Genomic DNA, 57,671 nt, shown 5'->3' on the forward strand with positions numbered 1-57,671 from the left:
CCTTCAACAGACGGTATGCCTTCTGATTAGTTAATTCTATTACTAGTTTTTCCATATATCAAATTTACACAATAATTTTCATCTTAATAAATTGTTCTTTAAAGGTGATGAAGCTATCAGATTTATTCATCCCTCTGTGTGGTTTGAATAAATCATGATGGTTTCAATTATCTATTGGACAATAGGATACACAAAAAGATTAATTAAACTCCTCCCATACCTTTTTGACTACAGTTATTTCCTCTGGATTTTTCGTGGTGAGTGCTAGGTGCTTGTATAGTTTGTCGAGATCTTCAAGAACTTCGGCTTTTGGAGAAGCCTTTATCCCTTCCAATACTTTCAGTACGAATGCAGGATCAGATAGCGAAACCACTACCTTGTCTACTTTGTCATGCGAATCGCTGACTTGCCAGTCGTCTGGTGGAGTGATGTCAGATAGTTCGCATCCTAGCTCATCTGCAATTAAGGGATAATCTGCAGAGTTGTATTTATGCACGACTGCAGAACTTTCACACATACCCACATAGCCCTCTGACTTATCAATTTTTTCAGAAAGTTTTCTTGTAGAGTCGCCGTTAACTAGTCTTTTTAACTTTATCCTGTTAATAACATACAGAGATGATTTGTTGATTTTTGCCATTAAGAAGTCTTTATGGCAATAAAGGATTTATGTTTGCGAATTATTGTAAACAAAATTTTGTAAAAATCGATATAATGATTATGTTTGTGTAACGATATCGGCCTTTATAGGATTTATCGCTGTATTATTTGGCTATTGATGCTGGATCTTGCTATCGAAAACGTAGGAAATTTTCATTGTACGCAAGTTCAGGAGATCAATGCCTAATCTCTACCTTTGTAGCAAAAGGAGAGATGGGCATTCTCTTGTTTTCGTACAAAGGTCTCCTACGACCCTCGATAGGAAATAAGGTTTGTCCCATCTCTCTTTTTTTGATGGCACTTCCTTTCATATAGATTCATTGCTCAATTGTCTTGGTTGTAAACTTAATGAGCAATGGAAAAGAAAAAACAACGACTTAAAAATTTGATTGCACCGCCAGAATAATTGACGGAGAAAAGCCAATTTGGCATATCCGGAAATGCGAGAGATAACCTATTAATCTTTTTATGAACTGCAGAAACCGCATTCGGATTTTTTTACAAAACTATTTTTTATACTGTAAGGGAACTTCTAGGAGTTAGGCGTTAGGAGCAAGAGCCGAGCTGTCCTTTTAACCTTTACACTAACCATTAAAAGAATGCGAAAATTACGCAAAGGGGAGAGGTATGCGCTATGGCGAGCGATAGACAATGCCCCATTTAAAACTAGAAGATCGCCACTTCGCTGCGCTCATCGCGATGACGAGCAAAAAAAGGGAATCATGCAATACCTACAGCCGGTAACATATTGCACGAGGCTGGTGACTTTAATAATTTCATTTATATGTGTGTTGTTTAGTGACGCCCAGGCGCAGTCCGCTGGAGAGCGGGCTGCCGAAGGGCTAGAGGAGATTAAGACTTTGGAAATAGGGGATAGGGTGCCCGAAGAATTATGGAATTTACCGTTACCAATGGTAAACCATCCGGACGGAAAAGATACAATCACACTAAAAGACTATCAGAATAAGGTGATTGTATTAGATTTTCTGCACTCGCAGTGTAAGAGCTGCATAGAAAATTTGGCTAAGATCAAGCAGCTGCAAAGTCAGTTAAAAGATAGCGTAAGCTTTCTGATACTTACTAAGCAACGTTCTGAAAACCTCTTCAAAACGTTGAACAAGGAGATCATTTTTTCATCAGCACTTCCATGGTCTTACTCGGCGATGCCTATTGCTACGTATTTCCCATATCGGATTGTGTCTCATTATGTGATAATAAAAAATGGGAAAGTGCGCGCTATAACCGGTTCGTCAAATATAACATACGACAAACTTTTTAGCGTGTTAGAGGGTCTTCCGGCAGATTTTGAATTGAAGTATGACTATTAAGCAATTTAGCGATGGGAAAGATTATTAATACAGTCATATTTATATTGATCGCAACATGGCTGAAAGGACAGGAAGTAACAATCATTGTTATGGACAGTGGTACAAAGGAAGGGCTGTCTGGCGTGGCAATTTATAAATCTCCGGGAAATTCGTCATTCCGAACGAACGAAAATGGAGAAAGAAGTATACAGGTGGATGCAGGCGATTCGATAAGGTTTTCAGCAGTCGGATATGAGCAGCAGAAAATACGGATGACATCAAAAGCAATTAATGAAGGAGTTGTTACCATATTTATGGTAGCTACTGTAAGTGCAATTGAGGAAGTTCAAGTTTATAACACCGGTTATCAGAAAATCAGTAAGGAAAGGTCGACTGGAGCCTTTGAGTTTGTAGATCAAAAGTTATTCAACCGTACCCAAGGAACAGATGTACTGAGTAGATTGGAAGGGATAGTACCGGGTTTACAGTTTGATAAAAGGTCTCAATCTACAGATGTAAAAACAACTACCGCCGATCAATTACAGGTCCGTGGGATGAGCACCCTGTCCGAAGCCATCAAGAGTCCGTTGATCATTCTTGATAATTTTCCATATAATGGAGATATTTTGGATATCAATCCGAATGATATTGAGTCTGTAACAGTATTAAAAGATGCAGCAGCGGCGAGTATATGGGGTTCTAGGGCGGGGAATGGCGTAATTGTCCTCACCACTAAACAGGGAAAAGTGGGTCGAAGCAGCATAGGTTTCACCAGCAACATCCGGCTTTCTGCAAAACCCGACTTATTTTACTATCCAAGCATGAGTACGACAGACTACGTCGATGTCGAGCGCTTTTTATTTCAGAACGGATTTTACAACTCGACGTTAAGAAACCGGACGTCATATTCGGCAGTCACACCGGTGATAGAACTTTTAGAAGCCAATCGCGAAGAGGATATCGATGACGACTATATGGAACAACAGATCGCTTTGTTAATGGCGAAAGATTTCAGGAGGGATATAACGGATTATTTGTACAGCATGCCTGTATTGCAACAATATAACCTGAATTTTAACGGAGCCAATAATCGTGTAAGATATTTGTTTTCGGTTGGACTAGATGATGACGTTACTGCACTGAAGGGAAATAGTTCTAAGCGGATTACACTCAGGAACAACACAGGTATCAATATTTCAGATAAGCTATCGTTGCAATTGGGAATAAATTTTACACATCGGAATGGCACTGATAACTCACCGGGAGATATCAGAAACCTTGAATATGCAAGTGGTAAAAAGCTGTATCCATATGCTGGTTTTTTTAATCCAGATAATGAGTACGATGCGATCGTCAAGAACTACCGAAAGCCATTTATAGATACCGTTGGGCAGGGAAGGTTATTGGACTGGTCTTATAATCCTGTCAGAGAATTAGAACAGGCAGATGAACGCTCGATGAATCGGTCTATTTTATTGAATGTAGGGCTTAATTACAGGATATTAAATGGATTAAAAGCACAGGTAGATTATCAATACGAAGGTAACATCATGAGAAACCGATCTATTAAAAATGAGGAAACTTTCTTCACCAGAAACCTGATTAATCAGTATAGTAACCTTCAAAATGGTGCAATTCAATATACGGTTCCGAGAGGCAGTATTTTGGATCAGGGGGTGGAAGAAATTACGGGGCAAAGTATACGTGGACAGCTTAATTTTTCACGAGTCTTCCGTCAAAATCATGATATAGACGCGCTTATGGGTACAGAATTTAGATTGACAGATCGAAATCTGAATTCGCACCGTACGTATGGATTTAACGCCGGAAATCTTTCATTTTCAAATGTAGATTATGTATCGATCCACAGAAGATGGGGGACGCTCGGAACTGGACGGATTCCTTCTCTCGGACAGATTAGGGAAACATATGATAGAGCAGTGTCACTTTACGCCAATCTTGGGTACACCTATATCAATAAGTATACGTTAACAGCCAGTGCAAGGAGGGATGCTACAAACATTTTTGGAGCCGATTTTAATAACAGGTGGAAGCCACTATGGTCACTTGGATTAGGATGGAATCTCGGAAAGGAAAAGTTTCTAACCGAAATACCGTGGATAGATAGGCTTCGGATCAGGGCGACATATGGCGTGAGCGGAAATACAAACAACACCATATCGGCAGTACCAATCATCAGGATTACTTCGTCCTCGTCAAACCTTATTAATGAATCTCCTGGCGTGTTAGTATCCCCCGGTAATAGGCACCTCTCGTGGGAATCCGTATCCATGTGGAATTTAGGAACAGAATTTTCGGTCCTGAATAATTGGTTATCGGGAAACGTCGACTTTTATACAAAGAAAGCGCAAGATCTGATTTTCCTCCGATCAATGGATCCCACCACAGGACTGGGGGCAATTAATGCCAATTCGGCAAGAACGGGTACCAAAGGAATGGATGCTTCCATTCGAATGCGTTCTACCTTTGGTAGGTTGGGATGGGAGTCGGTGATTATTCAGAGTATCGCTAGAAACAAAGTTATCCAGTTGAATTACGACTATAGCCAGATATCCGGGCTAAGTGCCGCCCTGGGAATGGGAGAGTTTGTTGTGGCTCGCGAAGGGAATGACCCCTACGGTATCTATAGCCTGAAATCGCACGGCCTCGATGCAGATGGGGATCCATTGGGCGAATACAATGGAGAAATTTCGAAAGATTATACCCGTATTCTCAATAGTTCGAGAGATAATGACCTTATCTATCATGGTGCAGCAAATCCCGTCTACTTCGGATCGTGGAGAAATACGTTGCAATGGAGCGGGATATCGTTATCGTTTAATATTATGTACAAAGCAGGGTATGTCTTTAAAAAGTCCGCTATGTTATATACGCTGTTGTATAATAATGGGCAGATGCATCGAGAATTTTCATCACGTTGGCAAGAACCGGGTGATGAAAACCTAACTACAGTCCCATCCATGAGATACCCTGCCGTTGCGGCGAGAGATCAGTTTTATAAGGCTTCATCTGTACATGTCTTACGCGGGGATCATATCAGATTGCAGGATATAAACATGTCTTACAATTTTGCGAATACTTTTGCAAAAAGAATAGGCCTCGAAACCCTTTCAGTTTTTTCGAATGTGAGCAATATCGGAATATTATGGAGAAGGAATAAATACGGTCTTGACCCCGATTATGATCTTGGAAATGCAGTTTTTCCGGTGAATAAAATATGGACTTTTGGCTTGAATGCTCAATTATAAAAACACGATTTATGAGAAGAATAATTTTTATCATCTGCTTCGCGTTAGGTGGCATGTTTACTGGCTGCGAAGAATTTTTGGACAAAAAATCTGATATGTCCTTAACGGTAATCGATTCACCCGACGATCTCTTTGCGTTGATGGATGATATTTCAAGGATGAATAGATCCGCAGTGGTCTTACAGAATGCTTCGGATGAATATTATTTAACCCAAGCGGATTTGAATTCCTTGCCGAAGGAATTTGACAGGGAATCACATGTGTGGGATCTAAAGACTCAGAATGTAGAAGATTGGAATGCACTGTACCATATCGTGCATATATCCAACGTAGTTCTTGACAATCTCGAAGGACTTAATTTACAGGAAACAGATAGGCAATTTAAGGTATTGAAAGGCATGGCGCTATTTTATCGGAGCCATGCTTACTATAATCTTTTGCAGATATTTTCGAAACAGTATAACGAGATGTCTGCAAGTGCCGACCTTGGTATAGTTTTACGAACGAATTCAGATTTTTCTGTAAAATCAAGAAGATCAACTGTTGAGGAATCTTATAAGCAGGTAATTACCGACCTCGAGAAGGCATCTTTGTTGTTGGATCCGCTTTCCGCCTATCGGACGAGACCTTCGGAATGGGCGTGTGAGGCACTTCTCGCGAGGGTATATTTAATAATGGGCGATTTCGAAAAATCGGAAATCCACGCTGCAAGATGTCTTGCTATAAGTGATGTCCTACTGGATTATAATGAAATTCCGAATAATGCAGCTGCACCCTTCCAATTGCTTAATGACGAAATAATATTTTATAGTAATACGTCGGTTGCTATCACTGCCCAAGCTGCCAAAGCGCTAGTGCCTGCTGAGGTTTATAATCAATATGAGGAAGGCGATCTGCGGAAAAGCCTCTTTTTTGATGTAAGAAATGTAGCTAGAATTACATTTAAAGGAAGTTACAATGGTTCGATATATAATGTCTTTAATGGAATTGCAACGGACGAAGTCTACTTAATATTAGCAGAGAGTTACATTCGTCTGGATAAATTGGATGAGGCATTGGAGGTGTTGAACATGCTGAAAAGGCATAGATGGAACAGGGAAAACTTCGAGCTATTCAGCGCTGTTACCAAGGAGGAATGTCTGGATATCTTAAAGACGGAACGACTGAGGCAACTTTTTTTCAGGGGACAGCGTATTATTGATTGTAGAAGGTGGAGAAATTTGGGGGAGAATGTTATGTTAAATAGATTAATAGGAGACATAAATGTGGACTTTGATTTTAGTACAACCGAAATGGTATGGAATATTCCCGATCAGGTACTCAACCTGACAGATTTGTCTCAAAATTAAAAAAAGAATACCCAAAATGCATTTCGCATTTTGGGTATCACTAAGTTAAGCAGTTGCTTTTTAGCGCATCAGTTTAGCTTAGTTTCGGAATTCGACATTGGAAGATTCTGCCGGAAATTCCGTCGGGTTACTCGGATTCTCTTGTGCGAGCAACGCGTTTAGGTCGCTTTGATCGAGTCCGTCCTCTGGATTTTGGGATGGGTTATCGACTTTTATTGCACACAATGTGGTATTACCTTCACAACTTGCGGGAGTTTCCATGTGTATGTAACTCGAGGCGGAGTTCTGCAAGCCTACACCATCATATGCAAACCAAGCTTCTTGAATTAACACTTTATTTTCTTTCTCAACATGTTTAAAAGCCGAGAATCCTACTGTTGCTGTTAGTGCAAGTGCTACCGCGCCTGCTACTGCGATTGATTTTTTGATGAATTTATTCATCCTATGGTCTTTTTTATAATAGCAAAAAAAGGTTGCCTCAAAAAACTTTATGTTAGATATTGATCTCCCATCGTTCTTTAGCGGGGTGGAGTGATCACTAAAGCCCCGGATATACTTTTTACGGGGTATATCAGCACGTATCATAATTTATTCCCATACCGGCCTACCCGGGAAGGGAGCAAACTTTCTTGGAAACCTTTTATGAACAACTAAAACAATATGGTAGACCGGTATCGAGACTAACAATAGGAAGGTACGAAACAGCTTGATGGTTTTTTTATAGCGTACCGCTGTATCGATTGGGCTGGTTGGGCCACTCAAATACCAACCGAGGGTCGATAACCCCAATAACACTATATTCACCAACAGGTGCCATTCCCATGATAGTCCAGAAAATACCGAAGCGTAATAACAAATTAAGCCAAGGGCAATGCATACCGTGAAGATCATCAGCCGCTTGGCTGATCTGATGTAAACAATTATATGTTCTGCTCTTGTTTTCATTCTTGCTATATCTTTATTTCTAGATACGGTTACTTAATTAGTACCGATTGTCTAAAACAAAGGTATAGCACAAATTATCGGTGGACTTGTCCAGTTCCGATTTCTTGATTTAACAGGTTTTGGAAAGTAAGATGGTTTTGTGGTTGGTCTGGGGTTACATTAAGGAAGGTAGAGGTGTCTGTCCTGGTCAAATATATTTTCTACTTCGGTATCTTTTCACCACGGTAGCGTCTTATTTAGCCATAGTTACAATGTTAAGTCTGCTTTTTAAAAAGAGCGTAATACAGGATGCCAAAACAAACGGAAATGTAAGTTGTGTAATAGTAAACTTCGACATTATTAAACTAATGGCAAGCGATAACAATACGGAAATCAACACCCAAATACCATCTTTAATCTGGTGTCCCGCAAACAGGTTAACAATGGCATCAAAATAAAGTGAACCGCAGTGATTTCGTTAACCGACTAACCTCCAGTTCGCTACTTTCTACGTTGAGCAATGTATTTTTAATCTGGTTAGATCTTGTGAAACCCTGGAAAAGCGTCGCGTTCATTCTGATGCTGGCATTTGCGTTGTTAGACCATCTATTGCCTGTAACGAGCTGACCCGCTATCTGGTCGAAAGCCAATCCAAGGTTGTAGTTATGGCCCGCACCGAGCGATAAAGTAGGCAATAGGCTGTTTTTTGCATCGATACGATCCTGTTGTGAAAGCAGTAACTGGATCCGCGCTTGTTTGATATCGATATTCTGTTGCGCTAAGAAGGTGTAGGCATGGTCTAGGGCAAGGGTTGTTTGTTGTGAATAACCTATCTTCGAAAAAAATAGTAATATTGTTATTTGATATAATAAGATGCTGTATTTTATGAACATAATATTGTTTTTTTTAAGATTTTCCTTCTTAGTTTCGGGACTTACACAAGAACTGGAATCACCCTTTATCGGAATCAAAATGATGCTATATTAAAAAGTGTTTAAATTTTTTGTTAGAATCTCTGTATTAGCCTGATAGATATCCTTGTTTTGTTGGGACAGGAGTTGCAGGGGCTTGCTTTATATTAAATTGAGCTTTTGAGAAAAACTAATCTTATTTAAAGAAGGTAAACAAAAAATCAATAGTACCCTATAAAAAACTGCTTCAAAAGATGGGTTTATTCTTAATTTTCATTTAATGTATTAGATTTTTCCTATAGAACGTTTTAAAAATAATTTCCGGTATATTTGATAGCAATTGAAACGGTGAATAGTAGGGGAATGTAGTATTGTGATTATTTACAACGGTTCTTCTCTTTCTCATGCTGGTAAATACGATGCGTCAACTGATACCTACGACGCCAAAGGGGGGGGAGCACCCACTATATCCGTACAGGTATGTCCGAAAATGACTTTTATCGGCCATATGATAATGATAATAATCCAAACAATGACATCAATTATCAACAGGGGTCATCTACCCGTACTGTTTATTATAAGCAAAAAACTGGAGCTGGATATTAAGGTGTAATTGGTTCCATAAATATATATCACGGCAATTATGCCCGATTAGTTATAACATTAACAACAGAATTCTGATGAAAAACCTGCTATTTCTTCTTCTTATTTTATTCGGGGTTCAAGCCTACTGCCAACAAGAAGAAAAACTCCAAAAGAAAACCTATACTGCGCAACCAACAGTATATGGGAATTTCGAAGATTTTGCATACGTAGTCGACGGAAAAATTATTGAGAAAGGAAATTTGATTAACTATGCTGGCGCAACACTGGACTGGATATATCCCAAAATCATTATGTTAGAGGATAATCAGTATCCAGGCGCGGTATATTTTCGTACAACCGAAGATCCGTCCTATCCATCTCCATATGGCGATGATCCAGCATGGTTTATTAATGGGACGCAAGTCAGCCCGTTTGATATCCGTACCTCGCGGCCGGAATGCTACACTCGAATTGAGAAATTGTTGCGCGATACCGTAATCCATGGCACGCGCTACAATGGCTCCATCTATGTAGATACCGATGAAGATTTTTTTGGTAGGAGAATCGCTTTGTCGAAAGCACTAGAAATGTATTCCGACCGGTTTTCTGAGCGGGCGATCGTCCACTATTTTAGTGCGAAGTCTCCTTTTAATTCGCGCCCGGCCTTCGGGGTGGTCATTCAATCCAATTTTCCTATCTACCATGTTCTCAAAGAAGATATAGGAACCCTAAAAACTAACCGTATCCAATTTGCAAAGAGCGAACAGTATGTTTTTCACTTAACAGATAATGCATATACACGAGTAGATTTTTCGAGTAAATGGATGAGTAGCCTCAAAGCCCATAAGATTTTTGAAGATCCGTTATCCATGGATACGGATTGTCCCTGTTACGATGCAAATTATGATACTGTAAACATTGATAAACGTGCATTTCGCTCGGCGGAGCTCATGCCAGAACCCTATGGAGGAGAAGAAGCTTATTTGAAAAAGCTATCGAACATGATGAGGCTACCTACTGAAAAGGCTTTAATTTCCCCAGTTTCAGATTCTATTACCGTACGATTCATCGTAACCCGAAACGGAATGCTTGCGGGTCTGGAAACCACTAGCATCGAAAAGCCTGCGCATACAGCGATCTTATCTGCCATAAAACGACAATCATGTACCTGGTCTGTCGGCATAACCAGTGGACGCCCCATGAGGAGTGTCCGGAAAATGACAATTTTTTACAGCAAAGATCGAGATGGAGGTATTAAGTCGCTGGATAACCTTGAATACAAATACGATGATTAATAAGCAGGCGGAAGTTTTTATGAATAATCCCAAAGCATATGCAATTATATTAGCATCAGGCATAGGCAACAGGTGCAAAGGAGACCTTCCAAAACAATTCACTGAGATAGCTGGCAGACCTTTGTTAATGCATACGCTGGATGTATTCCATCATTGTCCACTCGAAGTGGAAATTATTCTCGTCCTTCATGCGGAATACATTGGGCTTTGGGAGAAGCTGTTGGAGCAGCACGATTTTGAGGTTCCACACGAAATAGTATTGGGCGGTAAGGAACGCTGCCACTCCGCACAAAATGCGCTGAGTACTATCCCCGAATGCGACGATGCACTAATAGCCATTCACGATGGTGTCCGCCCTTTTGTTGCCCAAGATGTCATTATACAGGCGTATGCGAAGGCAAGACTATACGGAGCGGTAATACCTGCTATCTCTACTGTTAACCCCATTCGTTTACGTAAAGACGACGAGTTAGTGTGTCTCGACCGCACTTTTGATCGCTCAAATATACTTACCGTCCAAACTCCTCAAGTTTTTAAATATGGGATACATTTACCTCGTCTGGGACATATAATTCCCTGAATTTTATTTAAACCTGATGTTATTCCAGTTTCGCGCGGTGTAAGAGACTGTATAAGTAGCTAATTCTTGTCTATCACAGTGAACGATTTTGTTTATTTTCGTTTACTATAATAAACAATATTTGTTATATTTGTTTATTACAGTAAACGAAATGGAAGAGCTAATAGAATTATTTCAACGAAAACTCAGGCATGTAAGTGTTGATTTCACGCGCAGTCTAATGCAAGAAGTCAACTGGAATGCGAGGTTAATCGGTATAAAAGGAGCTCGGGGCATCGGCAAAACAACCTTGCTCCTGCAACATATCAAGCTGCACTTGTCTGATCGATTAGACGAAGTGTTGTATGTAAGTTTGGATACGATATGGTTCAACACCAATTCATTAGTGGGGCTGGTTAAAGAATTCGAACAAAAGGGAGGGAAATACATATTCCTGGATGAAGTACACAAATATGATGGCTGGGCGCAGGAATTGAAGAATATATACGATGACTATCCTGAACTGAAAATCGTTTTTACGGGGTCGTCCTTATTAGAAACCTTAAATGCACGGGCAGATCTTAGTAGACGGGCTGTGATCTATACTATGCAGGGGTTTTCATTTAGGGAATATCTGGCTATCGAAACAGGTGTTCGATTGGAACGGATAACCTTAGTCGATTTATTGGCGCAACATACAGACAAAGCCAGGGAAGTAAATGAGCGGATCAAGCCTTTCCAGCATTTTTCGAACTATCTTCAACACGGTTATTATCCCTACTATAAAGAACAACCCGATCTCTATTTTATGCGTTTAGGAGAGGTGTTAAATATGATGCTGGAGATTGAATTGCCGCTATTACGGCAGATCGACCTCGCTTATGTGGCTAAAATTAAACAGCTGTTAACGATCATTGCGGAGTCCGTACCCTTCATCCCCAACGTTAGTAAAATAAGCGAAAAGATAGGGATTAACCGCAGTACCTTGTTGTCTTATCTGCACTATCTGGATGAAATAGATTTAACCACTAATCTTTTCAAATACGGAGAAGGAATTAGTCTGTTGCAAAAGCCATCGAAAATTTATCTCGAAAATACGAATCTTATTTATTTGCTGGCAAAGGAAAATGCGAATCGCGGAAATCTTCGTGAAACGTTTTTTGCTAACCAAGTTGGGTATGCGCACGACCTCAGCTATGCCAAACAGGGAGATTTTACCGTGGACAATCAATATACCTTTGAAATTGGTGGTAAAGATAAAACAGAAAAACAGATTAAAGGAGTTGATAAGGCATATATCGCTTCAGACGACATCACGCACGGTTTCCATCATAAGATCCCATTATGGCTCTTTGGTTTTTTGTACTAATAGAGCTGATGTCTTCCTATGATCATCTTGTCTTGACCCGCTAAAATATGCGTTGGCATATGTTGATGGAATAGATGTTTATATATTTGTATATGTTACCATCATCTAGAGCAACGTTCTCACCGACTTCTTCAACGACAACAGCTGGTTATTTATGAGATGCGTATTGCGTACGGCTGTTTTGCTACACAAAGGGACATGCCGTACTCATTGCTTAAATGACCTAATTTGGATATAATGAATCGTTTATATACCTTAGCGAGGTTAATGTGTTTCACCTAAACGTATGAATAAGGAAGATCAAGTTGAAAAAATGCTTTTGTATCGTCTTCGGGAAGGTGACGACAAAGCATTTGAAAAAATCTACCTTCGATATAGGAAAAATATTATTATACAAGCACATAGACTGCTTAAATCACCAGATCTCGTGCAAGAAGTTGTACAGGATGTTTTCACCAAACTATGGTCAAATAGGAAACAAATTGATCCCAATCAGGTATTCGAAGCGTATCTCAACCGCATAGTTCGCAACCATATTATCGATTTGTTCCGGAAGATGAAGCGCGATCGAATGCTGAAAGATCAACTAATCCATGCACTTAATGAATCCTATGACCACATAGAACCACTCTTATTTCAAAAAGAGAACAAAAAGTTAATCTTCGAAGCCTTAGCGCATCTCCCTGCGCTGCAACGTGAAATTTTCGTTCAGTTCAAGATCGAACAAAAAAGCTATAAAGAGCTAATGGAAGAGTTCGGGCTGACTAAATCTTCTGTAAATTCTCATATTTACCGGGCCAGCCTGTTTTTAAAAGAATATTTACAGAAGCACAGCAGAGAAGATCTAATTCTGATTCTTATATGGGCTATTTTCACGCAAAAATAAGCTAAGGACTATCCTGTGTCTTTCCAAAGAATTGGACGTATAAAAAAAAATAAAAATTTCGCGTACTTTTTTTCTGACAAACGTAATGTATTATGTAGGCAGGAAAGTAAGTGTGTGTCTATGTACTACCGGATTACAAATTATGAGTAAAGATTATCTTCAGACATTAGTTGAAAAATTGATCGCCAATGAAATCACATTGGAAGAATTGGATCAATTGATAACAAAAAATACGGATTCTAATTACCGCAAAGTGATGGAAGAAGTGATCGATGAAGTGCTGCTTACTACGTCGGACGATGACATAAATGTTGAAGACTACGAGGAAATGAGGAAGAAAATCGATCAGTATGTACTGAAGATACCTCAACGATCAGCGAAAGTAGTTTATTTACGAAAGATCTACTGGTGGGCGGCGGCTTGTTGCTGTTTAATTGCAACTGGTATATACTTCTACAGCTCAAACAATGTCTTCCAGGGAGCTGATCGATCGACCTTTGCGACGCAAGATAAGCCAGGGGCTGATTCTTATATGTCTTTCGGAACGACAGATGTATTATCGCTGGATAGCCTGAAATCAGGAGAAAGAATCGTTAGAGATGGTATGGTGTTAACCAAAGATGTAGATGGAGGCATTATTTACGAAGCGACTGATGAAGGGTATGACGTAGCGCCAGTAATGGTGTCGATTGTAACAGCTGCAAAGGACACCTATAAGATTACCCTGCCTGATGGCTCTAAGGCATGGCTCAATGCACAATCTTCTTTACGTTTTCCTTCTCGCTTTACGGAAAGCGAACGAAACGTAAGTGCTACGGGGGAACTTTTCTTTGAAGTTGTGCCGGCCAAGGACGCGGATGATAAGTCGTTTGTAGTACAGTCGGACAAGCAGCGGATTAAGGTGCTCGGAACGGCATTCAATCTAATGGCTTATCCTGAGTCGGGCTATACGATTACCTCATTGATAGAAGGAAAAATCGAACTCCAGGTTAATGGAACGAAAGCTATTTTGGCGCCCGGACAGGAAAGTGTGCTTGATAAAGCGGCTCATAATCTCGCAGTACGTCGTTTCGATGGAGAGCAGGTACAGGCCTGGCGTAAGGGCTACTTTGTTTTTAAGGAAACTCCACTGCCAGAAGTGCTGGGGCAACTTGCAAAATGGTATGGGTTTGATATCACAGAGTCTGCAATACAGCCATTTAATGCTTCTGTAACGGCAACGATAAATCGAAATATTCCGATTTCTTCTGTCTTGAAGGCACTAGAAGAAATTACACCCTATAAGATTATAATGAAAAATAATATACTCACATTAACTAAATAGCACAAGAAAGGAGGTACGTATAACCATGATAACCTAAATATGTGATAAGACTAAATGAAAAGAAAAACTCCGATAGCAGCTTGTAAACCTAAACATCTGCTAATGGTAAAAAACTAACGAACAATTAACCGGGTACCAATAGACTAAAAATGGTATTAAATAAATGAAGACAAAAAGTACATGCTTAAGCTCGCTGTTTAAGAAAACAGTCACTTGCCTTATTTTCTTCCTTGTGTCGTCTCAAATATGGGCAACGACAAGGGCACAGACATTCTCTTTTAAAAAAGATCAAGCTTCTATAGCTGAAATTCTTCAGGAAATCCAGAAGCAGACGGATTATAGTTTTATGTATAACTCCGAAGACCTTAAGAATTTCCGTCGACAAAATGTGAACTTCCGAAATACAAAAATTGAGCTGGTATTACAGCACGTCTTTGATCAGGCAGCTATAGAATATAACATTAAAGATAATTTAATCACGTTGTATAAAAGAAAAAGCACATTGAAGGCCATAGAGCGACAAGATACCGTGGTGCTTAGAGGTAAAGTAGTGAATCCAGATAACATACCGCTAGAGGGTGTTTCTATACAGTTAAAAGATGTAAAGAAGCAAACCAGTACGAATAAAGACGGTGATTATTTTATAGAAACTGGACGGTTGAATGGGGTATTGGTATTTAGTTATGTGGGATATAAGGAACTCGAAATACCGATTACGAATTCTCCGATTATAAATATTACGCTAAGTCCCGATTCTTCTTCCCTGGATGAGGTCGTCGTAGTAGGGTATGGCACACAAAAGAAAATCACATCTATTGGTGCCCAATCATCGATTAGACCCGCAGATTTGAAGCAACCCGTCGGGAGCCTTTCTAGTGTGATAGCAGGACGTGTGGCGGGTGTTATCGGTGTACAGCGGAGCGGAGAGCCAGGGTATGATGCATCTAATATATATATACGCGGTATATCTACCTTTACCAGTAGCAGTCCATTGGTTTTGGTGGACGGAGTCGAACGTTCTTTCAATAATATTGATCCGGAAGATATCGCCAATTTTACAATCTTGAAAGATGCATCGGCGACTGCTGTATACGGTATGCGTGGCGCCAATGGTGTTATCCTCATTGAAACAAAGCGTGGTAATGCCGGTAAAGCAAAGGTCAACGTACAGTACAATCAAGGAATCACACAGTTTACAAAAGTTCCTGAATTTGCGGACGGCGTGACCTACCTCCAGATGGCTAACGAAGCGTATGCGAATTCCTACCCCGGAAGACTGCCTCTCTACAGCGAAGAAAAAATACAAAATACGGTGAACGGTATTGATCCGGATTTGAATCCAAACATCGATTGGTTTGGCGAAATGTTCAATGATTTTGGGCAGAATAGAAGAGCTAACGTTAATATGAATGGCGGAACGGAAAGGGCAAAATACTACTTATCTGTAGGTTATTACGATGAAAACGGACTTTACAAAACGGATGAACTGGCGCAATACAATTCTAAAATAAAGTTTACTAGGTTGAATTTTACAAGTAATCTTAACATGATCTTGTTTAAAGATACTAAAGTCGATTTCGGCGCGATGGGCTTTGTTACAAATGGTAATTATCCGGGTACGAGCGCGGGTGATATCTGGGATGCGGCATTCATTATGCCTCCCACGATAATACCGGTTAGGTATTCGAATGGACACATCGCGATGCCCCGTGGTGAGGTGCGCAACCCATATGAAATGCTGACGCAAAGTGGGTATGTCAATAACATCAATAGCCAATTATGGTCAAACATTCGGGTGACTCAGCCATTGGATTTTATGCTAAAAGGATTAAGTGTGTACGGCATGTTTTCATTCGATAACTATAACGCGCATCAGATCTCACGAACAAAGACGGTGGATACTCACTTTGCGACACACCGAGACAATAACGGAGAACTGGTGTTTGAACAGACGCGGATTGGATCTAGCTATTTGGGGTATGGACGTACTAATGGAGGGAATCGTCAATTGTATATGGAATCGGGATTGAATTACCAAAAGATATTTGGTAAACATGATGTAACGGGTATGCTTTTATACAACCAGCGGGATTTTGTCGACGCATTTGCCGGCGACTTTATCTCGTCAATTCCATCTAGACTGCAAGGTGTCGTCTCCCGATTTACTTATGCATACGACGACCGTTACTTGGCGGAGTTTAATATCGGATACAACGGTGCGGAGAATTTTAAAGAAGGAAGTCGTTTTGGTTTCTTTCCTTCTTACGGACTGGGTTGGGTTGTATCTAACGAGCCCTTCTTTGAACAGGCAAGTAGATATGTACAGCTGCTGAAAGCACGTGCATCGTACGGTGTTGTAGGTAACAGCAACATTGGTGGTCGTCGGTTTGGTTATTTGGCTACCGTGATGGGGGCCACTGGCTATTCTTTTGGTCAAACTACGAATAACTCTTTTAACGGTCTTGATATTGGGGATTATCCGATTGACGTCTCTTGGGAGGAAGCAAAGAAAGCCAATTTTGGTATCGAATTAAAAACGCTTGGAGGGGGACTCTCGGTCATCGCGGATTATTTCTTGGAGAATAGGGAGGGTATATTTTTGCAACGCGGCGACTTACCCAACTATACTGGGATTCGAAACCGTCCTTATGGTAACTTGGGGGCTATCTTCAATCACGGTATCGATGGAACAGTAGAATTTTCAAAAGCTGTTGGCCAAGATCTTTTTCTTCAGTTCAGGGGAAATATGGTTTGGAACCGTGCTACGATTAAGGAAGATTCTAATGCGCTATGGCCATATCCTTGGCAACAACGTATCGGACGAAAGTTTGGACAGCGGTTCGGTAAAATAGCACTAGGTCTGTTCCAATCGGAAGAAGAAATAGCCAATAGTCCGCAACAGACGGGTGATATTCAGCCGGGCGATATCAAATATAGGGATCTGAATGGCGACGGTCGTATCGATTCGTACGATGAGGCACCTATAGGTTATGGTTCAATGCCTGAAATTGTGTATGGTTTTGGCCCATCGGTTACTTACAAAAACTGGTCTTTTGGGCTCTGGTTTAAAGGTATTAGTAATGTAGATATATCTACAAATGGAGAAGGGATGCAACCTTTTCAAAAGGAGGGGGCACGTGGTAACTTATTTAGTGATATTGTTGATCGTTGGACACCGGAGACGAATCCTTCAAACCCGACTTATCCAAGACTTACTTATCCTTCTACAAGCAATAGCAACTACGAAAACAGCAGTTGGTGGATAAATAATGGTGCATTCCTCCGCCTGCAAAACGTGGAGGTCAGCTATACGTTTAAAGATAAAGGTTGGATGAACAAAATCGGACTTCAGAATTTCAGAATATATGGCATTGGATACAACTTGGCGACATTTAGCAGCTTTAAGTTGTGGGATGTCGAACTGGGGGATGGTAAAGGAGCTATGTATCCGTTGGTGAAAACATATAATATTGGCATAGATTGTCGTTTTTAAAACCTAAATGAAATGAAAAAGATATTTAATACGTTTTGTTTGTTTGTATTTCTGTCTGTATTTCAGGCCTGTGATTCATTTTTAGATCAGGTGCCTGACGATCGGCAGACTATTGAAGAAGTATTTCAAAAAAAGAGGCCGACGGAAGAGTTCCTTGCCAATATCTATAATTCCGTTCCGGACGAAAGTGATCAGTGGAATGGCCACCCCTGGATAGGTAATGTCGATGAAGTTCATATCGCATGGGCTAAATGGACGATCTACCAACTTAATATTGGAAATTGGACGCCAGGCAGCAGTCCCTTTTATAAATGGCAGGGATACTACAATGGTATACGCTCGGCTACTTACTTTATGAATCATATCGATGGAAACACCGAAATATTGAATATCGATGGGCAGTGGCTCATCGACCAGTATAAGGGCGAAGCCCGATTCCTGAGAGCCCTGTATTATTTTTTGATCTTGCGGCAGTATGGTCCATGTATTTTGCTGGGTGATAACGAAATTCCGGCCGATGCGACAAATAATGACATCCAGCGGGCACGTGCAAGTTTTGATGAATGTGTGGAGTATATTGCTGCCGAATTTGCCGAAGCAGCAAAGATATTGCCGATCGTGAATAGTCATGAACGTGATTTCGGCCGCGCTACAAAAGGAGCTGCCTTGGCTTTTAGAGCACGTTTGTTGCTCTATGCCGCTAGTCCCCAGTATAATGGAAATACGGAGCAGGCCTCTTTTAGAAATAAGGACGGGACACAGCTCATTTCTCAGGTTTATGATAGAGAGAAATGGAAACGGGCAGCCGATGCCGCCAAAGAGGTAATTGATCTCAAGACCTACAGGCTTTACGAAGACCCTAGTCAAGACCCAGTAGCTTCTTACCGTGGCGTATTGCTGAACCCATGGAATTCAGAGGTGATATTTGCGCGGAAAAATAATGGCTTATGGAATTGGGATTATAACTGTTCGTTGCGCTCTGCCGGAGGATGGAATGGTGTAGCTCCTCTCCAAGAGATGGTAGATGCTTATTTTATGAAAGATGGAAAATCGATCCGCGAATCTGATCTGTATGAAGGCAACGGATTTACGGACGGAATTTATAATATGTACTTGAACCGTGAACCAAGGTTTTATGCTTCCATCTTATTTCAAGGAACCACGTACAAAGGCGGAAATATCACTAGAGATCCCATTACCGTCGAACTCAATTATTCGGGAAGAGATGGGAAGCGAAATGGAGGTGAAGATTACTCACATACGGGGTACCTCGTGTTGAAAGGTGTGTCGCCAGAAACGAATAGACTTACAGGTGTTAGCGCAAGTAGACCTTATGTCTTAATGCGATTGGGAGAGATATATCTTAACTACGCGGAGGCATTGGCGGAGTATGGTGCAAATGATGCGGAGGCCTTAATCTATCTAAATTTTGTCCGTAAGCGTGCCGGAATTCCTGAATACGGGACAGCCGGCCTTCCGGCGCCAGCAGGAACGGAACTCATCCAGAAAATTAGGGATGAGCGTCGTGTAGAATTGGCATTCGAGAGCCATCGCTGGTTTGATGTACGCCGGTGGAAAATTGTGGAAAGCGTGATGGGAGATCAGCATGGTATGAATATCGACGGTGATGGTAACGATTTTTATAAGAGTAGGGTCGTAGCAAACTACGCATGGCGGAAGGCCTATTATTGGTTCCCACTTTCACAATATGAAATGGACAGAGGTCTGCTTTTGGTGCAAAACCCAGGTTGGTAAAACTAAATGGATAAAAAAATGAAGTTAATTATTATAAATGGCCTAATCATGGTCCTCTTCGTCTGTATGTCGTCGTGTGAGAAAATAAATATACCCAAGATGGCTGAGATAGACGACTACAATTTAGTGTACATGCCTGCGGCTGTAAGCCCGGTTGTAAAAGCACTTACACATAAGGATACTGTTTATAAAATAACCTATGGAGCCGGATTCGGCGGTGGCGGACAATATCCTTCAGAAGGTATCGTCGTTCATTTTGAAGTGCAGGCAGACTCGGTAACAGCCTACAATAGAGTAAACGGTACCGAGTATGAGATTCTGCCGGAAGAATGCTATGAATTGGCGACGTTAACAGCTGTTATTGCAACGAATGCGGTTTCGACAGAGCCGTTGTCTATTTCGGTAAATCCGTCTAAGGGGATGGATCTGTTCAAAACTTACCTTTTACCGGTCTCCATCCGTGCGATAAGTGGTAACGCCCAAATCAATCGTAATCTGGCAACAGCGTATTATCAGGTGAGATCATCACTTAACCTAGCTGATTTTGATGATTTCGACCGCAGTAACTGGCAAATTAGTGGGATGTCTTCTGAGGAAGAAAGTGGCGAGGGACCAAATAACGGCCGAGCTGTCTTTGTCTTGGATGATGATTTTTCCACGTTTTGGCACACCCGCTGGAATGGTGGAATTGCACCGGCACCTCACTACCTAGCCTTTGATATGGGGGAATTAAAAACGCTGCGGGGGATCAGTGTTGTCGGTAGACCTGGCTCCACTTCAGGGCGGCCCGAGGTTATACTGATAGAAGCGCGTACACAGGCTGATGCGGAATGGACCGAAGTAGGTACTGTATCGCTCAATAATACAAGTGATATACAGCGCCAGTTTTTTAACACATCGCATGAGGCACGACAGGTTAAAGTTACAATCGTCAAGAATTTTAACAACTTGCCATTTACACATTTGGCTAACCTGAACTTTTTTTAAAAATTAAAACCAAAATCAAGAGATGAATTTAAAAATTTGGATAGCGCTACTTGTCTTGGCAGCAACCTTATCATGTAGTAAAAATGCTGTATCACAGGATGACAAGAAAATAGAAGAGGAAAAACCGGAGAAAAATATACCTCCTGAAACAATACAAGAATTTTGGTTGGAACACCGTCAGTTGGTGTCGCGCGTGTACTACGATGATTCTGTCGCGATCTATTATGATAACGAGATGCCACGAAATATCAGTTGGATTGCGCCTTTTACTAAAAAGGTATGGAGCTACGTGGTTCAAACCTATGGCGATTTGCATGGCAATGCGAAGGATAGACGGCTGTATGGCATTTTTCATAAAAATAAATATGGCGGAGGCCACCCCTTCTTCTACGACAATCCCGACCATGGTTACATAAGCGGAATTGATATAGGCTCTTCGGGAGAGGATGCTTGGGTGAATAAGGAAGGTTGGAATATCGATATCATTGCGCATGAGATTATCCACCATATCGAATTCGTATCGCATGGTAAGAGCGGATCGCCCTCTCGAAAGTGGTGGGGAGATAGTAAAATAGCCGAAATCATCAATTATGATATTTACATGAATATTGGTATGCCCGAGGAAGCTGCACGTATTTACAACAATGATATCAACAAAACTGATGATTTTCCGAGTGAAAGAACTGCCTGGTTGAAAAATTGGTTTTGGCCGATTTATACGAACTATGGGAAAACCGAAGTGTTACAGCGGTATTTTAAATTATTATCTGATCGCTTTCCGCAGAATTCGAGCGGAACCTACACCCGAGATATGAGTTTTGGTGAGTTTATTCATTTTTGGAGCGGTGCGGCAAAAGTAAATTTGAAAAATCAGGCCGTCATCGCGTTCGGATGGAACGATAACTGGGAACGTGAGTGGAAACAGGCACAAAGTCAGTTCCCTAATATCGGATACACCTACTAAACCCACGGAGCGATACATTAGAGCCTGCACAAAATAGCTTTTTGAACAGGCTCTAATTATTATAAAGATTGTTTATTACCTATACGAATGCATATTATTCATACTTTTTTTTCCATCCTGATTTTCTCTATTCATATCTCAACCCTTTTTGCTCAGGATATTGATCCTGACGCACTCTATAAAATTGTAAGTCCCTCGGGTTATGTATTTGACAATCGAGATAGTTTCGAAGATAATGCGACGATTATCCTCCGCCCAAATCAAAAGGGGAGCATTTACTTCGTAGGAGCTCATTCCGTTCGGTTAGAGCCATGGTGCTCGTTACCCCTGCTTTACCTTTGCTTAGGCGCTACCTCACCTTTTCTTGGATAGCCCTAAGATACGACTAAGATAATACTAAGGCAATCCTTATATAAGGGGCGAAGATGGTTGCCTATTGGTTAGGAGAAAAGCAGAAGAAAAACCTCGTTTCCTCACTGTCGGATTTACCAAACTATTGCAATCATGTGCTAATCCGGAAGCAACTGATAGATGCTGCCGGACCCCGGTGTGACTTGTACTCAAGTCAAGAATAATTAGTTTTTGATCTGTACCTAGATCAAATGTACATATGGAAGCTCCTCTAGCGCGAGCATCAGTGTAACGGTGCCCGTGCTTAAGTAAGGTCACGAGCAGCGCTTTGCTTATGCTCGCGCCATAAAGGAGTTGTACGGATCGTAGGCAAGCTGCATTTTGGTACGACACCAGGCGAGCATCCTTTATTATAAAACTAAGGTAAAATGTTTATCGGTATATAAAATAACTACGGCGGCGATACACCCGAACAATGAACTGTAGAAATATTGGTAATCATGATGCGCAAAATGAACCATTAAAGCTCCTACAGCAAACAGGAATAGCCATATTACAGCAGCATTTTTGAATTCATGATGGAATATACCAATGATTAAAGCGACCACACCTAGAAGCTCGGCATAGCCAATAAATAACGTCCAATTTTCATTGAAACCTAAATCTTTCATTCCATCCATCATACTTTGTTTCTTAAAAACTTTGAAAAGACTCGCGTACCCAAATAGGTATACATAATACGTAAATGCGGCCCAGTGAATAATTTGTATAATCATAATCTCTTTTTTTTACTAAAGTATTCTGTACTTTTATAATAGACAAGTACGTACCAAATAGTCTGGTACTAACAAAAAAGTTAAAAATGAGAAAACAGAGTTCCAGTAATACCATTAATAAAATAAAATTAGAGACTAATTGCGGCATGGCATATACGATTTCGGTATTGTCGGGAAGATGGAAGCTAAGTATTTTGGGTTTTTTGCTGGATAACGGTAAACTAAGATACGGTGAACTGAAAAGAAAGGTGATTGGAATATCTGAAAAGATGCTAATTAATCAGCTAAAAGAACTTGAGGGGGATGGCCTGATCAACAGAATTGCGTATCCGGAAGTTCCACCGCGAGTGGAGTATGAACTGTCGGATAAGGGAAAGACCTTAGAGAATATACTCGTTCTGATGTCGAGTTGGGGAGAGGGAAATACCGACAATCGCATAAAAACCTGACAGTTTACAAAGCTAAAGGCTAGCGCTGGAATATTTCCGGTGCTGTATGTTTCTTTCCTCATTTCCAGCGCTAGCAAAGGCTTTTTTAGTCAGTTTGTCAAGGCTAAAATTAACGAAAATAGTGTTAGAAGGATTGTAATTGGTGTAAATAGTCTTTGTTCTATTCTATCTTTTGAAATTGCGTTACCAAATGTATTGAATAGAAATAGAGCAGTCATAATCCATAAAAGGATTGTCATTACTTTACGGGGAAAATCAATCGCTAAAAAACTTGATTGTACCAATATTATCAACAGAAAAAATAGATTTATTAAAATTGATACAGTTTCAAAGCGATACATTTCTTTGTCGGACTTTAATCTTCCACTCCAAACAATACTGTATGGAATGATTTTCAGTATTATTAAAAAATGAAATACTAAAAAAACGGATAGGATAATTATCAATCCGTATTGAGCAATAATTATCATAGTTAATACCAATTAAATCCAATTATAAACATATTTGAAATGCCTTCTCTTTGCTCATTGTACTTGTAGTTTGCCCGGCAGAACGCCTGTCAAGAACAGCCGTTTTGTGGCTGTCCTTCAGTCTACTGTGTCATAATGTATTTTGTTTAACATTCATCATCATCAAAGCTGTAAAAATAATGATGTCCTGGACAAAATGTATTGTCCACGCAATTGAAAGTCCTTTTGTTTCTATTGTAGCCTTACACAAAATATAACCTAACACGCCTGACATTAAAATACCGATAAATCCGCTTGGATTTCCAAAATAATGAGGTAGTCCGAATAGTACAGCTGACATAATCAATATAGTCAATTTAGAATAATGGCTAAAAAGTCCGCCAACAATGCCGAAACGGAAAATCATTTCTTCGGTCAACGAGTTGGTCAATGAAAACAGCAATACCAAAGGGATAAAACTCCATTGAAAATTGTCAATGCTGTTTGTGTATTTAATAGCTAAGAACATAAAAATACCTGTCGCAATACTGACAAATAACAGCAATTGAAGTCCGCTTACCATCCAAGAAGATTTGCCGTTTATTCCGAGCCATTTTTCTTTTTCGGCAATGTTACTAAGTTGCCCTATGTTTAGAAACTGTTTGCTTTCGGGATTTAAAATCAGAATAGCTATCGTTGCTAAAATTCCGACTGTCAAAGCAAAAAACTGATATTTTGCCAAGCCATTCACAAAACTGTTCGGATGAATTTGTAGCGTAATTTTATTAATAAAAGTTCCTGCAGTTAATAACAAAACGGTTGCAATTACTACAATTAAAAGCGTGTAAAACATTTTCATATCAGATTTATTTTCTTCAAAGATCTGATTGAAAAATACTTTATCTATTACCATACGATAATTAATGTTTTGTTGCTTGCTCTTTTCTTATTCTACTCAAACTTTGCGGTGTTATTCCAAGATAAGATGCTATGTGCTTTTGTGCAATTCGTTGATGAATATTGGGGAATTTTGTTTGCAAGATTCTGTAACGTTCTTCTGCGGTCATTGTTAGGAGTTCTATTTGTTGTTGTTGCTTTTCTACAAATGAGGCTTCGGCTGTAATTTGCATAATAATTTGTCCAACTGATTTGCTGCTTAAATTATAGAAATTAGTACTTGAAATTCTAATCATTTCAGATTTTTCAAGTGCTACCACTTCTAATTCAGTTGGTTCTTTTGTTAGTAGTGACATATAGTCGCAACAAGCACTATTTTCAAAAGCAAAGTCAAGGCAAACAAAGTTGTTTTCTTTCCACAAAAAAACTCCTGCACTTCCCTTAATTATGAAGTAAAAATATTTTTCTTTGGTGTTCTGCTGTTTAATCACTTCGTCTTTTGCAAAAAAGATTGGTTCACAAAATCCGGCAAACTCTTCCCAGACGTCAATTGGTGCATTGAAGTATTGGTCAAACGATTTTTTTAGAATTTCTGTAAGCATTTGTTTATTCAGCTAGCTGGTTGTTTTGTAGTTAATTTGAGTTCATAGGTGGCGACACTTAAAATAATCAATAATTCAACAATAAAGTATATAAACCCCAATAATGTGATGCTACTTGAATTTTGAACTATTTGGAAAATTGTAAATATGCAATAAATGATATTTAAAACGGCGATAATAACTAGATATAATCTCCAGTTTCGCACATGGAGAAAGTAACAAGTAAAAGAGTAGATTGATAAGGCAATTGCAATACCTATAAAAATACTGGTGACTCTTTGGGGCATTCCAAATAATTCTTCAAATGAATATAAAAGGTATAGACAAAGGATTGAAACAGTTGCCCCAACCGCATCAATGAGAAATATATATTTTCTTCTAAAATTTTCCATTTTCGTAGTCTGCTAATTTCTGGATTTCGGTCAATTCGATGGCATTACGTCTAACTCTCAAATATGCGCAATAGGTATATTTGAGAGTTCAGCTTTAACTATTCTATTGAAATAACAAATTTAATGAATTAAAATCTCCTTTGACATAGAGCAAAGCAAAATTAAACATTACTATAGCGACGTTTTTTTGCTTTTCTTTGGTCGCTGTGGAAAGAAAAAAGTTGGTTTAAACAAAAAAATGGGATAATGAATATCCCAGCTATTGCAGGATTTTAAGCGTTTTACAGCCAAGTGTCTATTGTCAGCCGTTCGGGAAAATACGCAAGGGAGCAGAAAAGAATGGATTCTCTGGATGATGGGGCGATTAGGTAGGAAAATCGGACTTATTGCCAGATTTTTTCCAGTACTTAAGATCCTCTACAGCTTGTGGAGTATAAATTACTTCCATAGATCTTCAACGGCAATTTTCACACCTTTGCCGTTTTTGACATCTTCCCGTCCCTGAAGGATTTTGTTGACAAATTCAGGATGATAAGTGTTTTCCATCTCCTTTGTTTCAAATGGGATCTTTAATGCTTTGGCGAAAGCCTTTATCGCCGCCAGTTGTTCTTTGCTTGCAGGGTGTATTAATATAGCTTCCATAGGGACAAAAACACAAAATCTATTCCAATTATGAGAAATTGCATTTCCCCAGCTAGCGCTGCAATGTTTCCAGTGCTTTATGTGCCGCTTACAAACTAGCCTCAGAGCAAATGTTTCCGGTGCTTTATGTTTCTTCCCTCATTTCCAGTGGCCTCTTACTTTTAATGGTGTGTGATGCCAAGCCATGTACATTTGATATTTAGGTCAAGGAGCAATGAACCTCAGAAGCTATTGCAGGATTTTAAGCGTTTTACAGCTAAGCGTCTATTGTCAGCCATTCGGGAAAATACGCAAGAGAGTAGAAAAGAATGGATTCTTTGGATGATGGGTCGATTGGGTAGGAAAATCGGACAGGACTATCAATTTTGGCAGCAGCACAACAAACCGATTGAGCTTTGGAATGTTGATGTAATCGATCAAAAAGTAGACTATATCCACAATAATTCTGTTGAAGCGGGTTTTGTTTCGGAACCACATTATTGGAAGTATAGCAGCGCCCTTGACTATAGTGGAGGAAAAGGTTTGTTGGAACTGGCAGAGCTTTAAGAACGAGAAGCTATGGCACAGGTTAGCGCCAGCAATTTGAGTATTGTAGCCGGTATAGAGCAAAAATGGAGAATGAAAACTATAGCGATGATATTAGCATCTTGCTTTATTCGGTTTGGCACATTCTACGTAGATTATAAATTCTTGAAACATATAGACAAATAATACGTATAAACGCGAAAAGATAAACTTTTATCCCGTTCGAAATCAGAAAAAAGCGTTAACTTCATCGCCTATATTCGAGAAAAGGTATCTATAACGAGCTTATGAAAGATTTAAACAAGCGTACAGTGAATTCCGGTGGTGAGCTAACGTCTCGAGATCTTGAATTCAATCTTGCAGAGGCAATAGATTTTATTGAGAATGCGTCCATGCCGCTGCACCGCGTAAACAGTTCTGGTGTTATTATCTGGGCCAATCGGGCAGAGCTTAATTTATTGGGATACGCCAAGGATGAATATGTAGGACATGCAATCAGCGATTTTCATGTAGACCCCGAAACCATCGCCGATATTTTAACCCGTCTTGGCAATGATGATACACTCTATAACTATCCTGCGCGGCTTAAACATAAGGACGGATCTATCAAGCATGTTCTGATCAATTCAAATGTTTGGCGCAAAGATGGCGAATTTGTGCACACCCGTTGTTTCACCAGGGATATTTCCGAAAAGGTAATGGAGGAGGAGAAACACAGAAGATTATTTGAACAGCTTCAGGAAAGCGAATCCAGATTACGCTTGGCAATCAATTCTACAAAATTAGGAACCTGGGACTGGAACAGTGGCCGTGGGAAAATGTACTGGTCCGCAGAATGTAAAGAAATTCTTGGTCTTCATCCAGACGCTCATATTTCTTTTCAAGAATTTTTAGCGCAGATAGATGAGGCAGACCGTTCACAGGTAAACGATAAAGCGGAAACAATTATAAATAATTCCTCAACCGAGCCTGTTGACATAAGCTTCAGAATAAGAAGAATATATGATGAAGATTTACGGTGGGTCAGAATACAGGGTAGTATTTTTTTCGATCAAAATGGAAGGTTGAACAGATTCATCGGTACCATGCTTGACATAACTGATGCTGTCCAGGCGGATCAGCAAAACGCACATCTTGCAGCCATTATCGCTTCCTCAAACGATGCCATTGTGGCCAAAACCACAGAAGGAAAGATTACGACATGGAATAGTGCCGCGCATAAAATGTTTGGATATACCTCTGATGAAATTGTTGGGGAATCCATTATGAAAATAATTCCCGAAGATAGAAAGGATGAAGAACTCCATATCCTTTCTAAGTTAAAGAACGGCGAGAGCGTCGAGCATTTTGAAACAAAGCGACTTACCAAAGCAGGGACGCTGATAGATGTATCACTTACCATATCGCCTATTCGAGATTATAATGGTAGTATCATTGGAATCTCTAAAATAGCACGTGATATTACAGAAAGAAAGCGAGAAGAAAAGCGGAAAAATGATTTTGTAGCAATGGTGAGTCACGAGTTGAAAACACCACTAACATCTATACTGCTGTATGCTCAGCTTTTGATCAAAAAATCTGGTACAGTTCAAGACGATACCTTTCTTAACATGAGTAGTAAGATTGAAGCGTATGTGAAAAGAATGATTTCCATGATAACAGACTATCTTGGACTATCCCGCATTGAAGAGGGAAAAATGAATTTACAGAAAACGCGTTTTGAGCTAGACCATTTAGCCCTTGAGGTTATTGAAGAAGCCAGTTTGATCAGTTCAAAGCATAGCCTTGAACTTGTAAGCAGTGAGGGCGTGTGGGTGTATGCAGATAAAGAGAAAATGCGTCAAGTGCTGATAAACCTCGTGAGTAATGCGGTAAAGTATTCACCCCAGGGTGGCCCAGTTATCCTTGGATGTGAACGCGTCGCGGGTAAGGCTCAGATTTATGTTAAAGATAAAGGGTTAGGCATTTCTCCCGCAGATCAAAATAAATTGTTCCAACGGTTTTACCGTGTAGATGATGATCAAATTAAAAATATATCAGGATTTGGGATAGGATTATATCTCGTTTCGGAACTGTTGCGCTTACATGACAGCCAGATTCTCGTAAAAAGTGAGGTCGGAAAAGGATCAGTTTTTTATTTTTATCTCGACTTGGATTAGTTATCCACGCTCAGTTTAAGAGCTACGCGCTTCGTCTACTTTCTTTCAGGTTGCTAATTACTTTTTTAAGCCCAGCTAGCGCTGGAATGTTTCCAGTGCTTTATGTTGGCTTACAAACTAACCTCAGAGCAAATGTTTCCGGTGCTTTATGTTTCTTCCCTCATTTCCAGCCCAGCTAGCGCTGGAATGTTTCCAGTACTTTATGTTGGCTGCTTACAAACCAGCGCCAGCAATGGGACATAAATATAGGAAAAATAGCGGACTTTCAGTTCTAACTCTACAAACCCACCACCGGTAGCTCCACGTCGCCGTAAAAGTAGTTTGCTGGACCAACAAATTATGATGGACTATCTTTCACCCCAGCGCGTAAAAGCAAACGGCGTCGTAGTTCTTTTCCATGGAAAAGGTACGCGGTATAACAAAACAAAACAATACCCCCCGCTGTTTATATTTCAAATTAGCATGTATATATGTTTGTAAAGCTCACACACGCCGTATTAAGGGAATTACAAAGTGACGGATATAATGTATTGACATCCGTTAATACAGTTTACGACGATAACCCCACCTACATGCCGGAGAAGGTAGACGATGTATGGGAGTGGCTGGAAGACCTGACGGTTACACCACAGAACCACCCGGCGATCTTAGTTATAGAACATGCATTAAATACTATGTTGGAAAAAGACCTATTTGGAGCAGTATGGATAGAAAAGCACTGGAAGAGGAGTATTTAAGTTAACTTCAAAAGCACTATGATCGGTATCCGCTTAGAGGTGGGGAATGCGATGAATCTAGAAATGCCCCAGCTATTGCAGGATTTTAAACGTTTTACAGCTAATAGTTTCCAAAACAAGTCTTTACAATTAATTTATAGTAAGAACAGAACGTAAGATAGCGATGAAAAGACATAATGTATTAAACAAGATGAACGTACTTCGGTTATTATTTTTTGTACTATTTCTTGCCGGTCACCGTAACGTTGATGCCCAAGAAAAATTCTCCTTTGCATTCCTTACCGACATGCATGTAAACGCCAATCCCAAGACCCGGAGTTTAGACGGCTTGAAACAGGCGTTGAGGTCCGCAGCCGCTTCGGGTGCCGATTTCATCATCTCCGGCGGTGACAATGTGGATGTGGATGGCATGAAAGCCGACCGCAAAGAGCAAGCGATCAAACTCTACACGGATTATAAGGCCGTCATCGACGCTTCCCCAGTCCCGTGGCACCTCACCATTGGTAACCACGATCGGTATTGGCATGATGAGCCAAGTGCGCCGCATGGGGCAGGTTTGTTCAGTTCGTTTTTCGGAGATACGTATTACACATTCGATCACAAAGGATGGCGTTTCATTGTCCTCAATAGCACGGAAATATGCGACGGGAAATATTGCGTGAGCGAGCAGCAGCACCAGTGGTTGGTGGAAGTGCTGGCAAATACTCCTGATACACAACCTATCGTCGTATCCACGCATGTTCCGTTTCTTTCGCTCTACTATCCCGTGCTGGAAGGTAAATATACTGATGCGGATACCTTTACGAACCAAAAGGAGATATTTGACCTATTTGCGGGGCACAACTTGAAGCTTGTACTCCAGGGGCACCAGCACCTGTATGAAGAGATCAAGGTGAAAGGCGTGCAATTTATCACGGCCGGAGCCGTATCCGCCAACTGGTGGGGTGGAGAATTTCACGGCACGGAAGAGGGGTACCTCTTAGTGCATGCTGATGGGGATGATTTTACGTGGGAATATATGGATTATGGTTGGGAAGTGGCAAAATGATACAGATGATTTTACCAATGATAACCAAGTGCTTATTGGCCGTCCTGTTTATATCGGCGTTCCACATTGAGTCGGTTGCACAACAGATCAACGTGATGACGTTTAATATTTGGCATGGTGGCAAGGAAACCGGTGAAGAGGAAGGGCCCCAGCGCGTCGTGGATATCATCCGTGATTCGGGTGCGGATATTGTGGCCATGCAGGAAACCTATGGTTCCGGGCCAAGGATCGCCGACGCACTGGGATATCACTTTTATTTGCGGAGCACCAACCTGTCCATTATGAGCCGCTACCCGATTGTGGATACGCTGGAAGCATACGAGCCATTTAACAGCGGAGCCGTCACGATCGATGTCGACGGTCAACATATTGTCGTGGCCAGCAATTGGCTCAATTATCCCTTCGACTACTGGGCAATGCTGGAAAAAGGGCAGCCGATCGACTCGGCGGAATGGCGACAGCAGTTTCAGGGCGAAAAAAATGCCGGTATCCTGCGCGGGATCCTCAAGGTATTGAGTCCCGCCATCAAAAATTCGAACGATATACCCGTTATCATCTGCGGGGATTTCAACACCGGTTCGCATCTCGACTGGATGCCCGAAACCCGGCACCTCAATGGAGGTTATGTCATGCCGTTTCCAGCTACCCTGTTGATGGAGCGCTGGGGTTTTATTGATTCTTTCCGTAAAATACATCCCGATCCACTGGTCACGCGCGGAATTACCTGGAGCCCAGTCTTGCCAAAAGCTTTTCAGGACCGTATCGACTACATATTTTACCAAGGGAATATTCTCAAAGCCATCGATTCCAAAACCATTGATACGCATCCGGTCAAATACCCCTCTGACCATGCTGCTGTAATGACTACTTTTAAAATCCAAACACCATGAAATTGAATAGACCTACACTGATGATGTATGCCATACTGATTGCTTTAGTTGGTATTTCGTGTCAATCCGCCAGCCACCGACAATCTAGCAAAGCAGATATTCTACTAATGAAAACTCAAAAAAAAGTAAACAAAATTTATTAAGGGTATATTCTGCCGGTGATATACTTACTGATCATGAGGGAACAGAATACTACAGTATTAACATTGGGCAGCCAGGAAATGGAGTGTTTCAGGCTACAACTATGATTGGGGGAAGTGGTCCACCGCTAATAGGAAACGGTTGGTTATTGCAGGGAGCTATTCCTGAGTCTACTACTGAACAAACTGTCACTATTGGAGCAATTACTAGTATTCATAATGGAGTTCAAGTCTTTGATTATATATTTTCAGGTAAACTTGGTTTAGCCATTAATGTAGATGGAGTATATTTTGAATTAGATTATAGAATTACTGTAATATCCTTTTTCAACAAATTCAATACGCAAGCCCAGCTATCTAGTTCGGAAATGAGTCAAATAACTACTTATACGGTACTTTAATAATGAGTGCCGAATTCGAATAACTGAGATTTAAAGCCTTCGCCCTGTTGCCCTGGGACGAAAAACTACCTCTTCGCAGGAAGCCATAAAGCAGCACAGCGGGCAGCCATGATCTACTCGTTCTTTGCTATCTGCAAAAAGCATGAGGTAAACCTTTTCGAGTGGTTAAAGCATACGTTGGAAAACATTATGTCAATAATCCATAAAAACTTAAAGGATCTTTATCCTCAGAATTTCAAAAAATCAGCGGACCTGTAGTTCATAGGCCGGATACACATGTGGAAGGAAAAGGTAATGTGGGATAAAAAGCAAAGCGGTAAGTGATATTCCACTTTTAAGTTGTAATTCCACTCTTATTCTGACTTGCAGTACGTACAACATTTTGTTTAGCATCTAAAAATGCTCACTGTAAAAGCGAAAAATAAGTATAATTGCTTTTACAAAAAGCAATTATGGAAAGTCTACTACTAGAAATTCAATCGAAAATAGTCTGAATGACAAAGCAATTTCTTTTATGGGAAGATAAATTAATGAAAAGTTTCACTGCTGGAAATATAAATATGTAAAAATTTTAGTTTTAAGAGGGAAAGTGTTAATGTTTTTTTTATTTACGGGATTTAGCGCGAGCATTTACTACGTAGCTCACTGCGTTCGATAACCACGCAGGTGACACCGAATTTGTGGACCAGACTCTTTTTGGGGGGAACGCTGGTGCAGGTATTTGATTTCTTTAGGGCACTTAGGCATTCCTTTGCAAAAGCTGCTTTCATGATGTTCATGGTCAGCGAGGTACATCCGTTTGTGGATGGAAACTGTAGGTTGGCAAGGGTCATGATGAATGCGGAACTGGTCAGCGAGGAGCAGAGCAAGATTATTATTCCTGCAGTTTTTCGGAAAGATTACCTTGGTGCGCTCCGACAATTGACACGTAGACAGGAACCTGACACCTTTATCAGGATGCTTCAGCGAGCGCAACTGTTTAGCGCAACGATCAAATAGCACGAATATCTTTAATTAAGCATTCAAATAATTTCTTTTTGTATTGTACATAAGCAAATACCCCCGTTTGTTTGGCTCGCTTAGAAAGGAATGGTTTACTAATGTTTCAACCGACCGTTTCTTTTCAGAGAACGGGATAAGCAATTTATCTATTCGGCTTTCCTTTATTCCGATCCTCCGGCCAAATTCTTTAAAATCAGTTTTTGAAGGATGGTTGTTTTTCCGGTAATCGCTGCTCTTGAAATTGTCGGCAAATAGCCCTTTATCCAGAGCAAAATCTGTGTCATCAACATGCAGCTTTGTATTGATCAGATCATAAGCGGGGCTTAGTAAATAATCTCCATGGACCGATTCCAATAACGAAAAGTTCTTTAAGTGCGCGTCGCCATTTGAAAGCAGATAGTTGAATACGACAAGAGAAAAAAATTTCTCCATTTCCACCCGCCACGCCGGCACATATTGTTGTATTAATTGTGCTATTCCCTCATAACTGTAGTTGTATTTGAAATCGGGTCCGGCGTTGTCCCTTGTTTTTCCAGCCAAGGTAGCGAAATCTTCCTTCCCCCATTTTCCGCCATCTTTCCTTACATCAAATCGCTTGGTAATATAGGCAGGTGTCCCGTCTTTGAAGAATATCAAGGCGTTTTCCGCTGTGGGGATAGCATATACTTGTCGGGCGATCTGCATGGTTAGATGTTCGTTGGCCGGAACCTGGTCTACTTTTTTTAAGTCCCGTGGGATAGGTTTTAGGATATATGTTCCCTGTTCGCCGTCAGTTGTCAGGCGTAACTGATTTTTTTCCAGTCGTAAACTTAGCTTTTCCTGAACACCTGAGATCGAGATCCGTTTGCGGTTTTCCATAAAAAGTGCTGCCACGTCCTCGTTTTGTTGTGGTGGATCGTATGGAAGTATATGGTTTACTTTCTTACCATCAAATACGTTGCGTATGCAGCCGGGAGAATACGTGCTAAATCCTTCGGCTAATGTCCCTGGGCAATATTTCAATTCGTCCGGATTCATCTTATGGGTTTTACGGTTATTGCACCAATTGTATCATATTGAGCCGTAGCGATAAGCAATCCGAAATGGTCCTCTTCATCAATGCGCAGTAGTGTGCTTTGTAATTTGCGGTTTACGCCTTCACTCAGCATATTAAAGAAAAATGGGAAGAGGTGGTCACTATGGTACTCCTTTTGTGTCTTGGGAAGCGTTAAACTTACAGCTCGGGCATTTTGATCCTGATAGTAAAGGTCACTATAGGTAAAGACGTACGCTGTACGACTTTTCTCTACCAAAGTCCCTGCTAGGATCCCGTCGCGGTATATTTCCATCGCTCTCATTTATCTCCCGTTTTCTTTGACTTGCAAGACCATTTCCATGCCCAGGACATCTGCAAGCTTACTTAATACTTCCAAAGACGGATTACCCTGCCCACGTTCCAATTTGTAAAGTGTATTGATGCTCACGTCTGCTATTTCAGCCAAACGGGGCTGCGTAATTCCGAGCTCTTTACGCCTATTTTTTATCAATGTTCCTATCTCTTTAGTTAACATTATAATGTGATTTCTTGATCAAATTTAGGAAAAATATTTAGCTAATCGATGAAAATCGTATTATAATGTGATTTTTGTATTTTTTTTGGTCTTGCAAAATTAAGTTTACCTTAAAATCACACTTTGATAAGATTTGTGTATAATCTAGAATAATCTCGGATATTCCGCTATTCGCCGTATATAGCAATGTAATCAATTCGTTCTGATCTGGAATATAAGCGGCTATATGTCATACATACTGTAATATTCTACCGGCGCCAACTTAAGGTCCTTGTACTCCGGACCAAATATACAGATGTGCCTCCTTACTATAACTAATTTAGTTAAAAACTACCTTTTTGGATAGGTAGCATCCGAAGAGGTGCCGTGCTTGCTTTCTGCGAAATAATATTTCAGTATGCCCAACAATGTTCTCAGCTGAAATTTTCCCAATGCTTTATAAAAGCTTAAAAAAAAAACAAAATAGTCTTCGAGTTGGTTAATCTAAAAAACTAATATACTCGAAATTCTATGCTAAATAGTAAGTATCTTGATGACCCGGAAATGACTAAGTTGATCTATGCGGCACTTGACGCAAGCTCGACTGGTATTATTATTACTGACAACCGTCTTCCCGATAATCCGATTATTTATTACAATAGGTCGTTCGAGGAGATGACGGGATATCAATCCAAAGATATAATTGGACACAACTGTCGGTTCCTGCAGGGGCAAGATCGCAACCAAGTTGCCCGGGAGAAGATCCGTGAAGCGATCAATGCTGGTCAAGGCATCACGATCCAGATCCGTAACTATACAAAAGCGAACGAACTGTTTTGGAATGAATTGTTTATATCGCCTATCCATAACGCCGAGGGAGAGGTGACGCACTTTATTGGCGTTCAGACCAATATAACGGCGAGAAAAAAGGTTGAAGAGGAATTGTTGTTTGAAAAGGAATCGGTCGAGCGCAAGATAGCGGAAAGGACGGAACATCTGCGGTTGAATGAAGAGTACATGAACAGTATTGTGGAAACAATACGGGAGAGCTTAGTCGTTTTAGATACAGAGCTGAAAGTACTTTCCGTGAACGAAGCGTTTTTGCAGACTTTTAAAGTGACCCGCACTGAGACTGCCGGTAAGACGCTCTACGAACTTGGAAATCGCCAATGGGACATTGACGATTTAAGAAAATTGTTGGAAGAAATACTTCCTTCAAATAACCCTGTACTTGGTTTTGAGGTGGAACATGATTTCCCCCACATTGGAAAAAAGATTATGTTGCTGAATGCATATCGGATAGAACTGGAAGGTGAATTTAAGGATCGGATATTATTGGCCATTGAAGATATTACCGATCGAAGGAAGATAGAAAAACGGAAAGATGATTTCTTATCGATAGCCAGTCACGAGCTTAAGACGCCGCTAACTGCATTAAAGGGATATATCCAACTTATAAAACGGTATATGCCGAAAGATAATGCTAATTTATCGGCCATTGTCGAAAAGTCCGATACGCAGGTGGAGCGTTTAAATAAGTTAATAGCAGAATTACTCGATGTCTCAAAAATTCAGTCGGGAAAGCTAGATATTCACCATGATAGATTTGATTTTGACAAGATGGTGCGCGATACGGTAGATCATCTGCAGATCAATAGTGACACACATAAAATTATCATTAATGGAAAAACTGATTCGTGGTTTGTTGGTGATGAGAGTCATTTGAGTCAGGTGGTCGGTAACCTGGTCTCCAATGCGATCAAATATTCTCCTGGGAAAGACCGTGTAGAAGTTTATCTCGCTGCGCTGAAAGACCATCTTAAATTTTCAGTAAAGGATTATGGTTTCGGTATAGATATTACAGACCAGAAGAAAGTATTTGATCGCTTTTATCGTGCTGACAGTATACAGAAGAAATTTTCTGGACTTGGTATAGGATTGTACATAAGTGAACAGATTGTATTGCAGCACGGCGGTACGCTGTGGGTCGACAGTGAAGTCGGAAAAGGGGCCGTATTTAGTTTTATTTTACCCACTACTTAAAACGTTATGATGAAAAAAAGTGTTTTTATTTGTGATGATGATGCCGGCATTACAGATATGTTGACAATAGTATTCGAACTGGCAGAAGTAGAAGTGGTGGTCGAGAATGATAGCGTAAGAGCATATGATGTCATCAAGCGCATGAAACCAGCGGTGATAGTTGTTGATCTGTGGATGCCTGTTGTGTCTGGGGATCTTTTAATCAAAAAACTTCGGGGTGACGAGGAATTAAGAGATACATATATTGTCTGCATGTCGGCTAGCAGGGATGGTCGGGAAGTTGCGACTGAAGCAGGTGCAGATATTTTTGTAGCTAAGCCGTTTGATCTTGACGAGATTATTGCAGTAGTAGAGGAAGGTTTTTTTTGATCGTAGAATGAGACGAATGTAGCTTTTTTTGAGATGATATGTATCTCTTTGGTTTTTGATACCCATTATATTTGTGGTATATAAACCTTTAGATTCTTATGAAGCATTTCGCAATTGTATCCGCTCTGCTTTCTGCCATTTTTGTTTTGCAGTCGTTCTCGCAGGCGAATGTTTCGCGCTCCGTTGCATTCAAGGGAGGCGGCCGAAACACGCTAAGTCTTAAAAAAGTACAGGAGTCAATCCCGATAAAAGGGGTTGTGACCAACCTAAACGGAGGCCCGGTCGGCGGTGTCTCTGTGCAGGAAAAAGGCACAAGTAACAGCACGGTATCTGCCGCGGACGGAAGTTATACCATAAATGTGGGCAAACCTGAAGCTATACTTATATTTTCGTATATCGGATATGTAACGCAGGAGCTTTCGGTATCGAGCAATCAAACGTTGAACGTAGTATTGCTGGAGGATGAAAGCGACATCGAGGAGGTCGTCGTGATCGGCTATCAGTCTATACGTAAAAAAGACCTTACGGGAGCAGCAACACTGGTTGAAACCAAAAATACGGAAGCCAAAGTAGCCAGATCTTTACCCGAAGCACTTCAGGGCCAATCTTCTGGTGTAGTGGTAAGAAACTCAGGTGGTCCCGGGCAAGGTGCGGTTATTAATATTCGAGGACTAAGCACCTTATATGGTAACGCAAATCCGTTATATGTTATCGACGGGATGCTATCAGATCCAAACGTCACGATCAACCCCAATGATGTAGAAAGTATACAGGTGCTAAAGGATGCTTCCGCAGCGGCTATATATGGAGCGAGGTCTGCGAATGGTGTCATTATCATCACGACGAAGAAAGGAAGAACCGGCCCCATGAAGGTCAATGCTTCGGCAAGATACAGCATCGTTAACCTGCCAAAGATGTACGACATGATGAATGGACAGGAGTATGTCAACATGAACCGGCAGGCCTTTGAAAATGCGGGATATACACAGCAGGCAGCGGTTGCCAACTACGACGGCACCGATGTGGACTGGGCGGACGAGTTATTCCGTACAGGTGCAATACAGGATTATAATGTCTCCGTATCGGGAGGTGGCGAGTCTTCTAAATATTTTATGTCCGGATCATACTTTAAAGATCTGGGTACGGTGATCGAGCGTAAATTCGATCGCGCAGCTTTACGCCTCAATACAGAGACCTCTCGAGGTAGGTTCCGTGTCGGAGAAAATCTGATGATCTCCAGCAGCTACGGACGGGAGCCATTCTCGGGCGGTGCTTTTGGGGGAAATCCATTTTATGATGCTTTTGGCATGCTACCCATTATACCGATCAAAGGTACAGGATTTGTAAGTGATGCCAACCCCGGGGGCTGGGGAATAGGGTCGGATAATGCCCGAACCTATTCGCGTAATCAGATAGCACAGGCGTCTATCACCAATTCCGACTACAATTATGTGAAGATGATGGGTAACCTTTATGGGGAGGTCGATATTACAGACTGGCTGACCTATCGCCTCAATGCTGGACTGGAAACCAGCTTTGACCGGAGAACTTCCCTGCGCGGTAAAGGAATATGGTACTGGAATCAAGCCGACCAGCCGACGCGGATCGAAGAAAATCGTTCCCAGTTCTTAAGTTACCTGTTCGAGCATACCTTAAACTTTAACAAAACCTTCGACAAGCATCAGGTAAATGGTGTGTTTGGTTATACCCAGCAGACCATCGGATCATCGGGTATTGGTGCCCAAAGAACCGATCTGCTCGCTGCAGGAGACCGCTATTTCACCACGGTCAATTCCGCCACGGGCATGCCGTTCGCTTCTGGAAGTAGGGGACGGAACTTTATCGATTCCTGGCTCGGCCGTCTCAACTATACCTACGACGATCGGTACTTAGCCACCTTTACCTTCCGCTCGGATAAGGACTCGCGCTTTTCGAAGAATTTCCGCACGGGATTTTTTCCTTCCGGAGCATTGGCATGGCGTGTCAGTAACGAAGATTTCTTCGACGTGAGCTGGCTGCCGGAATTGAAATTAAGAGGTTCATACGGTGTGTTGGGTGCTGCTAACTTGGGTAACTACGAATATATTGGTCTTATAAATCAAGCGCCGCGGGCGATTTTTGGTCAAGAAGCTCAGACCGCTTACGTAGGGGGCTTACAGGTAGATCTCGTGGATCCGAATCTGCGCTGGGAAGAAAAAAAGACCTTGAACCTGGGGTTTGATGCCACCTTATTCGACCGGAAACTTAATGTAACATTCGATGCATTCCGTTCGGTGACTTCGGATGTATTGCTCTTTTTGCCCATTCCCGGTTATCTAGGGAGTATAAGCCCAGATATATTTACCAATAGGGCCTCCATCGAAAATAAGGGCGTAGAATTGCAATTAAACTACCGTCCGCAGCAGGGGCAGGAACGCGCATTTAATTGGGATATTACCGGGAATATCAGTTTTATCCGTAATAAGGTGCTAGCACTGGGAAATCTAGGTATCGATCCGGCAACTGGTCTGGAGCGAAATAACATTCAAGTGGGTAATACGCGCACACAAATAGGCCGCTCCATCGGCGAATATTACGTGATACGGACAGACGGCATCTTCCAAAACCAGGATGAAATCGATGCACATCGGGCACAGGCAGATATTGCTCAGCCTGGGGATATTCGCTATATTAATCTGTCGGACAGGGGTACGGGCAATGATATTACCCCAGATGACCGCACCTTTTCGGGAACGCCGTGGCCGGTATTTACGTCAGGTCTCATGTGGAATGCGTCCTACAAGAATTTCACGATGAACCTACAACTTTACGGCGTCGTGGGCACCACCTTGTATAATGACATGCGCCGGGACTTCGACGGCATGGGGTACTCCAACTACCGAAGCGGTATTACACCTTGGACGGCTGAAAATCCGACAGACTTCCCAAGATTGGGAGTTGCTTATGCTACCGAAATGCCCGGTGATCCTCCTGTAGATAAGGGAATCTTATCTAACGTACGGGGCGATTCGGATCGCTGGTTGGAGAGTGGCTCGTATCTGCGGCTAAGTAACGTGCAGATCGGCTATAATGTACCGCAACATCTTTTGCAAAGGCTGCACATACCTTCGCTACACGTGTATGTAAGCGGACAAAACCTCTTTACCGTAACTAATTATTCAGGATTGGATCCGGATGTAGTAGGGGCAAATGCGAACTTGGAGCCCGGGGTGGATGTGGGTGCTTGGCCGCCAAACAGAATCATATCATTTGGCTTATCCTTTGGCTTATAATTTATTGAACAGAAAAATCATTTAAGATGGAAAAATATACGCTAATTATATTGACTGCTTTCGTTTTTCTTACGACTGCGTGCGAGCGGAATTTCGATGAACCGAATCCCGATATGCTCACGACGGATTCTTTTTGGGATGATGAAACCGATGCCATTAAAGGCGTGAATGCAATATACAGCGCATTAAACCGAAGTAGTAACTACTATAATCGGGGCATGCACTTTTTATACCTGCTACGCTCCGATGAGGGCTTTGGTTCGGGGGGCGATATCGGCCTTAACAATAATGTTGCCTTCGCATTTACGAGTAACAATACCGGCAATGGTACCTGGAATGCCATCTACCATGCAAACTACCGGGCGAATCAGGTGATCACCTATGTGCCCCAGATCGACATGGACGAAGTTTTGAAAAAACGGATTATTGCCGAAGCAAAGGTGTTACGTGCCCTGAACTACTTTAATCTGGTGGTTTTCTGGGGCCGACCACCCCTGGTGTTAGCGCCCTTATCGCCGGCCGATTACCCCGAGAATGCGACACCCGCACAAGCATTTGCACAGATTGAGAAGGACCTAACGGAGGCTATGGCTGACTTACCGCCGTCTTATGATGCTGCGGATGTGGGTAGAATCACCAAAGGAGCGGCGCACGGCCTATTGGCAAAGGTGTATATGCAGCAGGGTAAATTTGCAGCAGCCAAGGAGGCAATGGACTGGTTAGTAACGGGTGATGGCGCCAGCAACTACGGCTTGATGGACAACTACGCGGATAATTTTAGGAAAGATACAGAGAACAATAGAGAGTCCGTTTTTGAGATTCAGTTTAAAGAAAATGCCACAGAGAACGGAGATGACGATACCAATCCGGGAATCAGCCTCAATACCGGAGCTTCCGTGCCTAAATTTCTGGCACCCCCTAGTCCGGGACCAGGTTTTGGAGATGGTGCAGCAAGACGCTGGATCGTTGATGCCTTTAATGTCGAACGGACCGTAGATAATAAAAAGGATCCCCGTGCGGCTGCTAGTTTTATCTATGACAATGCCGATGAAAGAGGTCCGGCTTTTACCATGGTATATGGGGAGACCTGGCTAAGCCGATACGGTGCAGACGATAAGCGGGTGTGGTTTAGAAAGTTGCTGAATGACGATTGGAAGAATAATGAGATATTCAGTTCGCCCAATAATTACCGCTTGATCCGGTACGCGGATATTCTGTTGATGTATGCGGAATGTCTGAATGAAACCGGACAGACGGATGCGGCATACGCCTATGTGGATGAGGTGCGTCAGCGTGCAAACCTACAGCCCCTCAGTGACGTAAAGCCAGATATGGATCAACTCGCTTTCCAAGAACAGCTGAAGCATGAACGTACGTTAGAATTAGCAGGTGAAGGTTGGCGGTACTTTGATATGGTGCGCTGGGGAGAGTTTTCCAACAACCTGGAGACCCTGCGGGAAAGGGATCCGGATTTTGTCAATTTTATTTCAGGTAGACATGAGTGGTATCCTATTCCGCAAGCGGATATAGATAACAGCCCAAACCTAACACAGAATCCCGGTTATTAGCCCTAAATCGAAGCGACGATAACCCTTGACAAACAAAAGATACAGCTATGAATTATCCATGTTGCACCAATATACATATAGTTGACGTGGACATTTCATATGGCTTTAACGACAAAATAGTGTACATATGAACAAGTTATTATACCTCTGCCCCCTATTCTTGCTTTGGATAGTGGTCGGATGCGAAAGGGAAGAAGATCTTCCGGTGAGTACAAATCCGCCAACGTTACATCTCGACGCCGATACGGTCGCGCTGTCTGAAAGTGTTTACACATTAACTGCGGAGGGCAAGAGTGCCTACGGTGGCCCCCAGCTCAGCAAGGTGGAGTTTTACAAAGGGGAAGAAAAAATTGGGGAAAAGACGATTGCGCCTTATAACTTTGGCTATACCGTGACCGAACTTATACCCGAGGAAGAACTTTCTTTCCACGCCGTTCTATTCGATAAAGCGGGTAACCGTGTCCAAAGTAATACCGTAAAAGCTAAGGTGCGGGTGGGTGCCAAACGGATTGAAGCGGAAAATACGATCATAAGGGGAGTTGCCAAAAAGGCAGATGACCCAGATACCCGGAAAACCTCCTCTGGCCAGGCAAAGGTGGGCGCTATAGACAATGCAGAAAGCGGTATTGATGCGACTATCGAGGTGCTCACGGCCGGCGATTACTTGATCCGCGTGGCTGCAGGCACAGGTTTCGATGGTACAACCCATAAGATCTATATCGATGATCAGTTTGCCGAGGCGAAAGTATATAACATTGCCAATAGGGGATGGAATACATGGCAAACCATCGACTTGGTATTTAATTTATCAGAGGGCACACATAAAATAAGTATCCGGCACAACACGGGGTACGGTGAGCTGGACTACTTGGAATATTCAAAATTGTAATACCTATGCGCATGAGACACACAGTATATCTTGCTTTTCTAATCATTTTATTAGCTTGCGACAAACGCGGAGCCGGACTCTTTCTAGCTACGCCCACAGCACCGGAGGCAAGCGGACCGGCAAAGTTTCAAAATCCCTTATTGAACGCTGCTCCGGATCCCTGGGTCGCACAACGTGGGAATTTTTATTATTTCCTACAAACCCATGGCAACCGGATTGAAATCCGAAAAACGGAAAAAATGAGCCAACTTGCTTCAGCGAGCAGCACCGTGGTGTTCAATGCTCCTTCTACAGGCATTAACAGCAGGGATGTATGGGCGCCCGAAATGTTCTTTCTGCAAGGAAAATGGTATATTTACTATACGGCTAGCGACGGGCAGGATGTTAATCACCGGATGTTTGTGCTGGAAAATGCCAATGAAGATCCCACGACAAATAATTGGGTAGACAAGGGTCAACTCATCACGAAGCCTGCCGACCAATGGGCAATAGACGGTAGTATTTTCGAACATAACAACGAGTTGTTCTTTATTTGGTCGGGCAGACCGGGGGCGCAAAACAACAACTTAACGCAGAACATCTACATCTCAAAAATGTCTAACCCTTTTACATTAACAGGTGAGACAGTCATGATATCGACACCGCAGCATGGTTGGGAGCGAAATGGCTTTGGCGTAAACGAAGGACCGGAGATATTAGAAAATCCCGATGGAGATGTATTTATGATTTATTCAGCCAGTTACTGCGGTACGGACGACTATGCACTGGGTATGCTGCGGCTGGCCGATAATGCGGATCCCCTGATAGCAGCTTCGTGGTCTAAAAGCGCCAATCCGGTATTTACAAAAGCACCTAGCGCATACGGCGCAGGTCATAACGGTTTTTTCAAGTCCAAGGACGGAAAAGAGGATTGGATCATATACCATGCAAATATAGAATCTCATCCGAATAATAACGGGTGTGGCAATGTACGCAGCACACGTATGCAACGGTTTACCTGGAATGCAGATGGTACACCCAATTTCGGAACGCCCGTAGCTGCGGGTGCATTTCTTGAAGTGCCTTCTGGAGAGTAAAACCGCAATGACGGAACGGATAATAGAAAGAATGTGTTAGTAGAAGGGCTGTGATCTATTCTATGCAGGGGTTTTCATGGAAAATGGTCATGGATAATATGGAAAAAGCCGTCTTCTGTACTTGTTGCTTGAAATACAGAAGACAGCTTGTACATAAGCAAATACCCCCCGTTTGTTTGGCTCGCTTAGAAAGGAATGGTTTACTAACGTTTCAACCATTGATTTCTTTTCAGAGAACGGGATAAGCAATTTATCTATACGGCTTTCCTTAGTATAAATTGGTTTTTGTGTTCTTTTTGGTCTTGAAAATAAAGTTTACCTTGTAATCTAACGGCAAAATTCTATCATGGTGGTCAACTCCCTAACTGCAGCTTCATTCGGCCAGGTCAGTCCGCTAGACTTAAACCGGATTTTCCCATTGCCGTCAATGACAAATTTTGCAGGAATCCCCTTTACACCAAATGAAGATACCGCAGGATTCTTTTTCGTAGCAGGATCTTTGAGGTCCATGTACAAAGGCAAATCCAGGTCATGAGTTAGCAAGTAGTTCACTGCATCCGCTTTAGGGTCTTTGACAGTTTCCCAGGTGTGTATAAACAGGAACATTACACTTGGATCATGCTTGTATTTGCTGACCAGCATTTGCATTGCCGGAAGAGATTTCTTACAAGGTCCGCACCAAGTCGCCCAAAAATCAAGAACAACTATTTTGCCCTTAAAATCAGACAGTGACACTTCTTTGCCTTTGATGTCTGTGACTTTAAAATTTGGCGCTTGCTCGTCAATCATTTTGGCTGCTATCGCTGTCTTGTATTTCTCTTCAAACTCATTAGTCAATGCTGCCAGGTAAGCATTTGGGTCTTTGCCGGGATTCATCTTAACGTAAGCACTTTTTAGTTCGGCATTATAGTCATAATCGGCCAAACCTGCTCGTACTGCTTTTTCTAGCTCTGGAAGCGCTTCCTCGTACCCGCCTGTTTTGCTCATCAGGTAGTAATATTCAGCAGTCAGACCAGCAGTCTTTCTTATGGCATTTTCATAGCATTCTTTGATAGCAGCGAAGGCTTTTGTGTAGTCTCCTTGCTTAGCCATCACCTGGCTATAAAGATGTAACAAGAACTGCCGGTCTTCCGGAGCATTCGTTGAGTTAGTCAGTTCTTGCTCCATTAAAGTTTCTGCAGTTTTCAAATCGAAGGCCATGATTCCTGTCGCCACTGATCCTACGTACATGATCCTTGCGGTTTCTGCAATCTGGTTAAAATGGAATAGAGCTTTGGCCGAGTTCTTTGCAACAACAAAATTGTCTACAAGTGTAGCCCTGTGTTGGTCAAAACTTTCGCCAGGGTGTTCTTTTACAAGTCGTTCAAGAATGAGTTCCTTTTGTAAAGGATCAATGAAGATCTTCAAAGAATCAAGACTGGCCTTATAGGCCGGTTCTGCCTGCTGGCTGTATCCCGAGTATCCTGCGGACAGGAAAGCGATGAGTAGGAGTATTTTTTTCATGTAGATTGGATGTTATTAATCTTTTTTAAATCTAATAAGGAGCCTATAGGTTTTTTCTCGCAGGAGCAATTTGTACAATTTCACCAAAGCCGGTAAATTTCTTCTCGTAAGTACTATTGCTGAATTCTCCCTGCCCGTTGATGCTGAAATAATAAACTTCACCCGCCGCACCATTGTTGACACCAATCACCAGTTGTTTGCTGCTGCTACGCAACATCTCGATATCCTTGATTACGTATCCAGCCGGGAAAGTGTAAATCAGGCGTGCTGATTTTGCAAGCATGTCGTACAAATACACCCTATTGCCAACAGTATAATAAAGTTGTTTTAAGATGGAGGAAGTTGCAAAGTTAGTTGCGCTGCCAATTTCGGGACTGTTTGCCATTTCTTGATTAACCCCAGGAAGGGTGTTGCCAAAGGCATCATATGTTAGGGACATTAGGTAGCGGTCATTATCATCCTCCATGATGAAATACCACTCAATTTCTTCTTCAAATAGCGTCGATATGCCACGATCATACGCAATCATTTTTCTTCCCACATTTGCCATGTCAAACGAGCCTGTTGTTTGAGGCGCATCTTCCAGAATTCTGGAAAAAATACCCATTCGCATAAAGCGCATGTTGGCATTATTGTAAAAATAGGTGAGGTTGTACGTGTTAGGAAACACACCCGGGAATAGGTCATAATCGCCAGGAATGCGTTGGCTGAATGGCTTAATGTCGTCTGAAGTCGAGCCCGAAATGCCGGCATATAAGCCGCCATCCGCAACAATGAACTGGTCAAATTTCGAGGTGTTCAAAATAAATACCGGTGCACTTTTGAAGGGAAGCTGTGTAGCCAAATGCGGAAGTATAGTACTTTTATCACCAAGCTCCAGCCAGTCGTTCATGTTAAACCGATACACATTCTGATCGGTGAAATAATAAAAGAAACCACCTTTCCCAAAATTATATAGGGCTAATGGTTCTCCCGAATAGGTTTTATTATTGGCCACTTCCATCGGATTATCAAAAACCACATCATCGGTACGGATCAAGGAAACCTTGCCTTTCCCATCCTTGCTATTGACCACATACCATCCGTCGGGATAAATCCCGGTTACCGTAATGACATAGCGCTGTAGTGTGTAAACGTCATTTATGTTACTCTTAACCTTATAAATCACGGTATAGGTACCGGGACTCAAGGTTACTTGAAGGCGCAAATTTTTGGAATCAGCGATTACTTCGGAATCAATCGTCCAACTGTAAGTAAATGAATCTCCTCCAGGCATTGTTTCGATCAATGTTGGTGTGATGATCAGCGAATCCCGTTGAGCTACCGTAAAACTGGTCGTAGCATCCGCAATCTGAATGTCATTGATTTGCGCATACTTAAACCGTTGATCGTCTTTACTGCAGGCAAATGTTAGCATGATCACGATAATCGAGCTAAGCTTAAAAAAATGTTTTAAATGCATAATATCTAAATTAAGGGAAAGAAATCTCGTTACCGTTCTCATCCAACAGTGGACCATTTGCAGCTTCATATGCGGCCAGTGCATTTCTCAGCGTCACGGGGAAGTTGATAAAACCGTCAAACCCGATATTCTCGTAAGAGAAATCAGTTATACCCAGTACTTTAACCATGAATTTGTACTTTTCGGCGCTAAATTCTCCGAAATCCGCATCAAGAACATCCCAATAAGCAGGCCGGGTGTACATACTGGATACCTCTATCGTCAGATATCTAAAGTTTTCCTCCGTACCCTGATTAACGCTATTGGCAGGTGTCTGGCCTAAAGTACCCAGCGTAAAGTCCTTGGTTTCTGCCGGCTCCAACACGATTTTATAAACATTGCTTGCCATTCCAACAGAGTTGATCAGCACAAGAGGATAATTAAAGATGGAGACACCAGGCGGAATGGCCACTTCTTTTAGCTCAAAATCTATGCCCGCAGTTGCCGTTGTTCCTTCAGCTGTTTTTAGCAATACGGCACGTGGCCGATCGGACAACTTTCCGGTAATCCTCAGGGGTATATACAGGGTATCCCTTGTTTTTACGGTGCTCTGAAAAGCAAAAGAGTAACTTCTCGTCGCGGTGGTATGTAATTGTTGATAGGTGTAAGCAAAAAAGCTAACGCCGTCTTTTCCTTGATAAGTTTCTACCGCTTCTTTCTTACAAGAAAAAAGAGAGAAGACCATCGTCGCATATAATACGTATTTCATAATACGAGTGTGATTAATTTCCATAATTCGGATTAAATTGAAGTTCAGCATCTGGGATTGGTAGCACATACTGCTCTGGCGCCATGTCGACATTACGGAACTGCATTCTCAGTGTTTTAGTACGTTTGTAGTAAAAGAACAATTGACCTTCCGCATAAAATTCCTTCTGATACTCCTTGGTGATGGCTGCTGTAAGTGCGGTAGCTGTAATGTCTGTTGCCAGATTAGAAAGCCCCCTGTTTTGGCGCACCGTATTTAAATATTCGACACCCATGGCAGGCGTCTCTGCAGTTTCAGCCAGGATGTAATACATTTCGGCAAGGCGGATACCAGGTACATACTGATCCAGTAAATTGTCGGTAATTGTGGTTGTAGCGGTTGAGGCCTGCCAAAACTTAGAAGGGAACAAACTTCCGCCATCCTGTTCAAGGCGGTATAGGTACCTGAAGTCTGTCCCGCCGCCTGATGTGGTTTCATACAGTGTATTAAAATTAGCCGTGGTACGGGTAAGAGTTTGTCCCACAGCTCCCCTAAATCTAAAATAACGTTGTACGGTCGGCAATATATCCCTAACCCTGATCATAAACACCTGTTCGTTGAAATATAAACGATCGCGTACCAACAACCCTGTGCTGACCGCTCCTGCGGCTGCCTGGGTCACAAAGGTGTATTTAGCAGAGTTGATCACTACATTTGCAGCCGCAGCAGCTCCGTCCATATCACCACTGTACAATTTGATTCTTGCTTCAAGTGCTTTTACGCCATAGTAGTTCAGCTTGTTCCTCCTGCTTCGTAAGTCACTGCTGACAATCGGATCAGCCTGCAACAGCAGATCTTCTGCTTGTTTCAGGTCAGCTAAAGCAAATTGGACTACATCTGCAGTTGTAGATGGGATTTCTGCATTTTCATTGACTTCCTTTTTGTAAGGGATGGCTTTTAAATTAGCACCCGCCGTATATTCAGGACCAAACATGCGCAATAGATCAAAATGTATAAATGCCCTTAAGGCCAAAGCCTCGCCGCGCAGCAGTGCATATGCATTATCGGTTAGCACAGACCGGCTTGTTTCTGTATTTGCAATTATTTTATTTGCTGCGGCAATCGCACTGTAACTGGCAGACCAAATGGCATTTGTATACCCCGCTACTTCCGCTGAAGCAAAGTTCAGGACTTGTGTTTGTTGCAGTGCAACGTCGGCGTTGCTATTAAGTGTCGAATAATTTTGTGCCAAGGCAGAAACGAAACCCATAGAAAGGTTGTCGCCGTAAAGACTGTTACTGGCCAGCTGGCCGTACACGCCTGATAAAGCTTGCTGAAAACCAACTTCTGACGTAAACAGCTGTTCTTCAGATAAATTTGTTTTGGGCGCTACATCCAAAAATTTCTTACAACTGGAAAACACCACAACTATTGACAGAATTCCTATTATTAATATTGTTCTTTTCATTGGGATATGAATTTGTCTTTTGAATTTAAAATCTTGCGCTCAGACCAAATGTATATTCTCTGGCAAACGGGTTATCTGTACCACGTTCAATTTCAATGGTGCTGAAGTGGGCTAGGTTGTTCGTGGTTGCACTAACGGTAAGGTTTTGCAAACCCAATCTTTTAACAAATGGGGTTTTGAACTGATAGCTTAAATTAACGGAGCTGAGTTGAATGTTGTTGTCGCGCTGAACAAATCTTGAGGTAAGTTGTGTTGGCGTGGGCACACCACCAGTGATCCGTCTATACCGACTGACACTACCAGGTCCGGTCCAGCCTAGGTCATATGCTCTTCGATCAACGTTGTTGCGCGCATCAACACTTTCCACACGGTTTAACAATGTACTGTTGTACAAATCAGCACCATAGTTGTAGTTGACGCTAAAGTTTAAGGCAAAACCTGCATATAGGAAATTTGAATTTACAGCTCCTGTCCACTTGGGGCGGCTATCACCAACATAGGTCTTATCATTAACGTCCCAGACAAAGGTTGGGGCACCATTTAATTTAAGATAAACCTCCTGACCGGTAACCGGATCAATACCCAACGACCTCACCGCATAAATAGCCGTTGTTGACCTGCCTTCAATAAACTGTGCATTTTCAACAGTCTGATCGGCATTATTGGCATTCAATGCCGCATTGAAGGCTTTCAATTTCTCCGAAATTTGTTTTAACACCGATGTATTAGTTGCTGCGTTCACAGAAACATTCCATTTTAAGCCTTTACGAGGTTGAGATAGTATGGTGTAACCCAAGTCGAACTGCAATCCCCTGTTCTGGATTTTACCCAAATTTTCAGTATACGAAGGAAAGCCAGTACTAGGTGCCAGCGAAACTGTAGTGAGGGCATTCTGGGTGACTTCATTATAAAACTCCGCATTGAACGTCAAACGGCTGTTAAAAAATGCCGAAGCAATACCAACATTCGACTTCAAGACTTGTTGCCAGCTCAAATTTGGGTTTCCTAGTCCACCCGGGAAAGCACCCACTTCGCCAAAATAGCCTGTACTCGTGCCCAAATTATATCTGAATTGTGCTGCATAAGGATCCTGTACGGATGTACCGGTAGAACCGTAGCTGCCACGAAGCCTCAACAGGTTGATAGTTTCACTATCCCTCAGGAACTGTTCATTGTGGATGTTCCATCCTAAACCTGCAGACCAAAAATTACCAAATTTATTGTTTTCTCCATAAGCTGAAGAGCCATCTCTGGTATAGGTGAAATCTGTAAAATACCGGTTATCATAAGAGTAGTTGGCACTTCCGGTATATGAAAGATTGTTAAGTGTACTTTCGGTTCCTGTAGGCCTGCTGTTTAAATATTGCGCGGCAAACAGGATGTTATCTAAACGATCAAAAGGAAAACCTTGTGTAGAGACGGCATAGGAATTAAACTGTGTACTTGCGAGCCTGAATCCTGCGTAGACTGTAACACCGTGCATCCCGAAATTTTTGTTGTAATTTACCGATCCTGTTCCGTCCATGGTAAAGGAGGTACTGTTGTCGATGGAATAGGTACCCCGTGCACTTAAATCTGCGACCCCATTAAATCTGCTATCGAGAGCTGAATGGAAGTTGTCTATCGTCCCATTCACTTTTGTGATGCCCAGGCTGCCATTAAACCATAGGGATTTATTGGCATCGTAACGTACAGTGGTATTGTTCCTTAAATTAAAATTCTTATTCCTATTGTCAATGGTATTGTAGGTGATATCCATCAATGGATTTAATACAATAGAGCTACCTACACCGAAGCCCATATTAATGTTTTCCAGGTATTTGTTTATATTACCATTTTCATCATAAGGTTTCCAGTAGGGATTCAAGTCTAGGTACTGACTGAATGAACCGTAAGGGGAATCGTTGGAATTAACCTGTGTTCCTATGGTATTATTTTGGAAGGTCAATTTATTGGTTCTATAACTCAGCTTAAAACTTCCGGCATAATTTTTCCTGTCCTGTCCTTTCATTACGCCCTGTAACATATTTCCGCTAAAGCTTAGGTTAAAGGTCAGCGACTCGTCACCACCTCGTAAAGACAGGTTGGTTCTATTGTTGATCCCTGTTTGGACAGGAATAGATTTCCAGTCGGTGTTCACACCGCTGACTACCGCTTTGTACCTTTCCGCATTGATGAAATCACCTCTATAGCTATCCGTGAATCCTACACGTCGCTCAAAATCCAATTTCTCTGCCGCATTCAGCATGTTATAAACAGACAGGTCGGGAGATGATAACGTAAAATTGTTGCTTAGCGAAATTTCTACTTTCCCTCTTGGTGGCAGGATCGTTGTAACAACCATCACACCATTACCTCCACGCGAACCGTACATCGCGGTAGCCGAAGCATCCTTTAACAAAGTGACGGTGGCAATTTGATTCATGTCTAAGTCTACAATAGCCTGTAGTGTAACCTGAAATCCGTCTAGAATAAACAAAGGCATATTGGGATTTCCAGCGAGTTCTGCCCCAAGGGTGGGATAAGATGTTTGTCCACGCATGGTGACCTCGGGAAGCGCATTAATGTTCCCTCCGATTTTGTTGTCGGGAATAATTCTGAAGGATGGATCAAGGGCGGCAATACCGGCAAATATATTCACCGGATTTACAGCCTTAAGCTCAGCGGCAGTCATGGTTTTTGCTGCTCCTGTATAGGTACTAACCTTCTTATCGACCATGCCGGTAATTACCATCTCATCCAGCTCGACCTGCTCCTTCGTCATATAAATGGTATAGTTAGAGTTGGCTGAGATGGGTACTTCCACGGTCTTATAACCTAAAAATTTGAATTCCAGCGATTCACCATCTGTAGAGATACTGATGGTGAATTTTCCGTTTCTATCAGTCTGGACAGCGGACTCCGTGCCTTTAATGGATACCGTGACCCCCGGGATACCCAAACGGTCCTTGGCATCTCCCACAAAACCAGAAATGATTTCCTGATTAGCCAGCGTATTTACTTTGCTCGCCGGGGTGCCTGCTTTGATGACCACCGTATTGTTGCGAATGACGAAATCCAGGTTCTGCCTAGCAAAAATCTGCGTAAGGACAACGGATAAATCAGCATCTTTAACGTTGATAGTTACTGGAGCGGAATTTTTCAATAAATTGTCCGTATAAAAAAAGTTGTAACCTGTTTGTTGGTTCAGCTCTTTAAATACAGTTTTAAGTAAAGCATTCGACTTGGTTAAGGTCACCTTTTGGGCGAAGCTCGACGCATTTACCTGCATAAAGCATACTATTATTAGTACGGTAGTTAAGCGCATAGTAAGAAATAGTTTTAGGTACAGCCTTTTAGGCATACCAAATTTCCTTGAATTTTGATACATTAGTTGTCAGTTTGGTTAAGCAGCCTCTTTTGCGTTGGACCGTAAGGAGGACTGCAGTTTAACGTTGATTTTTAATTGAATGTTCCAAACTTCTGCCAGGTCCTGATCGTAAGTCGGGGCCTGGTTTCGTTTCATTGCTCTTCAGCTAGTGTAGTTTTCTTTTCATCTGGTTGACTTTAAGGTTAGTATTAAGTTAATTCATATTTTAGATTATTTTGATACATATACGGTTCGTCCTTTGATATCAAAATGTGCCTCTCCTGTTGATTCTACGATTTCAAGCACTTTTGAAAGATTATCAAACCTTGATACCTTGCCGCTGAATCGCTCCTTGGTTTTTTCGCCGATGTAGATGACCTCAACATTATACCAACGCTCGATCATTTTCATGATGGCTTCAATGTGCTCACTTTCAACTACAAATTCGTTGTTTTTCCAGGCAACTGCCAGGTCCGCATCTGTTTCAACAATCGCTATGTTACCACCAGATAGCTTGGCTTGTTGCCCAGGTTTTAATAGTTTGGAAGTGCCCAATGCAGATAATTTCACACTTCCTTCTAATAGGGTAGTTTTCTCTACTTCATCATCTGAATAACTGCTGATGTTAAAATTTGTGCCCAATACTTCTATTTCCTGCTTATTTGTTTTTACAATAAATGGATGTCTTTTATCCTTTGCTACTTCAAAATATCCCTCGCCAATCAGTTTAACCACACGTTTTCCGTTTTGAAGCAGGGAGGCTGAATAGGTGAGGCTTGACGCGGCATTAAGATAAACACGAGAACCATCAGGCAAAGTCACCTGGTATGTTTCTCCACGAGCCGTCGACAAAGTGTTAACGGCATTGGGATCAGATAACTTTTCATCAATTTGGTACATCAGTCTACCATCATCTGTTTTTGTAATGACGATTCCCGATTCTCGGGCTATTTCTCCTTTTGATACACTGGCTAAGCTAATCTTCTTGCCATTTGCCATAATAAGTGTAGCGCCATAGTCACCTGGATTAATCTCCTGTTCCTCAACTTTGACAATAGCTGGAGGATTTACTGATCTGTGATTGAAAAAGTAAATCCCTGTAGATATTAAGACCAACGATGCAGCAACAGTGGCAATTTTAAACCAGCGTTTAAGTGTTTTATTCTTACCATCCGGTATAGTTGACGGTGTTTCTTGAATCTGAATGAACAAATCCCGGTCAACTTTTGCTAATACTTCGGCAATGGCAGGATTGGTTTCATAGCGCTCATCCTGAACTTCTAAAATGTCGATGATGAGGTCTTTTAACCGATCCTTATCTTCGTCTTGTTCAAAATGATCCATCAAACGTTGTGTTTCTTCAAGACTACACAAGTTTTGGAGGTATTTATTAAATAGAATACGAAGTTGATCAGATGATTCCACGGCTCAATTTTTACAGCTAATACGGAGCTAAGTAAAAAAATCCTTAGCCTGTTAATAAAAAATTAACAATTAATTTTTATTAACAATAATCAGAATCACAGGCCTTTGAATAAAACACCTAGAACTACAGAAATGGTAAGTGCAGAAGAATCTCTAAAATAGGTCCTTAGAAATCTGTTTGCTTGCAGCATATGACTGCTAATGGTTTTAACATTGATCCCCATAATCTCCTCCACCTCTTTATAAGATTTACCTTCTAATTTACAAAGGGTAAAGACCATTTTACGCTGAGGGGGCATCAGGTTTATGGCCTCATGCAATTTTTGAGCATCTTCTTTAGTCAGCATATCCTCCTCAATATGAAGATAGAGTTCTGAACTCGAAGCGACTATTTTATTCAATAGACGTCTGTCTTTTGCTACTTTTCGAAAATAATCATGTACCAGGTTCTCCGCTATACGGAATAGATAAGATTTAAAAGATTTTTCGGGATCAATCTGCGTCCGCACCTCCCATATTTTGACAAAGAGTTCCTGCAGTATTTCTTTAACCAGATCGTCAGATTTCAGTAATTTAAACAAATTTCCTGCAATGCGAACTTTATAGTTATTGTATAGAATTTCAAACGCACGCTCATCACCGTTTTTCAATCGAAGCAGTAAAAACTTTTCATCAGTGTGATTATTGTTGACCATTCGTCCTACAAATATACAGTACAAAATTATGGTTTAAAAGCACGAAGGCAAGATATTTTGGCATCGCAAAAATGCATACCCACTAACGGCCACTCTCCGTGGCTGTAGAATTACAATATAGGCTATAAAATCCCTTTCCTTTTTACGTTCGGCTGCTGACCTTACAGTCCCAAGTGGGTATAGTTACCAAAAAGAATGTATTCATTAGATGATGGGTACATTTATCTCCACTTTAAAGTTGCAATTCCAAGGCAAGACTGCCCACAACTGAGTCGCACAAAATATTCACGGATCTACATTATATTTCAGTTATGAACTTCTCTTTACTTCCAAATACAATCGGTTCTAACATGTGCTGCAACTGTATAGTTAATGGACCAGGCTTGGAACCGTAGACTGTATCGTCAATGGATAAAATAGGGGTAATGTTTTTCGTCGTACTGCTAAGGAACGCTTCAGCAGCATTTTTCATGTCTTCTAGTGTAACATCTCCGATTTCAACATCTAAATATTTTTTTGCGATCTCGATAATATACTTCCTCGTAATACCAGCCAGCACATCTTCGCCGGGCGTAAGCAGTTTGCCCGTCTTAGTAATTAGAAAAATATTAGCGCGTGGGCATTCGGAAAGTAACCCGTCTTGTGCATACAGCACTTCGTCGGCTCCAGCGGCCTTAGCTTTTTTTAGCCCATGGATACCGACCGCATAGTCTATTGATTTGACCGTTCCGAACGGCCGGTGATAGTTGTACGTAATGAGCTTGATGCCCTGTTGTTCCTGCCGTATATTGCGTTGCAATGGCTGTTGTGTGATGATGAGGTTGGGGCTCGCAATACTATATCCATCTTTGCTATAACCACCTGTTAGGAGTAATTTGATGCCAGATTCAGGGATTTTATTAGCTTCCATAAGGGTCCGTATCTGTATTCTTAGTTCTTCTCGGGTATAGTGGACAGGCAGATCCATTAATTTAGCTGAGTGAAAAAAGCGATCGAGATTATCTTCCAGAAAAACAGGTCGATTGGCTACTGTTTTGAAGTAATCAAAGATGCCGTATCCTCTAACTATAGATAAGTCATCAATACCTAAGCGCGCTTCTTTTTCTGGAATAAGCTGCCCATTAATAATAACATGCAAGGATTGGATCATTTGAATTTATTTAATTGGGTTGAGATAATGCATTGTACTTTTTTAAAATTGGTAGTACCTTATTTAGCGGCAGTGCCGGAATAGTTGCGCGGAAACCTTTAACGGTCTTTGCTGCAAATAATGAATTGATGATAGCCTCTTCTACGGCTTCGATAACTGCCATGAATAGCGGCGACATATAGTCGTTATGTAAAGACGGCTGATGTAGTATTGACGACGGTGTGTCGTATGCGACGCGTACCGAATCATGCGTCGAAAACGCAATGAAATACTCGCCACTGCCGTTGGACACTATACCACCGGTTTTTCCTAATCCAATAAATGCTCTTTTTGCCAGTCGCTCGAGATTTCGTTCGCTGAGCGGCGCATCTGTGGCAATCACGACCATACACGATCCATCTACATTATTAAGCAATTTGTCGCGGAAAGAAAACTGCTGTAGTTCCCGACCTACTGGCGCTCCGTTGATCTGTAAAATACCGCCATAATTGGTTTGTACAAGCACGCCGACAGTATATCCGCCTAAAGACGGAGGTAACACGCGGGAAGCTGTGCCAATGCCCCCTTTGAAACCGAAACATACAGTTCCTGTCCCAGCGCCAACGTTGCCTTCCTGTACCGGACCTGAGGTCGCCGATTGTATGGCGCTCAGTACATTCTCTTTCGAGACGTGCATACTTCTGATATCGTTCAGTTCGCCATCGTTGGTCTCACCAACTATAGCGTTGACCGACCGTACTTGTTCATTGCCATGTTGCGAAAGTGTATACTCAACGACTGCTTCTATGGCTCTTCCGACATTAAGGGTATTGGTGAGTATGATAGGTGTTTCTATATTACCTAGTTCCTTTACCTGACTGAGGCCCGACAATTTCCCGAACCCGTTTCCGATGAAGATGCCTGCTGGTACTTTATGTTGGAAAATGTTGCCTCTATAGGGCAGAATGGCAGTAACGCCGGTATGTACAGAATCGCCCTCTTGTCGCGTAAGATGACCAACCTGAACACCAGGTACATCGGTGATGGCATTCCATTTACCTGGAGACATTACGCCGATCTCAATGCCATAATCACGTGCTCTTTTTTCCGTTTTTAACTGCTGTGCGTATGATGCAGCGGTAAGACACAAAAAGCAGGTAACAGATATTATTTTAATCATAATTCATCAATTCGAAGATACAATAATTCGTTTTTTTCGTGAAGCAATTCAAACTTAGGAAAACTTGCTCTTTTTTTTAAGAGTTATTTTCTTTATCAAAGCTTTTCTTGTTGATAACAATAGGTATCGATAATTCTGACAATATATTCTACCAGATTGGTGCTCGGATAAGTGTAGTATCTAATCCGGCAGCTCACTTCGCACAATCGGATATCGTGTGGCCGAAAACGGCTGCGGAAGCGGAGGAACGTGATGAATGGCCATTTCGGGGTCTTAGCCATTTGTCTGTACGCTGGTGAGCTATTTGCTAACGCGGGTTCTACAGCGTAAAAGGAAGTAGCTAAAATAAGATAGGCGTTAGCCACATTCGGAAGAAGCCGTATCTAACTTCTAACGTTTTGATACGGCTTCTTTTTTTAATGATATTAACCCTTTTGGTTCATGAAGTGTAGCGTGAGCCTTGCTAATAGGGTAAGAAGGCGAACAACCTACCTTCTCCCGGTTGCAACGTTAACGTAACGGTACCGCCTAAGATGGAAGTCGGAATTTCTGAACCATCTACTTTGGAAATTTCTTTCATATCGGTGATCCAACCGGCGATCTGAAATGTATATGTTTTGGAAAGGGTAAGCGACTTGTTGACAAGCATCGCGTAATTGCGACCTCCCTCAGACCAATCCTTCATGTGGCTGATCAATAACTCGGCAGCAGAATCCGTAGGCTTTATATAGTGTAAAGCGGGTAGCGCCTCAACACCCGCCGGTATGGATGTGCCTGAATGGTAAACGTTATAGGATTGTAACCGCATCAACCGGTCTCCTAAGGTTTTCATTTCCTTATTTAATTGTTGAAAGGGTATGTACAGATCTGTTTTATTGCCCAACGAATCT

The 57,671-nt window shown here is 41.7% G+C and carries 50 protein-coding genes and 1 pseudogene (2 of these 51 cut by a window edge); 29 read left to right on the forward strand and 22 right to left on the reverse strand.

Annotated elements, in window-relative coordinates:
- Together C4F40_RS00235 and C4F40_RS00240 are read right to left on the reverse strand one after the other, a co-directional pair.
- A protein-coding gene (locus C4F40_RS00235) for a hypothetical protein (protein ID WP_196937363.1) crosses the window boundary here: on the reverse strand, nt 1–55 show its start. Its footprint begins 149 nt before the window's first position; the window shows 55 of its 204 coding nt (coding positions 1–55); its start codon is at nt 53–55; its stop codon lies beyond the left edge, outside the window.
- A gap of 144 nt (nt 56–199) precedes the next feature.
- Nucleotides 200–640 carry a hypothetical protein gene (locus C4F40_RS00240; protein ID WP_196937364.1) on the reverse strand — a complete coding sequence of 147 codons (441 nt, stop codon included), beginning with the start codon at nt 638–640 and terminating at the stop codon, nt 200–202.
- Nucleotides 641–1,259: 619 nt separating this feature from the next.
- Between C4F40_RS00240 and C4F40_RS00245 the strand changes: the two genes are divergently transcribed.
- Genes C4F40_RS00245 through C4F40_RS00255 form a run of 3 tightly spaced genes read left to right on the forward strand, consistent with a single transcriptional unit; the run spans nt 1,260 to nt 6,585 of the window.
- Entirely contained in the window at nt 1,260–1,988 is a 729-nt protein-coding gene (locus C4F40_RS00245; protein WP_196937365.1) for a TlpA family protein disulfide reductase, read from the forward strand.
- An 11-nt stretch (nt 1,989–1,999) separates the two neighbouring features.
- A complete protein-coding gene (locus tag C4F40_RS00250) occupies nt 2,000–5,236 on the forward strand; it encodes a SusC/RagA family TonB-linked outer membrane protein (RefSeq protein ID WP_196937366.1) in 3,237 nt (1,078 codons plus the stop codon).
- An 11-nt stretch (nt 5,237–5,247) separates the two neighbouring features.
- A complete protein-coding gene (locus C4F40_RS00255; RefSeq protein WP_196937367.1) occupies nt 5,248–6,585 on the forward strand; it encodes a RagB/SusD family nutrient uptake outer membrane protein in 1,338 nt (445 codons plus the stop codon).
- A gap of 78 nt (nt 6,586–6,663) precedes the next feature.
- On the opposite strand, the gene C4F40_RS00260 is transcribed toward C4F40_RS00255, so the two are convergent.
- From C4F40_RS00260 to C4F40_RS00275, 3 genes are all read right to left on the reverse strand, one after another.
- Entirely contained in the window at nt 6,664–7,026 is a 363-nt protein-coding gene (locus C4F40_RS00260) for a hypothetical protein (protein ID WP_196937368.1), read from the reverse strand.
- 147 nt (nt 7,027–7,173) lie between these two features.
- The gene (locus C4F40_RS00265) at nt 7,174–7,530 is read right to left on the reverse strand and encodes a hypothetical protein (protein WP_196937369.1); all 357 of its coding nucleotides are present in this window, start codon (nt 7,528–7,530) and stop codon (nt 7,174–7,176) included.
- A 428-nt stretch (nt 7,531–7,958) separates the two neighbouring features.
- Nucleotides 7,959–8,402 carry a TolC family protein gene (locus C4F40_RS00275; RefSeq protein WP_196937370.1) on the reverse strand — a complete coding sequence of 148 codons (444 nt, stop codon included), beginning with the start codon at nt 8,400–8,402 and terminating at the stop codon, nt 7,959–7,961.
- 698 nt (nt 8,403–9,100) lie between these two features.
- Between C4F40_RS00275 and C4F40_RS00280 the strand changes: the two genes are divergently transcribed.
- The 10 genes from C4F40_RS00280 to C4F40_RS00325 all read left to right on the forward strand — a co-directional run bounded on the left by C4F40_RS00280 (nt 9,101) and on the right by C4F40_RS00325 (nt 22,009).
- On the forward strand, nt 9,101–10,300 hold the full coding sequence (locus tag C4F40_RS00280; protein WP_196937371.1) for a hypothetical protein: 1,200 nt from the start codon (nt 9,101–9,103) through the stop codon (nt 10,298–10,300).
- Entirely contained in the window at nt 10,293–10,880 is a 588-nt protein-coding gene (locus C4F40_RS00285) for an IspD/TarI family cytidylyltransferase (RefSeq protein WP_196937372.1), read from the forward strand. Before C4F40_RS00280 ends, C4F40_RS00285 begins: the two co-directional genes overlap by 8 nt.
- A 151-nt stretch (nt 10,881–11,031) precedes the next feature.
- Nucleotides 11,032–12,228: an ATP-binding protein gene (locus C4F40_RS00290; RefSeq protein WP_196937373.1), complete on the forward strand. Its 1,197-nt coding sequence runs from the start codon at nt 11,032–11,034 to the stop codon at nt 12,226–12,228.
- A gap of 286 nt (nt 12,229–12,514) precedes the next feature.
- On the forward strand, nt 12,515–13,114 hold the full coding sequence (locus C4F40_RS00295; RefSeq protein ID WP_196937374.1) for an RNA polymerase sigma factor: 600 nt from the start codon (nt 12,515–12,517) through the stop codon (nt 13,112–13,114).
- Between the two features lie 142 nt (nt 13,115–13,256).
- Nucleotides 13,257–14,438 carry a FecR family protein gene (locus C4F40_RS00300; RefSeq protein ID WP_196937375.1) on the forward strand — a complete coding sequence of 394 codons (1,182 nt, stop codon included), beginning with the start codon at nt 13,257–13,259 and terminating at the stop codon, nt 14,436–14,438.
- A 163-nt stretch (nt 14,439–14,601) separates the two neighbouring features.
- Nucleotides 14,602–17,931: a SusC/RagA family TonB-linked outer membrane protein gene (locus C4F40_RS00305; protein WP_196937376.1), complete on the forward strand. Its 3,330-nt coding sequence runs from the start codon at nt 14,602–14,604 to the stop codon at nt 17,929–17,931.
- 12 nt (nt 17,932–17,943) lie between these two features.
- The gene (locus C4F40_RS00310) at nt 17,944–19,686 is read left to right on the forward strand and encodes a RagB/SusD family nutrient uptake outer membrane protein (protein WP_196937377.1); all 1,743 of its coding nucleotides are present in this window, start codon (nt 17,944–17,946) and stop codon (nt 19,684–19,686) included.
- Nucleotides 19,687–19,704: 18 nt separating this feature from the next.
- On the forward strand, nt 19,705–20,673 hold the full coding sequence (locus tag C4F40_RS00315; protein WP_196937378.1) for a BT_3987 domain-containing protein: 969 nt from the start codon (nt 19,705–19,707) through the stop codon (nt 20,671–20,673).
- A gap of 22 nt (nt 20,674–20,695) precedes the next feature.
- Entirely contained in the window at nt 20,696–21,637 is a 942-nt protein-coding gene (locus C4F40_RS00320) for a hypothetical protein (RefSeq protein WP_196937379.1), read from the forward strand.
- An 87-nt stretch (nt 21,638–21,724) separates the two neighbouring features.
- The gene (locus tag C4F40_RS00325) at nt 21,725–22,009 is read left to right on the forward strand and encodes a hypothetical protein (RefSeq protein WP_196937380.1); all 285 of its coding nucleotides are present in this window, start codon (nt 21,725–21,727) and stop codon (nt 22,007–22,009) included.
- A 389-nt stretch (nt 22,010–22,398) separates the two neighbouring features.
- Here the strand turns inward: C4F40_RS00325 and C4F40_RS00330 are convergent, their stop codons facing one another.
- The gene (locus tag C4F40_RS00330; RefSeq protein ID WP_196937381.1) at nt 22,399–22,764 is read right to left on the reverse strand and encodes a DoxX family protein; all 366 of its coding nucleotides are present in this window, start codon (nt 22,762–22,764) and stop codon (nt 22,399–22,401) included.
- An 86-nt stretch (nt 22,765–22,850) separates the two neighbouring features.
- Between C4F40_RS00330 and C4F40_RS00335 the strand changes: the two genes are divergently transcribed.
- Nucleotides 22,851–23,213: a winged helix-turn-helix transcriptional regulator gene (locus C4F40_RS00335; RefSeq protein WP_196937382.1), complete on the forward strand. Its 363-nt coding sequence runs from the start codon at nt 22,851–22,853 to the stop codon at nt 23,211–23,213.
- A 600-nt stretch (nt 23,214–23,813) separates the two neighbouring features.
- Here C4F40_RS00335 and C4F40_RS00340 read toward each other — a convergent pair.
- The 3 genes from C4F40_RS00340 to C4F40_RS00350 all read right to left on the reverse strand — a co-directional run bounded on the left by C4F40_RS00340 (nt 23,814) and on the right by C4F40_RS00350 (nt 26,195).
- Complete coding sequence (locus tag C4F40_RS00340; RefSeq protein ID WP_196937383.1) at nt 23,814–24,575, reverse strand: CPBP family intramembrane glutamic endopeptidase; 762 nt, start codon at nt 24,573–24,575, stop codon at nt 23,814–23,816.
- Between the two features lie 7 nt (nt 24,576–24,582).
- A complete protein-coding gene (locus C4F40_RS00345) occupies nt 24,583–25,161 on the reverse strand; it encodes a Crp/Fnr family transcriptional regulator (protein ID WP_196937384.1) in 579 nt (192 codons plus the stop codon).
- An 830-nt stretch (nt 25,162–25,991) separates the two neighbouring features.
- Nucleotides 25,992–26,195, reverse strand: a complete 204-nt coding sequence (locus C4F40_RS00350) for a DUF2683 family protein (protein WP_196937385.1) — start codon at nt 26,193–26,195, stop codon at nt 25,992–25,994.
- Between the two features lie 174 nt (nt 26,196–26,369).
- Here C4F40_RS00350 and C4F40_RS00355 point away from each other — a divergent pair, with 174 nt between their 5' ends.
- The 8 genes and pseudogenes from C4F40_RS00355 (at nt 26,370) to C4F40_RS00390 (ending at nt 33,094) form a co-directional block, all read left to right on the forward strand.
- Nucleotides 26,370–26,741 carry a hypothetical protein gene (locus tag C4F40_RS00355; RefSeq protein ID WP_196939313.1) on the forward strand — a complete coding sequence of 124 codons (372 nt, stop codon included), beginning with the start codon at nt 26,370–26,372 and terminating at the stop codon, nt 26,739–26,741.
- A gap of 266 nt (nt 26,742–27,007) precedes the next feature.
- On the forward strand, nt 27,008–28,879 hold the full coding sequence (locus C4F40_RS00360; RefSeq protein WP_196937386.1) for a PAS domain-containing sensor histidine kinase: 1,872 nt from the start codon (nt 27,008–27,010) through the stop codon (nt 28,877–28,879).
- Between the two features lie 470 nt (nt 28,880–29,349).
- Nucleotides 29,350–29,616: a hypothetical protein gene (locus C4F40_RS00365; RefSeq protein ID WP_196937387.1), complete on the forward strand. Its 267-nt coding sequence runs from the start codon at nt 29,350–29,352 to the stop codon at nt 29,614–29,616.
- A 163-nt stretch (nt 29,617–29,779) separates the two neighbouring features.
- Entirely contained in the window at nt 29,780–30,664 is an 885-nt protein-coding gene (locus tag C4F40_RS00370; protein WP_196937388.1) for a metallophosphoesterase family protein, read from the forward strand.
- 5 nt (nt 30,665–30,669) lie between these two features.
- Nucleotides 30,670–31,554, forward strand: coding sequence for an endonuclease/exonuclease/phosphatase family protein (locus C4F40_RS00375; RefSeq protein ID WP_196937389.1), 885 nt, complete (start codon nt 30,670–30,672; stop codon nt 31,552–31,554).
- A gap of 244 nt (nt 31,555–31,798) precedes the next feature.
- Nucleotides 31,799–32,095, forward strand: a complete 297-nt coding sequence (locus C4F40_RS00380; protein WP_196937390.1) for a hypothetical protein — start codon at nt 31,799–31,801, stop codon at nt 32,093–32,095.
- Nucleotides 32,096–32,149: 54 nt separating this feature from the next.
- Nucleotides 32,150–32,353: pseudogene (locus tag C4F40_RS00385) on the forward strand (IS66 family transposase); the annotation flags it as partial.
- A gap of 408 nt (nt 32,354–32,761) precedes the next feature.
- Nucleotides 32,762–33,094, forward strand: a complete 333-nt coding sequence (locus tag C4F40_RS00390; RefSeq protein ID WP_196937391.1) for a Fic family protein — start codon at nt 32,762–32,764, stop codon at nt 33,092–33,094.
- A 15-nt stretch (nt 33,095–33,109) separates the two neighbouring features.
- On the opposite strand, the gene C4F40_RS00395 is transcribed toward C4F40_RS00390, so the two are convergent.
- From C4F40_RS00395 to C4F40_RS00405, 3 genes are read right to left on the reverse strand one after another with little or no spacing between them, the layout of a single operon-like run.
- On the reverse strand, nt 33,110–34,114 hold the full coding sequence (locus tag C4F40_RS00395) for a type II toxin-antitoxin system HipA family toxin (RefSeq protein WP_196937392.1): 1,005 nt from the start codon (nt 34,112–34,114) through the stop codon (nt 33,110–33,112).
- A complete protein-coding gene (locus C4F40_RS00400) occupies nt 34,111–34,425 on the reverse strand; it encodes a HipA N-terminal domain-containing protein (protein ID WP_196937393.1) in 315 nt (104 codons plus the stop codon). Before C4F40_RS00400 ends, C4F40_RS00395 begins: the two co-directional genes overlap by 4 nt.
- Nucleotides 34,426–34,434: 9 nt before the next feature.
- Nucleotides 34,435–34,647, reverse strand: a complete 213-nt coding sequence (locus tag C4F40_RS00405; RefSeq protein WP_196937394.1) for a helix-turn-helix domain-containing protein — start codon at nt 34,645–34,647, stop codon at nt 34,435–34,437.
- 510 nt (nt 34,648–35,157) lie between these two features.
- Between C4F40_RS00405 and C4F40_RS00410 the strand changes: the two genes are divergently transcribed.
- The 6 genes from C4F40_RS00410 (at nt 35,158) to C4F40_RS00435 (ending at nt 43,843) form a co-directional block, all read left to right on the forward strand.
- The gene (locus tag C4F40_RS00410; RefSeq protein ID WP_196937395.1) at nt 35,158–36,669 is read left to right on the forward strand and encodes a PAS domain-containing protein; all 1,512 of its coding nucleotides are present in this window, start codon (nt 35,158–35,160) and stop codon (nt 36,667–36,669) included.
- Between the two features lie 6 nt (nt 36,670–36,675).
- Nucleotides 36,676–37,038, forward strand: a complete 363-nt coding sequence (locus C4F40_RS00415) for a response regulator (RefSeq protein WP_231389872.1) — start codon at nt 36,676–36,678, stop codon at nt 37,036–37,038.
- A gap of 98 nt (nt 37,039–37,136) precedes the next feature.
- Nucleotides 37,137–40,310 carry a SusC/RagA family TonB-linked outer membrane protein gene (locus C4F40_RS00420; RefSeq protein ID WP_196937397.1) on the forward strand — a complete coding sequence of 1,058 codons (3,174 nt, stop codon included), beginning with the start codon at nt 37,137–37,139 and terminating at the stop codon, nt 40,308–40,310.
- Between the two features lie 26 nt (nt 40,311–40,336).
- Complete coding sequence (locus C4F40_RS00425; protein WP_196937398.1) at nt 40,337–41,878, forward strand: RagB/SusD family nutrient uptake outer membrane protein; 1,542 nt, start codon at nt 40,337–40,339, stop codon at nt 41,876–41,878.
- 127 nt (nt 41,879–42,005) lie between these two features.
- The gene (locus C4F40_RS00430) at nt 42,006–42,767 is read left to right on the forward strand and encodes a carbohydrate-binding protein (protein WP_196937399.1); all 762 of its coding nucleotides are present in this window, start codon (nt 42,006–42,008) and stop codon (nt 42,765–42,767) included.
- Nucleotides 42,768–42,778: 11 nt separating this feature from the next.
- The gene (locus tag C4F40_RS00435) at nt 42,779–43,843 is read left to right on the forward strand and encodes a glycoside hydrolase family 43 protein (RefSeq protein WP_231389873.1); all 1,065 of its coding nucleotides are present in this window, start codon (nt 42,779–42,781) and stop codon (nt 43,841–43,843) included.
- Between the two features lie 327 nt (nt 43,844–44,170).
- On the opposite strand, the gene C4F40_RS00440 is transcribed toward C4F40_RS00435, so the two are convergent.
- The 9 genes from C4F40_RS00440 to C4F40_RS00480 form a co-directional block, all read right to left on the reverse strand.
- Nucleotides 44,171–45,346, reverse strand: a complete 1,176-nt coding sequence (locus C4F40_RS00440; protein WP_196937401.1) for a redoxin domain-containing protein — start codon at nt 45,344–45,346, stop codon at nt 44,171–44,173.
- Nucleotides 45,347–45,389: 43 nt separating this feature from the next.
- The gene (locus C4F40_RS00445) at nt 45,390–46,808 is read right to left on the reverse strand and encodes a PKD-like family lipoprotein (protein ID WP_196937402.1); all 1,419 of its coding nucleotides are present in this window, start codon (nt 46,806–46,808) and stop codon (nt 45,390–45,392) included.
- A 10-nt stretch (nt 46,809–46,818) separates the two neighbouring features.
- Nucleotides 46,819–47,556: a DUF4843 domain-containing protein gene (locus C4F40_RS00450; RefSeq protein WP_196937403.1), complete on the reverse strand. Its 738-nt coding sequence runs from the start codon at nt 47,554–47,556 to the stop codon at nt 46,819–46,821.
- 13 nt (nt 47,557–47,569) lie between these two features.
- Nucleotides 47,570–49,003, reverse strand: coding sequence for a RagB/SusD family nutrient uptake outer membrane protein (locus tag C4F40_RS00455; protein WP_196937404.1), 1,434 nt, complete (start codon nt 49,001–49,003; stop codon nt 47,570–47,572).
- Nucleotides 49,004–49,028: 25 nt separating this feature from the next.
- Entirely contained in the window at nt 49,029–52,310 is a 3,282-nt protein-coding gene (locus C4F40_RS00460; RefSeq protein ID WP_196937405.1) for a SusC/RagA family TonB-linked outer membrane protein, read from the reverse strand.
- Between the two features lie 273 nt (nt 52,311–52,583).
- Entirely contained in the window at nt 52,584–53,777 is a 1,194-nt protein-coding gene (locus C4F40_RS00465; RefSeq protein ID WP_196937406.1) for a FecR domain-containing protein, read from the reverse strand.
- Between the two features lie 95 nt (nt 53,778–53,872).
- Nucleotides 53,873–54,472 (reverse strand): RNA polymerase sigma factor, encoded by a 600-nt coding sequence (locus C4F40_RS00470; protein WP_231389874.1) that lies wholly within the window; start codon nt 54,470–54,472, stop codon nt 53,873–53,875.
- A 298-nt stretch (nt 54,473–54,770) separates the two neighbouring features.
- A complete protein-coding gene (locus C4F40_RS00475; protein WP_196937408.1) occupies nt 54,771–55,622 on the reverse strand; it encodes an aminotransferase class IV in 852 nt (283 codons plus the stop codon).
- Nucleotides 55,623–55,632: 10 nt separating this feature from the next.
- A complete protein-coding gene (locus C4F40_RS00480; RefSeq protein ID WP_196937409.1) occupies nt 55,633–56,781 on the reverse strand; it encodes a P1 family peptidase in 1,149 nt (382 codons plus the stop codon).
- Nucleotides 56,782–56,888: 107 nt separating this feature from the next.
- Between C4F40_RS00480 and C4F40_RS00485 the strand changes: the two genes are divergently transcribed.
- Complete coding sequence (locus tag C4F40_RS00485) at nt 56,889–57,080, forward strand: hypothetical protein (RefSeq protein ID WP_196937410.1); 192 nt, start codon at nt 56,889–56,891, stop codon at nt 57,078–57,080.
- A gap of 164 nt (nt 57,081–57,244) precedes the next feature.
- On the opposite strand, the gene C4F40_RS00490 is transcribed toward C4F40_RS00485, so the two are convergent.
- Nucleotides 57,245–57,671: the 3' end of a hypothetical protein gene (locus C4F40_RS00490; protein ID WP_196937411.1), read on the reverse strand. Its footprint extends 896 nt past the window's final position; 427 of the gene's 1,323 nt are visible here — the last part of the coding sequence; its start codon lies off the right edge, out of view; its stop codon occupies nt 57,245–57,247.

It is taken from the genome of Sphingobacterium pedocola (assembly GCF_015209965.1).
Classification (GTDB): domain Bacteria; phylum Bacteroidota; class Bacteroidia; order Sphingobacteriales; family Sphingobacteriaceae; genus Sphingobacterium; species Sphingobacterium pedocola.

Excerpts from the sequence above, each read along its gene's own strand:
- C4F40_RS00380 (WP_196937390.1), top strand. The coding sequence starts at position 31,799 with ATGATTGGGGGAAGTGGTCCACCGCTAATAGGAAACGGTTGGTTATTG.
- C4F40_RS00295 (WP_196937374.1), top strand. The coding sequence starts at position 12,515 with ATGAATAAGGAAGATCAAGTTGAAAAAATGCTTTTGTATCGTCTTCGG.
- C4F40_RS00340 (WP_196937383.1), bottom strand. The coding sequence starts at position 24,575 with ATGGTAATAGATAAAGTATTTTTCAATCAGATCTTTGAAGAAAATAAA.
- C4F40_RS00290 (WP_196937373.1), top strand. The coding sequence starts at position 11,032 with ATGGAAGAGCTAATAGAATTATTTCAACGAAAACTCAGGCATGTAAGT.
- C4F40_RS00285 (WP_196937372.1), top strand. The coding sequence starts at position 10,293 with ATGATTAATAAGCAGGCGGAAGTTTTTATGAATAATCCCAAAGCATAT.
- C4F40_RS00315 (WP_196937378.1), top strand. The coding sequence starts at position 19,705 with ATGAAGTTAATTATTATAAATGGCCTAATCATGGTCCTCTTCGTCTGT.
- C4F40_RS00455 (WP_196937404.1), bottom strand. The coding sequence starts at position 49,003 with ATGAAAAGAACAATATTAATAATAGGAATTCTGTCAATAGTTGTGGTG.
- C4F40_RS00305 (WP_196937376.1), top strand. The coding sequence starts at position 14,602 with ATGAAGACAAAAAGTACATGCTTAAGCTCGCTGTTTAAGAAAACAGTC.
- C4F40_RS00250 (WP_196937366.1), top strand. The coding sequence starts at position 2,000 with ATGGGAAAGATTATTAATACAGTCATATTTATATTGATCGCAACATGG.
- C4F40_RS00345 (WP_196937384.1), bottom strand. The coding sequence starts at position 25,161 with ATGCTTACAGAAATTCTAAAAAAATCGTTTGACCAATACTTCAATGCA.
- C4F40_RS00420 (WP_196937397.1), top strand. The coding sequence starts at position 37,137 with ATGAAGCATTTCGCAATTGTATCCGCTCTGCTTTCTGCCATTTTTGTT.
- C4F40_RS00430 (WP_196937399.1), top strand. The coding sequence starts at position 42,006 with ATGAACAAGTTATTATACCTCTGCCCCCTATTCTTGCTTTGGATAGTG.
- C4F40_RS00265 (WP_196937369.1), bottom strand. The coding sequence starts at position 7,530 with ATGAAAACAAGAGCAGAACATATAATTGTTTACATCAGATCAGCCAAG.
- C4F40_RS00460 (WP_196937405.1), bottom strand. The coding sequence starts at position 52,310 with ATGCGCTTAACTACCGTACTAATAATAGTATGCTTTATGCAGGTAAAT.
- C4F40_RS00310 (WP_196937377.1), top strand. The coding sequence starts at position 17,944 with ATGAAAAAGATATTTAATACGTTTTGTTTGTTTGTATTTCTGTCTGTA.
- C4F40_RS00300 (WP_196937375.1), top strand. The coding sequence starts at position 13,257 with ATGAGTAAAGATTATCTTCAGACATTAGTTGAAAAATTGATCGCCAAT.
- C4F40_RS00320 (WP_196937379.1), top strand. The coding sequence starts at position 20,696 with ATGAATTTAAAAATTTGGATAGCGCTACTTGTCTTGGCAGCAACCTTA.
- C4F40_RS00425 (WP_196937398.1), top strand. The coding sequence starts at position 40,337 with ATGGAAAAATATACGCTAATTATATTGACTGCTTTCGTTTTTCTTACG.
- C4F40_RS00255 (WP_196937367.1), top strand. The coding sequence starts at position 5,248 with ATGAGAAGAATAATTTTTATCATCTGCTTCGCGTTAGGTGGCATGTTT.
- C4F40_RS00350 (WP_196937385.1), bottom strand. The coding sequence starts at position 26,195 with ATGGAAGCTATATTAATACACCCTGCAAGCAAAGAACAACTGGCGGCG.
- C4F40_RS00325 (WP_196937380.1), top strand. The coding sequence starts at position 21,725 with ATGCATATTATTCATACTTTTTTTTCCATCCTGATTTTCTCTATTCAT.
- C4F40_RS00450 (WP_196937403.1), bottom strand. The coding sequence starts at position 47,556 with ATGAAATACGTATTATATGCGACGATGGTCTTCTCTCTTTTTTCTTGT.
- C4F40_RS00280 (WP_196937371.1), top strand. The coding sequence starts at position 9,101 with ATGAAAAACCTGCTATTTCTTCTTCTTATTTTATTCGGGGTTCAAGCC.
- C4F40_RS00410 (WP_196937395.1), top strand. The coding sequence starts at position 35,158 with ATGCTAAATAGTAAGTATCTTGATGACCCGGAAATGACTAAGTTGATC.
- C4F40_RS00360 (WP_196937386.1), top strand. The coding sequence starts at position 27,008 with ATGAAAGATTTAAACAAGCGTACAGTGAATTCCGGTGGTGAGCTAACG.
- C4F40_RS00395 (WP_196937392.1), bottom strand. The coding sequence starts at position 34,114 with ATGAATCCGGACGAATTGAAATATTGCCCAGGGACATTAGCCGAAGGA.
- C4F40_RS00440 (WP_196937401.1), bottom strand. The coding sequence starts at position 45,346 with ATGAAAAAAATACTCCTACTCATCGCTTTCCTGTCCGCAGGATACTCG.
- C4F40_RS00240 (WP_196937364.1), bottom strand. The coding sequence starts at position 640 with ATGGCAAAAATCAACAAATCATCTCTGTATGTTATTAACAGGATAAAG.
- C4F40_RS00375 (WP_196937389.1), top strand. The coding sequence starts at position 30,670 with ATGATTTTACCAATGATAACCAAGTGCTTATTGGCCGTCCTGTTTATA.
- C4F40_RS00260 (WP_196937368.1), bottom strand. The coding sequence starts at position 7,026 with ATGAATAAATTCATCAAAAAATCAATCGCAGTAGCAGGCGCGGTAGCA.
- C4F40_RS00435 (WP_231389873.1), top strand. The coding sequence starts at position 42,779 with ATGAGACACACAGTATATCTTGCTTTTCTAATCATTTTATTAGCTTGC.
- C4F40_RS00355 (WP_196939313.1), top strand. The coding sequence starts at position 26,370 with ATGCCAAGCCATGTACATTTGATATTTAGGTCAAGGAGCAATGAACCT.
- C4F40_RS00330 (WP_196937381.1), bottom strand. The coding sequence starts at position 22,764 with ATGATTATACAAATTATTCACTGGGCCGCATTTACGTATTATGTATAC.
- C4F40_RS00445 (WP_196937402.1), bottom strand. The coding sequence starts at position 46,808 with ATGCATTTAAAACATTTTTTTAAGCTTAGCTCGATTATCGTGATCATG.
- C4F40_RS00400 (WP_196937393.1), bottom strand. The coding sequence starts at position 34,425 with ATGGAAATATACCGCGACGGGATCCTAGCAGGGACTTTGGTAGAGAAA.
- C4F40_RS00365 (WP_196937387.1), top strand. The coding sequence starts at position 29,350 with ATGTTTGTAAAGCTCACACACGCCGTATTAAGGGAATTACAAAGTGAC.
- C4F40_RS00480 (WP_196937409.1), bottom strand. The coding sequence starts at position 56,781 with ATGATTAAAATAATATCTGTTACCTGCTTTTTGTGTCTTACCGCTGCA.
- C4F40_RS00335 (WP_196937382.1), top strand. The coding sequence starts at position 22,851 with ATGAGAAAACAGAGTTCCAGTAATACCATTAATAAAATAAAATTAGAG.
- C4F40_RS00405 (WP_196937394.1), bottom strand. The coding sequence starts at position 34,647 with ATGTTAACTAAAGAGATAGGAACATTGATAAAAAATAGGCGTAAAGAG.
- C4F40_RS00370 (WP_196937388.1), top strand. The coding sequence starts at position 29,780 with ATGAAAAGACATAATGTATTAAACAAGATGAACGTACTTCGGTTATTA.
- C4F40_RS00245 (WP_196937365.1), top strand. The coding sequence starts at position 1,260 with ATGCGAAAATTACGCAAAGGGGAGAGGTATGCGCTATGGCGAGCGATA.
- C4F40_RS00275 (WP_196937370.1), bottom strand. The coding sequence starts at position 8,402 with ATGTTCATAAAATACAGCATCTTATTATATCAAATAACAATATTACTA.
- C4F40_RS00415 (WP_231389872.1), top strand. The coding sequence starts at position 36,676 with ATGATGAAAAAAAGTGTTTTTATTTGTGATGATGATGCCGGCATTACA.
- C4F40_RS00470 (WP_231389874.1), bottom strand. The coding sequence starts at position 54,472 with ATGGTCAACAATAATCACACTGATGAAAAGTTTTTACTGCTTCGATTG.
- C4F40_RS00475 (WP_196937408.1), bottom strand. The coding sequence starts at position 55,622 with ATGATCCAATCCTTGCATGTTATTATTAATGGGCAGCTTATTCCAGAA.